A 57,671-nucleotide genomic window follows, 5' to 3' on the forward strand; every position below is an offset into this window, starting at 1 on the left:
CAGGGTGAACCGGCGCACCCGGAACGTGTCGAACGCCCCGTCGACCGTCTCGCCCCGCAGCGCCGGCCGGAGGAACCGCAGCAGGTCGCGGGTGCGCCGGAACGGCTCGGTGTACGGCACGCCGTTCCAGTCCCCCACCACCACCGGGGAGGACGCGCCGATGCCGAGGGCGAACCGGCCCGGGGCGGCCTCGGCCAGCGCCGCCGCGCTCATCGCTAGCAGGCCCGGCCCCCGGGTGAAGGCGGGGGTGATCGCGGTGCCCAGCCGCAGCCCGGGTTGCCAGGCGGCGGCCAGCGCCAGCGGGGTGAACGCGTCGGTGCCGTTGACCTCCGACGACCACAGGTCGGTGAAACCGGCCTCTGCCAGGGCCGCGTAGCCGGCCGCGTGCTCGGCGAGCGGGACACCGGTCAGCGGCACGGTGAAGCCCCATCGGTTCGTCATCCGGTCGATCGTGCCCGCTCGCCCCGGCCGGAACAAGGCCGGCACCGGGGTGGATTCGGCGATGCCCGCCGCCGCAGCCGCCCGGGATGTTACGAACCCCTGGTGGGCCGGGCCGACGGCGACTGCCGACGATCATGACGGGCGGCGAGGAGGCCGCTCCGCTGCGGCGTACCGGATCGGCCCAGCGGGCCACGTTCCTGGAACTCTTCTTCGACCTGGTGTACGTCTTCGCGCTCACCCGGATCTCGTTCCGCGCCTTCGAGGACCTGGCCCTGGAGCCCGGCGGCACCACCGGCTGGTCCCCGGTCACCGGGGGCGTCAAGACGCTGCTGCTGCTGCTCGCGCTCTGGGCGGTCTGGCAGGGCACCGCGTGGACGACCAGCCGGTACGACCCGCACCACGGCTGGCTCCAGTTCGTGGTGATCACCGCCCTGATCGGCAGCATGGTGATGGGGGTGGCGATCCCCCACGCGTTCACCTCCACCGGGCTGGCGTTCGCGGTGGCGTACGTGGTGACGCAGGTGTCCCGCCCGGGTCTGCTGCTGCTGGCCCTCGGCAGCCACGAGTACCGGCGGCTCAAGCTGCGCATGCTCGTCACCTTCGGCGCGACCGGGGTGCTCTGGCTGACCGGGGCGTTCCTGTCGCCCACCCCCCGGGGGCTGCTCTGGGCGCTGGCGCTGGTCGTGGAGTACCTGGCCGCCCGGTTCGGGTGGCCGGTGCCGGGGCTGGGCCGGTCGAGGGCGAGCCGCTGGGACGTCGCCGGGGAACACCTGGCCGAGCGGTACCAGCAGTTCTTCCTGGTCGCGTTGGGCGAGACGATCCTGGTGGGCGGGCTGGCGTACAGCACGGGTCCGTTCGACCCGGCCCGGACCGGCGCGTTCGCGGTGGCGTTGGTGACCTCGGTGCTGCTGTGGCGGATCTACGTGCAGCGGGCCGGGCAGGTGCTCGCCGAGGCGGTGGTGCGGTCCCGGCACCCGTCGGACACCGGCCGCTCGGCGGCGGACACCCACCTGGCGATGGTGGTGGGGCTGGTCGGTACGGCGATCGGGTACGAGCTGACCATCGAGCACCCGTTCACCTCCCCGGAGGCGGCGTGGGTGGTGCTGGTGGTGGGCGGCCCGGTGCTCTTCCTGCTCGCCCGCGCCCGCTTCGAGTACGAGGTCTTCGGCCGGGTGTCGCCGTCGCGGTGGCTCGCGGCGGTGCTGCTGGTCGTGCTCTTCCCGCTGCTGCTGCACGTGGTGCCGCTGGTCTCCGCCACGGTGGCCGCGCTGGTGCTCGGCGGGGTCGCGGCGGCCGGCGCCCGCCGGGCCCGGGGCCGCCCCCCGGAACCCCCCGCCCCACCCCTGTAACCACCCCACCCCACCCGCCCCGCCGGGTGGGCCTGACCCCGGTGATCAAGAAGTTTGCGTCACGTTGATGATCAGAACTGACGCGAACCTCTTGATCACCGGGGCACAGTCGCGGGGGCACAGCAGCGGGAGCCAGCAGCGCGGGGCACAGCAGCGCGGGGGTGGGTCAGGTGGGGGCGGTGAGGAACAGGTGGGGCCAGGGTTGCGCCGTGACGATCCGCCGCTCGGCGGCGGTGAGCGGGGCCCGGCCGGTGGTCTTGCGGACCAGGGTGAGACGGTCCCAGCCGAGCCCGTCCGGCACCGGTCGTCCCCCGGTGACCAGGTCGGCGATCACCCGCGCGGCGGCGGGGGTGAGCCACGGCTCGCGGTGCAGCGCCACCGCCAGGTCCAGCCCGTGCACGCCGACCTCCACCACGCGGGTCACCAGGAACTCGTGCACCGTCATCGGGTCACCGTGGCGGGTGCGGACGACCCGGTCGGCGGGCTGCGCCCGCACCGCCGCGTCGGTGGCCCGCCAGGTGGCGGTGAAGGCCGCGGCGGTCGTCACCGCTTCCGTGGACCCGGTCGGGGCGGCGGGATCGCGGGCCGCCCGCCGGGCGCTGGCGATCCGGTCGGCGTCGACCTGGGGGGTGAACTTCGCCGGGCCGAAGTAGCCGGCGGCGTCCACCTCGGCGCGCGGCGGCGCGGGCGCGGCGAGCATGTCGACCAGCCGTCCGGCACCCGTGCGGACGTGGGCGACGAGGTCCCGGACCGCCCAGGGCGGGCACGGGGTGGGCCGGTCCAGGTCCGCGTCGGTCAGCGTGGCCAGGACCACGGCCAGCCGGGCACATTCGACTCGGAATGCCGTACCGGCCAGCGACGTCATGGTCGGGAGGTCCTCAACCCTTCCAGCGGGGCACCAGGCGGTGCACGGACAGCAGCACCAGCGCCGCCACCACCCCCATGGTGCCGGCGATCCCGGCGGCGCTGCCGGCGTACCCGATGAACAGGGTGCGGCGGGTCAGCTCGTCCACCGGCGTCTGCTGCTGGTCGAGCAGGCCGGACAGGGCGATGCCGCAGCCGAGGACGGCGAGCAGACCGCCGATGCCGAGCACGCTGGCGGCCACCTTGTGGGCGTCGTCGGGAGCGACCTGCGCCTGCTCGTGCTGGAAGATCAGCAGGAGCAGCCCGGCCAACGCCGCCCAGGCCCCGACCACCAGGAACGCGGCGATCGCGTCGCTGGGCCGGTGCCAGCCGGCGGAGAGGGTGGCGACCCCGGCGACGGCCGCGTACGCGGTGCCGAGGAACGCCCCGAGGACGCGCACCTTGGCCGGCAGCACCAGGATCAGCGCCAGCGCCACCGAGGCGGCGATGGTGGTGTGTCCACTGGGCAGGCTGTTGCCGACCGCGTCGCGTTGCGGGTCGATGCCGAGCGCGGGTCGGTCGATGACGTACTTGAGCACCTGGGTGGTGACGTTCGCCCCGGCGATCAGCAGGGTGGCCGAGATGGCGAGCGCCTTGCGGCCCCGGATCAGGGCGATGAAGAAGATCACCACCATGGCCGCCAGCAGGGAGACCACCGACATGGCGTTGAGGATCCGGTTGACCAGCCCGTCGATGCGGTCCTGGCCGATCCGGTTGCCGGTCAACGCGACCGTGTCGAGCCACTGCCCGGTGCCGGTGTGCACGGCGAACCGCCACACCAGCAGGAAGGCCGCCGTCTGGGCCAACGCCAGCACGACCAACCAGACCGCGGTCCAACCCCTTGCCGTCGCTCGCACCCGCACACCGTAGCGGCATGACCGGCACGTCGCGCGGGGGCCCACCGGCTCGACCCGGATACCTTGACACGGGACCACGGGAGGTGACGGTGACCGGCACACCGCAGCACGGACGATCGACCCGGCAGCCGCCGTCCGGGGACCCGCCGGCACCGCCGCCGCACGGGCCGTCCCCGCAGCCACCGGCCGGGAACCCGCCGGCCGGACGGTCCGCCGCCGCGCCCACGGCGACCGGCCAGCCGACCGCCGCACCACCGCCGGCCGGGGACCCGGCGGCACCGCACGGGCCGGCACCGCACGGGCCGGCACCCCACGGGCCGGCACCGCACGGGCCGGCACCGCACGGGCCGGCACCGCACGGGCCGGCACCGCAGCCGCCGGAGCAGGGAGATTCGTTGGCCGGTCTGCTCGGTGGGCGCGGTGGCGCGGTCGACGCGACCCTGCCGCCGGTCGCGTTCACCATCGGCTGGCTGGCCACCGGGCGGTCCGTCGTCGGCGGGGTCGCCGTGGCCGTGCTGGCCGGTACGGCGGTGGCGTTGTGGCGGTGGCGGCGCGGGGACCGTCCCCGGGCGGTGCTGATCGGGTTGCTGGCGGTCTGCCTGGCCGCGGTGGTGGCGTTGCGCACCGGCCGGGCCGCCGACTTCTTCGCGGTGCAGGTCTTCTCCAACCTCGCCAGCGCGCTGGTCTGGATGGTGAGCATCGTGGTACGCCGGCCGCTGCTCGGGGTGGTCGTCGGGGCGGCGCTGCGCCAGCGCGGGCGGTGGCGGCGCGACCCGGCGCTGCTGCGGGCGTACGGGCGGGGCAGTTGGGTGTGGGCGGCGACGTACGTCGTGCGGGTGGCGGTGTTCCTGCCGCTGTGGCTGGGCGGGCAGGTGCTCGCGTTGACCGTGGCCCGGGTCGCGCTGACCTGGCCGCTGGTGGCGGCGGCGCTGACGGTGAGCTGGGTGGTGATCCGCCGGTCGCTACCGACCGGTCATCCGGGGCTGCGACACCCGGTGGACCCCGCTGAGGCGCGGCCGGAGGGCTGAGGCGCGGCCGGGCCACGGCCGACGGCCGGGGGCTGAGGTGTGGTCAGGGGTGGAGACGTTAATGGAGAGGCCGCCACGGGGGGAGCGGCCTCTCCGATCAACACGGTACTCCGTCAGGTGGCGTCGCGTTATCCCGCGCGCCCTCTTTTTTCACAGCCCTTTCCCGCCGGAGCGGGAAAGGGGATGGTGGGGTGGGCCGGCCGTTCCGCTGCGTCGGCCGGACGGTCGACCCACCCCCGGCCTGACCGTGGGAATCAGGCCGCCCGCCGACCGGGCGTCCGCTCCCCCGGGCCCGGTCGGCCTCCGGGTGGGCGGCGCCGCGCCACCCACCCGGCAGGGTCAACTCAGCCGTTCGGGAAGAGCATCCCGTAGTCCGCGTACGCCATGGCGATGTCGGACTGGGCCCAGAACCGGTGGTAGTTGAACGTCGGCTCGGGGCCGCCCTTGAGGTACGCGTCGACCTTCGGCCAGTCCGGGTCGTTCTTGTAGAACGACCGGATGTCCAGGAAGCTCTTGCCGGCGGCGATGGTGTCGCCGTTGGGCATCTTCCCGGTCCAGCCCGGCGGCACGTAGAGGCCCTGACCGTCGGCGGCGTTGTAGACGTCGTCGAAGCGCTTGTAGTCGCCGCGCGTCTCCGTCGTCGACACACCCTTGCTGTCGCTGGCCGCCGAGAGCGCGTCCAGCAGACCCTTCGCGGTGGTCTTGGCCTGCGTGTTGCCGGACTTGGCCGCGTACGCGATCAGGGTCCGGGCGAGGGAGCCGGTGACGCCGACGTCCTGACCCGTGGAGCTGACCTCGACGTGCAGGCCGGTGTTGGACGCCGGGCTGCTCGGGTTCCAGTTGGCGGGCTGGCCCGTCCACTTCAGCTCGGACGGAACCGCCCAGTTGGTGCCCAGCTTGGTGTTGGCGATCGCCCACGGCACCCACTTGTCGAGCAGCGCCTTGGCCTTGGTGTTGCCGGTCTCCAGGTACAGCTCGGCGATGCGCTGCATCGACCAGACCTGCATGCCGAACCACTGGTTCGACGGCGGGTCGTTGTAGACCGGGTCGACGTCGTAGAACATGCCGTAGAAGGTGGCGGTGCCGGCCGGCGGCTGGGCGTAACTACCGTCCCAGCTGTTGGTGGCGCCACCGGCGATGCCGCCCTCGGCGGACTGGAGCCAGGTGTAGAACTCCAGCTGCCGGTCGAAGCTCTTCTGCCAGTCCGCGACCGCGGTCGGGGACTTCGGCTTGAGCTCGCTGATGTTGGTCATCGCCCAGGCCGCGAACGGGTTCTGGTAGCCGAAGTGGTTGTGGCTGGAACCGATCCGCCAGGACCAGCCCGCGCTGGCGTCGTACGCGCCACCCCAGGCGTAGTACCAGGACAGCAGGTAGTGCGCCGAGTCCTTGCCGGTGCCGGCGGCGCAGGTGCTGGCCCCGACGCAGTTGCCGATCTTCTTGAAGTACTTGTCGAACATCGCGTACCGCAGGTAGTCGCCCATCTTGGCGGCCTTGGCCACGGTGGCCGCGACGTCGGCCTGCTTGCCCTGCGCCTTGGCCCAGGTCAGCGCCCAGTACGCGGCCTGCACGGCGCGGGCGTCGGCGTCCGGGGCGTTGGTGTACTTCCACTGCTTGGCCGGGGCACCCGAGTCCTTGACGAACAGGTCGAGGTAGCCGTACTGGCCGCCGTGCTTGAAGGTGTCGCAGGAGGGCTGCGGGATGGTCTCCCACACCGACTCCTGGGTGCCCCGCTGGAAGGTGTTGATGTAGGCCGGCTTGGTGGTGCCGTCACCGCAGCGGCCGAAGCCGTAGGTGTTGTCGACGTCCATCAGCCAGTGCATGCCGTAGATGTCGCCGGTGCCGTAGGTGGACTGCAGCTCCGAGCGCAGCGGGTCCTGGCCGACCGGGACGCTGGCGTTCAGCGCCGACGGGTACTGGCTGGGCAGGTTGTACTCGGAGGCGTACTGCGGGGTGCCGGCGACGCCCGCGGTGGGCTGGTCGGCGTGCGACGGGATGATGTACTTCTCCATCACCGTCCAGGCGTTGTTGAACGGGGCCCAGTTCTGGGTGACCCGGCCGTAGTAGGCCTCCAGCCACAGCCAGTAGCTGAACGCCTCGGAGGTGGTCTCGTGGCCGTGGTCGGGCGCCTCGACGATCAGCGTCTCGATCGAGTGGTACGGCACGCCCTCGGGGCTGAAGTAGCCCGAGTTCTTGATCTTGCCGTACTGGTCGAGGAACTTCGCCACGTAGGCGTTGTCCCCGCCGGGGGTGTCGTTGTCGATCTCGGTGGCGGTGACCACCACCGAGGAGACCCCGGTGCCGGCCGCGGTGATGGTGGCGGTGCCACCGGCGGTGTCGGTGTCCTCCGCCGCGGCGACCGTGACGGTGGCCCCGGTGTTCCAGTTGCTCGGGGTCAGCGTGACGCTGGCCGGCGAGACCGTGATGTCGGTGTCACCGGCACGGGTGATGGCGACCGGCACGTTGCCCGAGGGCGCGGCGCTGAGCTTGAGGTTGAAGGTGGTGCTGCCACCCTCGTTGACGCTCACCGTGGACGGCGTGGCGACCAGCGCCGGGCCGGTGGCCGGGTTGACGGTGAACGACTTCTCCGCCACGCCGATGCCGTTGGCGTTGTCGTACGCCTTGGCCTGGACCGTGTAGCTGCCGGACGGCAGCGAGGTCAGCGTGTACGCGTACGGCGCGGAGGTGTCGGTGTTGACCAGCAGGCCGTTGCGGTAGAACTCGACCTTGCTGATCGTCCCGTCCGGGTCGCTGGCGGTGGCGGTCAGCGGCACGTCGGCCGGCGCGGTGAACGGGCCGGCGGGCACACCGAGGGAGACCGTCGGCGGCTGGTTGGCCGGGGTGCCGTTGCACGGGGTGCCGTTGAGGGTGAACGACGTCGGCTTCGGGTTGCTGCCCGAGTAGGAGCCGTTGAACCCGATGGTGGTGGAGGCCCCGGTCCCGATGTTGCCGTTGTAGGACTCGTTGGTGGCGGTGACCTCGCTGCCGCTCTGGCTCCACTTCGCCGACCAGCCCTGGGTGACCCGCTGGCTGCTGTTCGGGAAGGTCCACTTGAGCGACCAGCTGCTGAGCGCGTCACCCATGTTCTTGATGGTGACGTTCGCGGTGAAGCCGCTGCCCCAGTCGTTGGTGGCGTAGACCACGTCGCAGGCCGGCGCGGCCTGGGCCGCGCTGGCCGGCAGGCCCACCCCGCCGATGGCGAGTGCGGTGGCGGCGAGCATCGCCGTGCGGCGACGTCTTGCCATGAGTCTCATGTGCGCGGTGTCTCCTCGGACCGGGCCGGGGCTGCGGGCCCCGGCGGAGGCACCTCCACGCGCGGATACAGGGGTGCGCGGGGGGACGGAGGCGCCGGAATGGTGGTCGGTCCGGCCGGTGGGCCGGGACAGGGACGGGGTACGGCCGAGCAGGCCGGCCGTGCCGTTCCTTCGGGTGCCGTCCGGGAGACCCGGATGCCCTCGGCTACCCATCACTCGCGCGTGTTTGGCTCCGCTGCGTTGATTCGACAGTGTGCCATGGAAGCGCTCCCACGACAACTACCAGTATCGAAACGCAGGTCGATGTTTCGATCTCGTTTAGGGGCTTTCACAAAGCCGTGACGGGCGTTACAGTCGCAGCATCGCCGATGGGAGCGCTTCCATCGACGGAGATGCAACAAGTGAAGGTCAGAACCGTGGTCGCCCGACCACGGGGTTCAGCCCGAAAGGCTGACGACGGGCCAGCCCGGACACCGTCGCCAGCCATCATCCCACCATCACGGAGGGAGGTGGAACCAGAGCCACTCGCGTGGCCCGGCTCCCGCGCGACACGCACGGCCGGACGCCAATTCGAGCGTGCGTGTGTGCAACACAGGTGGGGACGGGGGTTGCCCTCCCCCGTCCCCACACTAAACCCCCGTACTCGACGGGAAAAGAGGCCGACGGGTCAGGCGTGCGCGCCGCCCGGCCGGCCTCGATCGCTATCTGCCCCTCGGCAGTTGGGCCGACCGTCCCCACGACGGCGCCCGTCACACTCCCGATTCCCCATCCCGGCCGCCCACGCGCGGCCCTCTAGGCTGGCGGCCCGCCCCGAGGCGGCCGGGCCGTCGCACGCCCGCGCTGGGAGCGCTCCCGGCCGTCGGGGTGGCCCGCACCCTGAGGAGAAACATCCATGTCGATACTCACCCGGCGACGCCTGCTGCGCCGCGCCGCGCTCTCCGCCACCGCCACCGCCGGCGCCGGGCTCACCGCCGCCACCGGTGCCGGTGGCCTGGTCGCGGCCACCGGCACCCTGGCCGCCGGCTGCGACACGCCGAAGGGTGGCGATCCGGCGCCCGACCCCGCCACGGAGCAGCTGCGGTTCCCCCACGACTTCGGCTGGGGTGCCGCCACCTCGGCCTACCAGATCGAGGGCGCCGCCAAGGAGGACGGCCGGGGCGAGTCGGTCTGGGACACCTTCAGTCACACCCCCGGACGCACCCACAACGGCGACACCGGTGACGTGGCCGCCGACCACTACCACCGCTGGGCCGACGACCTGGACCTGATGCGCGACCTCGGGCTGCGCAGCTACCGGTTCTCCGTCTCCTGGCCCCGGATCCAGGCCGACGGCACCGGCAAGCCCAACCAGCGCGGGCTCGACTTCTACAAGCGGCTCGTCGACGGGCTGCACGAACGCGGCATCGCCCCGATGGTCACCCTCTTCCACTGGGACCTGCCGCAGGCGTTGCAGGACGAGGGCGGCTGGGAGAACCGGGACACCGCCCACCGGTTCGCCGACTACGCCGACGCGGTCTTCCGGGGCATCGGCGACCAGGTGCCGGTCTGGTTGACCATCAACGAGCCCAAGACCGTGGTGCAGAACGGCTACCTCTGGGGCCACCACGCCCCCGGCCGACAGGACGCCGACGCCGCCTACCTGGTCGCCCACCACCTCCAGCTCGCCCACGGCCTCGCCGTCCGCGCGCTGCGCGCCACCGGCTACGACACCCGCATCGGCCCGGCGCTCAACCTGCACCCGTGCTACCCCGCCGACGACAGCCCCGCCGCGGCCTCCGCCGCCAAGCTGCACGACGGGTACGAGAACCGCCTCTACCTGGACTCCATCCTCACCGGGGCCTACCCGGCCGACGTGCTGGCCGACCTCGGCCCGGACAGCCGGATGGTCCGGGGCATCCACGACGGCGACCTGGGAATCATCTCCAGCCCGGTGGACCTGCTCGCGGTGCAGTACTACACCCCGCTCTACCTGACCGGCAACGGCAACACCGTCACCCGCTGGCCCACCAGCGAGGCGGACTGGCAGCAGATCTACCCGCAGGGCATGTACGACACCCTGACCCGGGTCACCCGCGACTACGGCCCGATCCCGATCACCGTCACCGAGAACGGACTGCCCTGCCCCGACACCCTCGGCCCGGACGGCACCGTCGACGACGCCGGCCGGATCGCCTTCCTGCGCGACCACTTCACCGCCGCCCACCGGGCCATCGCCGACGGCGTACCGCTGGAGAGCTACCATGTCTGGTCGCTGCTGGACAACTTCGAATGGGCCGAGGGGTACGACCAGCGCTGGGGGCTGGTCTATGTGGACTACCCGACCCAGCGGCGCGTCCTGAAGCGCAGCGCCCACTGGTACCGCCAGGTCATCCGGGACAACGGCCTGTAGGGACGTCGACCGGGAACCCGGCGACGGGGGCACCACCGGCACGGCCGGACCGCGTGGGGGCGGTCCGGCCCGGCACCCGACCGACCGTCAGCGGGGCAGTGCCTGCTGGAGTTCCGCGCGCAGCGCCGGGGTCAGCATCTCGCCGGCCTGCTTGGCCAGCCGGGCCATCTCGTAGCCCACCACGCCGATGTCCGCGTCCGCGCCGGCCAGGGTGGCCAGGATCGAGCCGTCGCGGATCTGCATGACCAGGAAGTAGCCCCGCCCCATCTCGACCACCGTCTGCTTGACGATGTCGCCGTCGAACATCTGGGCGGCACCCGCGGTGATGCTCATCAACCCCGAGGTGACCGCGGCCAACTTGTCCGCGTGGTCCCGGGGCAACTGCGCCGAGATCGCGACCAGCAGACCGTCCGAGGAGACCACCACCGCGTGCGCCACGCCCGGCACCCGCTCCGCGAACGCGTTGACCAACCAGTTCAGGTCACGCGCCTCCTGACTCAGCGTCATCACTGTCGTCCTCCTTCGCTGCGCACACCCGGCGGCAAGATTAACTCGGTGGTCTCCTCGGCCTCGGCACGGCGCACGCCGCTGTAGAGCCGGGACAGCATCCCGCCCACCGCCTCCGGGTCCAGGTCCTCGCGTACCCGGGCCGCCGGCCGGGCCGGCTCCGTCACCGAGGTCAGCTGGGCCATCGGCACCCGCACCGGCAGCCCCCGGTCGTTGGTGCCGCCGGTGACCGGGACGAGCGGCGGCGCCGGCGTGCTCTCCCCCAGCGACACCGGCGACGACGGGGCCGGACCCTGCCGGGACCACCAGCCGCCACCGGTGTCGGCCGGGGGCGCAGCGACCGGCGCCAGCACGTCCGCGGCGCGGACCGGCAACGGGGCCGGCGCGTCGGGCCGCTGCTGCAGCACCCCCGGCCACTGCTGCGGTGGCCGGCCAGCCACCGGCAGGTCGACCGGGTGGACCGCACCGGGCTGGCGCGACGCCCCGACGGGACGGGGCGCGGCGGTGACTGCGGTGGTGAGGGCCCGCTGCCCGACCGGCATGTCCAGCTCCACGGCGGGCGCCGGCGCGAGCAGGCTCGCCGGCAACGCGATCCGCGCCACCAGCCCCTGCCCCGGGGCGGCCAGCTGCACCCCGACGCCGTGCCGTGCGGCCAGGTGGCTGACCACGAAGTGACCCATCCGCTCGATGGCCGCCACGTCCGCCGCCGGTGGTGCCGCCAGCACCGCGTTGGCCTGCGCCAACGCCGCCGGGCTCATGCCGAGACCGGCGTCGGCGACCTCCACCACCGCACCGCCGCCCTCGGCCCACGCGCTCACCCGGACCGCGGTGTCCGGCCGGGAGAAGGCAGTCGCGTTCTCCAGCAGCTCCGCCATCAGGTGGACCAGCTCACCGACGGCGTGCCCGACCACGTAGAGGTCGGCCACCGACTCGTGGCGGACCCGCTGGTACTGCTCGATCTCGGCGCTCGCCGCGAGCAGCACCGCACCCAACCGCACCGGCCGGTTCCACCGGCGGGTGGACTCGGTGCCGGCGAGCACCAGCAGGCTCTCGTCGTTACGGCGCATCCGGGCGGCCAGATGGTCCAGTTTGAACAGGTTCTCCAGCTGGTCCGGGTCGGCCTCCTCCCGTTCCAGGTCGTCGAGCAGCTCCAGTTGCCGCTCCACCAGCACCTGGCTGCGCCGGGCCAGGTTCACGAACATCGCATTGACGGTACGGCGGGTCTCCGCCTGCTCCACGGCGACGCTGACCGCGCTGCGGTGCACCGCCACGAACGCCTCGGCCAGCTCGCCGATCTCGTCCAGGGACCGCACCACGGCGGGCGGCACGTCGATCCTCGGCACCCCGCCGTCGACGGCCCGCAGCCGGTCCAGGGCGTGCGGGAGTTCGACCTGGGCGATCCGCAGTGCCTGGTCACGCAGCCGCTGCATCGAGTTCGCGATCGACCGACCGATCAGCACGGCCAGCAGCACCGCCAGGGCGAGCACCACCACGATGCCACCGAGCACCAGCAGGGTGGTGCGCAACTGGGCGCCGCTGACCTCGTCGGCCCGGACCACCGCGTCGTCGAGGACCCGGGTCTCCAGCTGCCGCAGCAGCGCCTGCCGCTGCTCGCTGACCGTCCACCACTGGTTCGCGGGCAACACCGCGGGCAGGGCGGTGCCGCCGGTGGTGATGCTCTTCTCCTCCAACCGGGTGGCGTCGACGAACGCCCCCTGCCGGGAGGTCCGGTCGTACGCCTGGATCTGGCCGGTGGTCGCGGCGACCCGGAACGCGCCCAACGCGGCCAACTGCTGGGCCCGCAGGTCGGTCAGGTTCACCTGGTCCTCCAGGCCGTACCGGCCGGCCCGGCCGGCGGCGTACAGCTGGGCCCGGATCCGCGACGACAGCTCCTTGACCCGGGCCAGCTGCACGTAACGCAGCACCGCGTCGGTCAACTCCGGACGCTCCGGCCCGGGGTTGGGCTCGGCGAGCAGGCCGAGCAGCGCCTCCACCGCCCGGTGGTAGTTGCCCAGGATGGTGTCGCTGCTCAGCACCGCCGGCGGCACCGCCGCCCGGATGTAGACCACCTGGTCGTACGCCTCCAACGCCTCGGCGTAGGCGACCTGCCAGGCGGCGTCGGAGTCGGCCAGCGGGCCGGCCGCCTCGCGCAACGCACCGATGGCCGTGTCGGTGGCGGAGTGCAACGGCCGCAGGGCGAGCTGCGCGGCGTCCCGGTCGGCGGCGTTGCCCGCGCGGCGCAGGGCCGCCAGTTCACCGGCGGTGCGGTCCCGTTCCTGCTGGAGCCGGTCCACCACGGTGGTGATCTGCTGGCCGATGCCGACCTGCCGGGCGAAGTCGTTCAGCGCGGTGGTCCGCCCGACCAGCCCCGCCGTCTGCACCCCGGCCAGCACCAGGAAGGCCACCGACGGGATGACCAGGACGGTGGCGAGCTTGGTCCGCATCCGCCAGTCCCGCAGCCGCAGCGGCGAACGCCGCCGGTGCGGCACGACCCGCTCGTCGAACCGGTTCCGACCCGGCGACTCCGCGCTCGGTGTCGGGTCGGGACCTGCGTCCACGTCTCGCCTCCTCGGTCCCCGTCCCCACGACGGGTGGCCCGGTCCATCCAACCAGGCCAGACACCGGTGTCAACGGGTCGACGGGGCATCCGACCGGGCGGACGTGCCGGACCCGACGGTCGAGGTCGGCGAGGGGTCCTCCTCCGTACGGCCGGTGCCGGCGAGCCGGTCCGCGTCGGGCACCCGACCCAGCGCGACCAGCGCGGCCCCGGTTGCCCCGATCTCCCGCTCGGCGCGGTGCCGGACCGGTCGCGGGGCGAGCGCGGCGGCGAACGCCGTACGCCACCACGCGGAGGCGGTCACCGCTCCCCCGCCGAGCACCACCTCGACGGGTGCGTCGACACCGGACTCCAGCACGGCGAGGTCGTCGGCGACCATCCGGCACAGCCCGGTCATCAGCCCGGCGAGAATGTCCACCCCGGTGCTGGAGAAGCTGAGTCCGTGCAGCTCACCGGAGCCGGCCGGGGCCAGACCGGGCGGCCGGTCCCCACCCAGCCGGGGGTTCGCGGCGAGCACGCCGTCCGGCGCTACCCGGGCCAGCGCCGCGTCGAGTTCGGCCCCCTCGGGCAGCCGCAGTTCCCGGTTCGCCCAGGCGAACAGGTTCCCGCCGGACGAGTAGGCCGCACCGGTCACCACGTGCTCGTGGTCCACCCGGTAGCGCCACAGCGACGCGGGCAGGGGCGGCAACGCCGTCCCTGCCGGGACCCGCTGGACCAGCCGTACCGCGGCGGAGGTGCCGACGGTGACCGCCGCCCGGCGGGGGTCCACGCAGCCCGAGCCGACGTTGGAGGCGGCCCCGTCACCGACCGGCGCGGCCCAGTCCGCCGCGGCGAGTTGCGGCCACCGCCGGGCGTGCCCGGCCCGCAGCCGACCGTGCCAGCCCATCGGGGCCAACTCGGGAAGCTCACCCGGGCGGACCCCGGCCAACGCGACGGCCTCGTCGTCCCAGTCGAGGCGGCGCAGGTCGAGCAGGCCGGTGCCGGACGCCATCGACACCGACATCGGCGCGTCGTCGAGCAACTGGCCGAGGACGTACTCGACCAGGCCGGCGAACCGGGTCACGCCGGTCGTGCGTTCCCGCAGCCAGGGCAGCCGCACCGACCAGTAACAGCGATGCCACCACGCCCCGGTACGACGGTGGAAGTCCTGCGGATCGGCCGGACCGCTCGCGCCGGGGGCGGCTGCGGGCCGGGTGTCCAGCCAGGTCAGGACCGGGCCGAGCGGGTCACCGGCCCGGTCCAGGGGCAGCACCGAGTGCCACTGCGCGCAGACCGCGACCAGGCCCACGTCGCGCAGGTGGCCGGCGGCGGCCAACTCGTCCAGACACTCGGTCAGGCCGGCCAGGTAGGCGGCGGCGTCCAGGGTGCCGGCGCCGTCCCCGGTGACCGACAGGTGCACCTTGCGGCGGGCCAACGCTTCCGGCAGCGGGTCGGCGTCGGCGTCGAGCACCAGTCCCCGTACCGAGGAGGTGCCCAGGTCGAGGGCGAGAATGTTCATCGCGGATCACGCTACCCGCAGCTGCGGGTGGGAACGCCCTTCCCCGTCGTCCCCGCACCGCCTAGGGTGGGGGCATGCTCGCGCACCTGACCTGCTGGTGGCCCGCCGACCCGGCGGCCATCCCCCGCGCGTAGCTCTCACGCGGCCGCCCCGACGAGGCGGCCGACGGTTATCTCCCCGGCACCGGGGCCGCCCGACGACGAGGCGGCCCGGCCGACGAGGAGAACCCGATGAACCACCCGTACGACCTGCTCGCCGTCCTCGCCGACGGCGGGGACCCCGGCCCGTTCGCGCTGGTCCGCCGCGACGGCGTCGACCACGTCGACCTGTTCACCGGCCCGGTGGGCGTCGCCGACCACCTCGCCGAACTGCCGCTGCCCGAGGGCGGTCCGGGCCCCCGGACGCTGGCGCTGGTGCCCTACCGGCAGATCGCCGAACGGGGCTTCGCGTGTGTGGACGACGGCGTCCCGCTGGAGTACCTGACCGTCGAGTCGCACGTCGCGTTGCCGCTGGCCGACCTGCTCGCCGCCCTGCCGACCGGACCGGTGGTCACCCGCGACGCCGCCTTCGACGTCGACGACGACGAGTACGCCCGGATCGTCGACCGGGTGCTGGCCGAGGAGATCGGCCGGGGCGAGGGGGCGAACTTCGTCATCCACCGCACCCTGCACGCCACCGTACGGGGCACCCCGTTGGGTGCCGCGCTGGCGGCGCTGGGCCGGCTGCTACGCGACGAGCGAGGCGCGTACTGGACGTTCCTGGTGCACACCGGCACCCGGACCCTGGTCGGCGCGAGCCCGGAACGGCACGTCAGCGTCGACGACGGCCTGGTCATGATGAACCCGATCAGCGGCACCTTCCGGCACACCGGGACGGCCGCCGACCGGGACGCGCTGCTGCGGTTCCTGCACGACCCGAAGGAGGTCGAGGAGCTGTACATGGTCCTCGACGAGGAACTGAAGATGATGGCCGGGGTGGCCGAGCACGGCGGGCAGGTGGTCGGGCCGTACCTCAAGGAGATGTCGCACCTGGCGCACACCGAGTACCTGCTGGCCGGTCGGGGCACCCGCGACGTCCGGGAGGTGCTGCGCGAGACGATGTTCGCCCCGACGGTGACCGGCAGCCCGATGCAGAACGCCTGCCGGGTGATCGCCCGGCACGAACCTACCGGCCGGCGGTACTACTCCGGGGTGCTGGCGCTGCTGGGCCGCGACGCCGAGGGCCGGCAGACGTTGGACGCGCCGATCCTGATCCGGACCGCCGAGATCTCCCCCGCCGGGCGGCTGCGGGTGCCGGTCGGGGCGACCCTGGTGCGGCACTCCACCGCCGCCGGTGAGGTCGCCGAGACGCACGCCAAGGCCGCCGGGGTGCTCGCCGCGTTGGGGCTGGGCCCGCAGGCGGCGACGGTCGGTGCGTACCCGCCGGTGCGGTGGGCCGACGATCCGCAGGTACGGGCGGTGCTCGCCGCCCGCAACGACCCGCTGGCCCGGTTCTGGCTCGACCAGCGGGCCCCCGGCGCGGTGGTGCTGCCCGGGGCGGCGGGCCGGCGGGCGCTGGTGGTCGACGGGGAGGACACCTTCACCGGAATGCTCGCCCACCAGTTGCGGGCGCTGGGCCTGACGGTGGACGTGCGGCCCTGGCACACCCCCGGCCGCACCGACGGATACGACCTGGTGGTGGTCGGCCCCGGACCGGGTGACCCGGGCGCGGTCGACGACCCGAAGATGGCGGCCCTGCGCGGGCTGCTGACCCGGCGGCTGGACGCGGACCGGCCCACCCTGGCGGTGTGCCTGGGTCACCAGCTGCTCAGCGGGCTGCTCGGATTGACGCTGCACCGCCGGGCCGCGCCCTACCAGGGCCTGCAACGGCAGGTGTCGCTGTTCGGGGTGCCACGTCGGGTGGGTTTCTACTCGACGTTCACCGCCCGGGCGGCCACCGACCGGATCGGCTCGCCGTACGGCCCGGTGGAGCTGGCCCGGGACCCGGCCGACGGGTCGGTGCACGCGCTGCGTGGGACGACCTTCGCCGGGGTGCAGTTCCATCCGGAGTCGGTGCTCAGCCGGGACGGCCTGGCGGTCCTGGCCGAGCTGCTGGGTCAACTCCTGGCCCGGCCGGCGCTGGCGGCGCACGGCGACCCGGTGGGCGGGTAGTGCGGCGGTGGGCGGTGGATCGGACGGTGCTGGCGACCCGTCCGATCCACCGCCCACCCGCCGGCACTGCCCCACCCGCCGGTCCGGTCCGGCGGGTCGACCTGGTCCGCCGGCTCGGTCTGGTCCGCCGGGGCTCAGCCGGCCAGGCCGCGCTTGACGGCGGCGCCGATGCGGACCGCCCGCTTGGCGGTCAGCGCGGTGGCCGCGAGCGCCACGTGGTCCGGGGCGATCTCCCCGTTGTTGCTGGTGTGCGACGCGCCGTACGGGTTGCCGGCGACGAACTGACTCGGGTCGGTGTAGCCGGGGGTGACCACCACACCACCCCAGTGGTAGAAGATCGTGAACAGCGACAGCAGGGTCGACTCCTGCCCGCCGTGCGAGGTGGCGGTGGAGGTGAAGCCGCTGTAGACCTTGTCGGCCAGCGCACCGTTGGCCCAGAGCGGGCCGGTGGTGTCGATGAACTGCTTGAGCTGGGCGGCGATCATGCCGTACCGGGTGGGGCTACCGAAGATCACCACGTCGGCCCAGGCCAGATCGTCGATCTCGGCCTCCATCACGTCCTGGGTCTCCAGCCGGTGCGCCTGCCAGCCCGCGTTCGAGCGGATCGCCTCGTCGGGCGCCAACTCCCGCACCTTGCGCAGGCGCACCTCGGCTCCCGCCTCACCGGCGGCCTCACAGGCCGCCTGCGCCATCTGGTAGGTGATGCCGGTCGCGCTGTAGTAGATGACCGCTACCTTGACCTGGCCGTCCATTCCTGTGTCCTCCTCGGTTCGGGTCAGCTCCCGCGACTACCCGGTGGTTGCCGGGTCAAACGTTCCCGCGTGGCATGATCCGGACATGCAGCTGCGCGCCGCCACCGCCGGGGACTGGCCCGCGATCTGGTCCTTCCTGCGCGAGATCGTCGCCGCCGGGCAGACGTACACCTGGCCGCGTGACGTGAGTGCGGACGACGCCCGCCGACGGTGGTTGGTCGTCCCACCCGGTCGGACGGTGGTCGCGGTGGACGACGACGGGACGGTCCTGGGGACGGCGAAGCTGGTCGCCAACCAGGAGGGGCCGGGCGACCACGTGGCCAACGCCAGCTTCATGGTCGCGCCGACGGCGGCGGGTCGCGGCGTCGGCCGGGCCCTCGGGGTGTACGTGCTGGAGCTGGCCCGGCGCGACGGCTACCGGGCGATGCAGTTCAACGCGGTCGTGGCCAGCAACACCCGGGCGGTGGCGCTGTGGCAGTCGCTGGGATTCGCCGTGGTCGGCCGGGTCCCGGAGGGTTTCCGCCATCCCGACCTCGGCCTGGTCGACCTGCTGGTGATGCACCGCCGGCTCGACTAGACCGGCCGGCGACACCGAGAGTTTCGGCCGCAGCTCAAGATTTCCGCAAGTTCCGCCCGGGAACGCTCCCACGCACGGACGGGAACGCGATCCTGGGGGCACGGACGCCGGGGTGGGGGCCACCCTCGGGGTTCGGGGGGACCTGCACGGGGGATCGCGCTCCGCCGGTTCGGCAACCGGCGTAGCGCGATCAGGGGTCTCCACCCACATGACCACCGCGCTGCGCGCCCCGCGGTGGCGGTCCGGTCCGGGTGTGCCGGCCGACGTCGGGGGTCGCTCCTATGCTGGCCGCATGGTGGAGCTGACCGGCGGCGAGGCGCTGACGTTGCGGATGACCGCGCTGGGCCTGCGGGAGCACCCGGGTGGCCGGCCGGTGGACGTGGCCGGGGTGGTGGAGTGGTTCGGTGCCATGCAGGCCCAGGACGCGGCGAGCGGCCTGTGGTCGCTGGGCCTGCGGCTGCCCGGTCACACCGAGGCCGACGTACGCGCCGCCCTGGAACGACGCGAGGCGCTGCGCACCTGGCCGATGCGGGGCACCGTGCACCTGCTCCCCTGCCGCGACGCCCGCTGGATGCTGGAGCTGACCGGGGTACGCGCCCTGGCCGGGGCACCGGCCCGCCGGGCCACGATCGGGCTGACCGAGGCAGACGCCGACCGGGCCGCCGACGTGCTCGGCGCGGCGCTGGCCGGCGGCGGCCGGTTGACCCGCGCCCAGTGCCTGGCCACACTCGCCGCCGCCGGCATCGACACCACCGGCCAGCGCGCCTACCACCTGCTCTGGTACGCCAGCCAACGGGGTGTCACCTGCATCGCCCCGCACGTGGGCACCGAGCAGACCTTCGCGCTACTCGACGAGTGGGCCCCCGACCCGCACCGGCCCGAGCGCGACGAGGCGCTGGGCATCCTGGCCCGGCGCTACTTCCGCAGTCACGGGCCGACGACCCGGCGGGACTTCACCGGCTGGACGGGGCTGACCGCCGCCGACGCGAAGCGCGCCATCGCGGTCGCCACCGACGCCGGGCAGTTGGCCGTGGTGCACGTCGACGGCGTGGAGTCGCACCTCGACCCGGCGTTGCTCGACGCGCCCCGCCTGCCGGTGGACGACGTCCACGTGCTCCCCGGCTTCGACGAGTATCTGCTGGGCTTCAAGGACCGCACCCTGATGGTGGACCCGGCGCACGTGCCGGCGGTGATCCCCGGCGGCAACGGCGTCTTCCAGTCCACGGTGGTGCGCGGCGGCCGGGTGGTCGGCACCTGGAAGCGCCGCCTCGCCCGGACCAGGGTCACCGTGACGGTGCAGCCGCTGGTCCCGCTGGACACGGAGATCAGACAGCGGGTCGGGGTGGCGTTGGAAGGCTACGCCCGCTTCCTCGACCTGCCGTTGCACCTCTCCTGGTAGCCCGCCGCATCCCGCAGCCCCTCGTGCCGGAACTCCCGGCCGCCGCCCGCGCCGCACAGCCCCCACAGGCCGCACAGTCCGCCTGGGCCGGGCAGCCCCATAGGCCGCGCAGCCCTCCTGGGCCGGGTAGTCACCACGGGCCGGGCAGCCGCCACGAGCCCGGTAGCCACCACGGACTGGGTAGTTCCTGCGCGCCGCAGTGATGCGCACACATCCCGAACACCTTGCCCCGGTGACAACTCAGCGTAATTCTCGGCAGTATTACTGCCAGTAATCGGCCGCCTCGGCTGCCGAGAAGCCAGAAACCCCACCCTCATGTGCCCTGAACTGGTAATTCACCGAAACACCTCGCCGACCGCCGCCACACCCACCCGCCCCCTTTGCTCTGCTGCCATCCACGCGACAGTTGCGGAAAGTGAGCGTCGCATCGGTGGCAGCAGAGCAAAGGGGCCGAAGGTGGTGGGGCGAGGCGGACGTTTGGGTTACTGTCCGCGCTGGGCGGGTGGCGGCGAGCCCCGAGGTCGGGCTCGGACGGCGCAGGCCGTCACCGGCCTCGTGGGCAGCCGCACCGGGCCGCTGCGTCTGCGGTCCCAGCGGGGCTGCGGTCCCAGCGGGGCCTGCAGCCCCAGCGGGGTGGGCCGCCGCCGCTGGGGCCGGACGTCCGGGCCGGGAGGGGATCAGTTGCCGAGCGTGCCGGCCGACCGGCCCTCGTGCAGGGTGAGATTCCGCCCGTTCGACGGGTCGAACAGGTGGATCTTCTCCAGGTTGAACCAGACCCGCCGGTCCTCGCCCTCCTGCACCGGCGACTCGGCCGACAGCCGGGTCACCAGGTTGCCCCCGCCGCCGCTGAAGTCGGCCCCGGCGTCGGCGGCCAACTCCTCCAGCTCGGCGGCGCTGGCCCGCTGCCCCTCGACGGTGAAGTAGACGTACTTGTCGGAGCCCATCGACTCGACGATGTCGGCGGGGGCGGTGAACTCCATGCCCCGGGCCCGCGCCTCGTCGTCGATCAGTTCGGCGTCCTCGAAGTGCTCGGGGCGGATGCCGAGGATCAGCTCCCTGGGCGCGTCGGCCCCCTCCAGCTCGCGGCGGATCCGGTCGCCGATCGGCACGTCACCCAGGGCGGTCCGCAGCTTCCCGTCCTCCACGGCGGCGTGCAGGAAGTTCATCGACGGGGAGCCGATGAAACCGGCGACGAAGAGGTTGCGGGGGTGGTCGTACAGCTCCTGGGGCGGGCCGACCTGCTGGATCGCGCCACCCCGCATGATGACCACGCGGTCGCCGAGGGTCATCGCCTCGGTCTGGTCGTGGGTCACGTAGACGGTGGTGGTGCCGAGCTTCTTCTGCAACCGGGACACCACGGTACGCATCTGCACCCGCAGCTTGGCATCCAGGTTGGACAGTGGCTCGTCCATCAGGAACGCCTTGGGCTGCCGGACGATCGCCCGGCCCATCGCCACCCGCTGGCGCTGCCCACCGGAGAGGTTCGCCGGCTTGCGGTCGAGCAGCGAGGTCAGCTCCAGCACTTTCGCCGCCTCGTCCACCTTCTGGTCGATGGTCGCCTTGTCCAGCTTGGCCAGCCGCAGCGGGAACGCCATGTTCTCCCGGACGGTCATGTTCGGGTAGAGCGCGTACGACTGGAACACCATCGCGATGTCCCGGTCCCGGGGCGCCTTGTCGTTGACCCGCTGCCCGCCGATGCGCAGCTCACCGGAGCTGATGTCCTCCAGCCCGGCGATCATGTTGAGGGTGGTGGACTTCCCGCAGCCGGACGGCCCGACCAGGATGACGAACTCGCCGTCGGCGATCTCCAGGTCGACGTCCTGCACCGCGACGGTGCCGTCGGGGAAGCTCTTGCTCACCTTGTCCAGCACGATGTCAGCCATTTTGTCACCTATCCCTTGACTGCGCCGGAGGTCAGACCGGAGACGATGCGGCGCTGGAAGAAGAGCACGAACAGGATGATCGGAATGGTGATCACCACGGCGGCGGCGCAGATCGCCCCGGTGGGGTCCTCGAACTGCGACTCGCCGGTGAAGAACGACAGCGCCACCGGCACCGTACGGGCCCGCTCGGTCGAGGTGAGCGTGATGGCGAACAGGAAGTCGTTCCAGCAGAAGATGAAGACCAGGATCGCCGTGGTGAACAGGCCCGGGGCGGCCAGCGGGGCGATGACCCGCCGGAACGCCTGCGCCTGGGTCGCGCCGTCCATCTTCGCGGCCTTCTCCAGGTCCCACGGGATCTGCTTGAAGAACGCCGACAGCGTGTAGATCGCCAGCGGCAGCGCGAAGGTGATGTACGGCAGGATCAGCCCCGGCCAGGTGTCGAAGAGGCCGAGTTGCCGTTCGATCTCGAACAGCGGCGACACCAGCGACACCTGCGGGAACATCGCGATCAGCAGGGACACCCCGACCAGCAGGCGCTTGCCGGGGAAGTCCAGCCGGCTGATCGCGTACGCGGCCATCGCGCCGAGGACCACCGCGATGAGCGTGGCGATCAGGGCGATGCCGATCGAGTTGACCAGGGCGCGGACGAACTGGTCGGTGTCGAAGATGCTCCGGTAGTTGTCCAGCGTCCACTCCCGGGGCCAGAACTTGCCGTCGGTGAGGGTGGCCGGGGTCTTGAACGACAGGGAGGCGATCCAGAGCACCGGGACCAGGGCGAACACGACGACGATGACGTCGATCAGGCCCCAGCGCAGCTTCGCGCGGGTGGTGGTGTCGGCCATGTCAGCGCCTCTCCCCGTCGTCGCTGCCCGGGGCAGCGGTGCCGAACAGCTTCACGAAGACGAACGCGATGATCGCCACCGTGATGAAGATCAGCACGGACATCGTGGAGCCGATGCCGAGGTTGAGCCCCCGGATCAGGTTGTTGTAGGCGAGCATCGACACCGACGAGGTCTCGTTGCCGCCGTTGGTGAGCACGAAGATGTTGTCGAAGACCCGGAACGCGTCGAGGGTGCGGAACAGCAGCGCGACCAGGATCGCCGGCTTCATCACCGGCAGCATCACCTTGGTGAACCGCTGCCACGCCGTCGCCCCATCGGTGGAGGCCGCCTTGAGCAGGTCCTCCGGCACCAGCGCCAGCCCGGCCATCAGCAGCAGGGCCATGAACGGGGTGGTCTTCCAGATCTCCGCCAGCATGATGATCGCCAGCGAACTGGCCCGCTCGGTCAGTGGCGCGCTGCCGTCGAACAGGTTGGCCAGGTAGCCGGTGCCGGGCGTCCAGGCGTACCGCCAGGAGAACGCGGCGACGACCGTGACGATGCCGTAGGGGATCAGCGCGGCGGTCCGGACGATGCCCCGGCCGACCAGGGTGCGGTGCATGACCAGGGCCAGCCCCATGCCGAGCACCAGCTCCACCGCGACGGTGACCACCGTGATCAGCATGGTCACCCCGAACGCGGTCCACCAGAACTCGTTGCTGAGCACGGTGACGTAGTTCTCCAGCCCGATGAACTTCCGCTCGTCGGGGAAGCGCAGGTCGAAGCGCTGCAACGACAACCAGACCGAATAGATGATCGGGTACGCGGTGACCAGCACCATGACCAGCGCGGCCGGGGCGCACAGCAGCCAGCCCAGTTTCCGTTCGGCCTTCTTGTTCTCGCTCAGCGGGGCTCGCCGACTCACGGCAGGACCCCCTTGGACTGGAGCGCGTCGGAGATCGCGTCGCGCAGCTCCTTGGCGGTCTGCTCCGGCCTGATCGCCGACGGCGGCGACAGGATCGCCGACATCACCGTGGAGATGCTCTGGTACGCGGGGGTCAGCGGACGGACCGCCGGCTCCTTCAGCTCCTCCAGGATGGTCTCCTTCATCGGGTACGCCTCGTCCATCTCCGGGTCGTCGTAGACCGCCTCGATGGTCGGTGGCACCCCGTCGTTGATCGCGGAGAACTTCTGGTTCTTGGCGTCCCGGAGGCACTTCGCCGCCTCGAAGGACTCCGTCGGGTGCTTGGAGTAGGCGCTGACCGCCATGTTGACCCCGCCGATGGTGACCTTGCTGGGGGTGTTCGCGTCGATGCCGGGCACCCGGGCCCACTTGACCTTCTTGGCCAGCTCCGGGTCGGCCTCCTGCAACGCCGGGTAGACGAACGGCCAGTTGACCTGGAAGGCGCCCTTGCCGGACTGGAAGTCCAGCCGGACCGGATCCTCGGTGGAGTTGCTGAACGACGGTGACGTCACGCCCGACGTGGCGAAGCGCTGGAGCTGGTCGAGGGCCTTGACGGTGCCTTCGTCCATCACGGCCTGCTTGCCGTCGTCGCTGAGGATCTTGCCCCCGGCACTCTCGGCGAGCGTGTTGTAGAGCACCACCAGGCCCTCGTACTGCGCGCCCATGGTGAGCACCTGGTACGGCTTGCCCTGCCCCTTGAGGTCCTTGGCGACGGTGATCATGTCGTCCCAGGTCTTGGGTGCCTGCGGGACGAGGTCGCTGCGGTACCAGAGCAGTTGCACGTTGGTGTTCTTGGGCGCCCCGTAGAGCTTGCCCTCGTAGCGGGCGGTGTCCAGCGGGCCCGCCAGGGTGCCCTGTTCGACCTCGGACTTGTCCTGACCGGTCCACTCCCGGATCCACTTCGCGCTGGCGAACTCCTGGGTCCAGGTCACGTCGAGGCCGAGCACGTCCATCCCGCTGTCCTCGGCGGCCAACCGGCGGACCAACTGCACCCGCTGGTCGTCGGCCTGCCGGGGCAGCACCCGGTAGGCGATCTTGTAGCGCCCCTCGGCCCGGGTGTTGCAGTCGTCGACCACCTTCTGCAGGTTCTGCTCGGGCGGGTAGTACAGGTTGATCGTGGGCGTACCCCCGCCACCGTCGTCGGTGCCGCACGCGGCCAGCGGCGCGACCAGCGCCAGCGCGGCGGCGGCCGCCCCGGCCCGGAGCGCCGGCCGACGCCGGTGTCGGGCCGTTCCGGGGTCCGTCATCGCCCCTCCCCCTCTCTTCGGCGAAACCGGGGAGGTCAACCCGTGCCCCGGTGCACGGCAAGCCGTTACCGGGCCGGTGAAGTGCGGAAACGCGCCGCCCCGGGGTGTTGCGTGCGCCTACACTGCCCGACCTGCGAAGTCGTGAAACCTGTCGGTAACCGGAGTCGGGACGGGTGGGGCCGGGCCCACCGCGCAGGCCGTCACCGGTGTCCGGGTCGTGCCCGTGCGGGCGGTTTCAGCGCCGGGCCCTGGCCCAGGTCAGGAAACGTTCGGTCATCCGGGCCGGCGGGTGCCCGGGGTGCAGTTGGGCGAGCTGGTTGGTCGCCTCGTGCATCAGGGTGCCGAGGTAGACCAGCAGCCCGGTGCGGTCCCTGCGGTACTCGGTGAGCAGGGCGAGCTTGGCCGGCTGGCAGGGCCACTCCCGGCCACAGTTGCGGCACCGCCACAGCGGGCGCATCGCGACGTGCGGGACCGGCGGTCGGACCACCATCACCGCTACCTCCTCGAATCGTGGGCGCGGTGGCCCCCGGCCGTCGTGGCCGGAGGCCGACCGCATCGACCTGGGATTGGAATGGGCCGCTCCCGCACGGGGGGTGTCGGGAGCGGCCCCGGGCAGGGCCCGCTGCCGCCCTCCCCGGCTGCCAGCGGGCCCGCCACCGGTGACAGTTTGCTGACCGGACCAATACTGTCGATACACGCTCACGTCATCTGCGCAGCTCAGCAGGGTGGGTGAGCGACCACGAGCGACCCGCCGGTCCACGGTGGGCAGGAACCGGGGGTGTGATGGGGACGGCTACCGACTACGTGTTGGAGGAGTTACGCCTGTTCCGGGCGTCACTCGCACTCAGCCAGGAGGATTTCGGTAAGGGCATCGGCTACTCGGGGTCGCACGTCAGCTCGGTGGAGACCGGCGGCCGGGCGCCCACGAAGGAGTTCATGAAGGCCGTCGACGGCCACCACGACACCGGCGGGCGCTTCCTGCGGATGCTGGACCGGTTGGGCCGGCTCGACGCCGAGCCCGCCTGGCTGCGGGAGTGGATCGAGTTCGAACGGGAGGCGACCACGCTGCGCTGGTTCGAGCTGGCGTACGTGCCGGGCCTGTTGCAGACCGAACGGTACGCCCGCGCGACGCTGGCCGGTGGCCGGTTCGCCCCGGAGGACGTCGACCGGATCGTGGCGTCCCGGCTCGAACGGCAGGCGATCCTGCGGCGGGAACGCCCACCGCAGCTCATCTGCGTGATCGACGAGACGGTGCTGCGCCGGCCGGTGCTCGACCAGCCGGGGCTGATGATCGAGCAGTGCGAGCACCTGGCCCGGTTGACCGCCGAGGAGCACGTCCAGGTGCACATCGTGCCGACCGACGCCGGCATGTACCTGGGGCTGGCCGGGCAGTTCATCATCGCCGAGATGCCCGACGGCGAGCGGGTCGCCCATGCGGACAACCAGCTCACCGCGCAGATCGTCGATACGCCGACCGATGTCGCTACGCTGGCCAGAACGTGGGAGATCGTGCGGAACGAGGCGCTCCCCCGCCGGCAGTCAATCGAGCTGATCGAGGAAGTGGCGAAGTCATGGACATGATGACCCCGCAGTGGCGGAAGTCGACCAGGTCCGGCGGCAACGGCGGATCGTGCGTCGAGGTCGCCGACAACCTGCCCGACCGGGTGCTGGTGCGCGACACCAAGGACCGCGAGGGCGGCACCCTGCACTTCGACCGTACGGCCTGGACCGCGTTCGTCGGCTACGCCAAGCGGCACTGACCAGGTCGGTCGACCAGGCTCCCCCGCACCGCCGGGAGCCTGGTCGACCCGGCCCGGCCGCCCCGCGCCGGTCAGCCTGACCAGCCCCGATCCCGGCCCGCCCTGACCCGGCCGCGGCCGGCCCCCACCCGACCCGCCCTCGGCTGCCCTGGCCCGGCCGGCCGCAGCGTGCCGAGCGCAAGATCGACTCATGTGGGGCGCAACAGCGGTATCGAGGTGCGGCGGACACCGCAACATCGACCCCAAGGAGTCGATCAACCGCGCCGCCCCCGTCCCGACCGGCATCGCACGTCCCGTCGGCTTGTCGACGACTGTCCGGATGGCGGGCGCGGTGGGCTGTCCCGGGGCATGCCGCGTGCACTAGCGTTGACGCACTCACTCCACCAGGCCGCGCGTCGCCGTCGTAGTCGATACGCCTCCGGCCGACATCAGCCTGCCCGTTCGGTGGGTTCTCCCGCGAACTCCCACTGCGCGCCCCCGGCCCGGGCAGGATCGTCCTCAACGAGGAGGTGCCCCGTGGTGCAGGACACCCGCGCTCTCGCCCTGACGTTCGAGGTGAGCGGCCTGCCACCGGTGAAAACCGAGGCGCTGTCCATCTTCGCTGCCGGCCATCGGCAGGCGACGAGGGTCCGCGCCCTACTCGAGGCGGCCTGCGCCGCGGCCCAGCAGACCGGCTGGACTCCGTTGGCCGGGCCGATCGAGGTCGACCTGATCCTGCGGTGCCCACCCGGGCACCGCACCTCCGACGCCAGCACCCTGCTGGGCGGGGTGTGCGCGGTGCTCCAGGACAAGAAGCGGGTGGCCAACATCGGGCTGGCCCATCTCGGGGTCCTGGTCGACGTCGCCCTCTACGTCGACGACCGGCAGATCCGCCGGCTGTCGTACCGGGAGGAACCGGCGGAGGACTTCTCGTACCAGGTCCGGGTGGCCGACGCGTCAGCCGTGGTTTGACCGACGTCCGCGGTGGGGTACCGCGGACGCCGACGAAGGGAGCGCCGATGTCGGAGCCACATGTCACGCTCGACCCGAGAGGGCTCGATCCGGTGCAGCAGAAGCTGCGCGGCCCACTGGAGGATCAGCTGACCTCGGCCCTCCAGGCCGCCACCGACCGGGTCCGGGCCGGCTACGCGGGCGAGCCGGTCGAGCAGGTCTGCCAGCAGCTGCTCGACGAGACCCGGTCCGGGCTGCACCCGGACATCGCCGCCGGTTTCCGGCCCGACATGGACGAGTTCTGCCGGGTGGCGGTGGCGATCGTCCGGGACGAGATCGCCTGACCCCGGCGCACCGCGTGCCAGCTCAACCCCGACCAAGGCCCTGCACCAGCCAGGGCTCACCCGACCATGCCTCCACCGGCCAGGGCCCGACACCGGTCAAGCCCACCAGCCAGGGCCCGACACCCACCAGCCAGGGCCCGACACCGGCCGAGCCCTCACCGGACGGGGATCAGTAGCGGCCGAGGTTCTGGGCCGGGCAGATCACGATGCGCGGGGCATGCTTCGGGTCCAGCCAGCGCAGCACGGTCACCAGGTCGGCGTGCGACATGCTGACGCACCCGGCGGTCGGGCCGCCGCCGGCCTTGCTGAACTCGTGCAGGAAGATGCCGCTGCCGGCGTTGGGCACGGGCTTGGGCACGGTCGGCGGCATGTTGTAGGTGATGACCGCGAAGTGGGTGTACGCCGGCACCTCCCGCCACAACGCCTCGCTGTATCCGCCGGGGTTCGTGCTGCTGTGCTGGAACGTGTTGTAGGCCGCCGAGTTCGGGTTCTCGTTCCACCAGTCGTCGGTGACCACCCGGTGGTAGGGGAAGCGCACGCCCGGGTCGGCGGCGATGCCGTACATGGTGGGGCCGAAGGAGTAGACCCCGGTCGGGGTGGTCGCCGCCCCCTCGGTGTGGTTGTCGCTGAACCCCTTCGCGCCCAGCCGGGCGGCCAGCGGGGCCGAGACCGCCACCCAGCGCCCACCCGCCTGGTGGAACGTCTCCATCGTGGCGTACGTGGTGGAGTAGCTGCTGCCGGTGACGATGACGACCTGGCGGGTCCCGGCGGGCAGGGTGGTCAGCCGGGAGGCCCGGTTCGGTGGCGGGAGCGGCCGCCCGCGACCCGTCGCCAGTGCCGAGCCGGGTGTGGTTTCCATCCCGAGATGATCGCACCACGAACGACACCAGGTGTCCCGAGGATCGCCGGGTGCTGGTCCGGTGGGTCAGGGCCGGGTCCGCAACTCCCCGGCCCTGACCGCCAGCCGTCCGGCCCGGCAGCGGTGGTCGCCGGTGCGAGCACGACAGGCGGGGCAGGCCGCCCATGTCGGGCCCGACACTCGGGCCAGGCCGCCTGCACTCAGCTCCACGGTGCCCCGGGCGTCGGACTTCGGCGCGTCCCGGCCACCCCGAATGGCGCCGGACGCGGGCCCAGGTTAGGCACCCGTCGCCGGGCCGGGCAAGCAGGTAGGTGGGGGCTGCGGGGCTGATTCCCGCCGGGGCGGAATTGCGGCATCCCGGCGTGACACGGTCAGCCGGGTCGACGCTGTTGGCGCTCAGAAGTGGGCGAGCAGATCCGGGAAGGCAGCCAGCCGGATCACCCCGGTGTCGGCCGGGTCGAGGTCGTCGTTCTCCAGCACCCAGGTGTTCTCGTTGGGGATGAACACCGCCCGCATCCCGGCCGCCCGCGCCGGCAGGATGTCCGACTTCGGGGAGTTGCCGATCATCCACGCGTCGGCCGGCGCGAAGCCGTGTTCCCGGGCCAGCCACCGGTAGGTCCCGGCGTCCTTCTCGGCCACGACGTGCGCTGCGGTGAAGTGGTGCAGCAGGCCGCACGCGTCCAGCTTGCGTTGCTGCTCCTCCCGGTCCCCCTTGGTCAGCAGCAGCAGGTCGTAGCGGGTGGCCAGGGCGTCGAGGGTGTCGGCGACCCCGGGCATCAACTCGACCTGGTGGTTGACCAGCGCGGTGGCCAACCCGTCGATGTCCGCACGTTCCCGGTCGGTGGCCGGCCGTTCCCGCAGCCGCTCCAGGCACTCGCCGAGGCTGCGCAGGAAGACCTTGCTGCCGTAGCCGTGGGCCACCGCGTTGGCCCGCTCGATGTCGTCGAGCACGGTACGGATCTGGGCCCGGTCGAGGCTCGGGTGGTCGAGCCAGTCCAGGAAGTCGTCGATCACCCGCTCGAACAGGACGTTGTTCTCCCACAGCGTGTCGTCGGCGTCGAAGATCAGCGTCGTCGCGCGCCCACCCGGGACCGTCCCGGCCACCGCAGCGGCCCCGCCCGACGTCGACCCGGTCGCACCCGTGTCCACCCTGGTCCCCTCCCCGATCGGTCGGCCGCCCGGCCCGGGGGCGGTCCCGGACACGTTAGCGGCCCGGCCCGCCCGGCACATCCGGGTTGTCCCGGCGCAGGGTCAGGATCAGGTCGGCCACCAGCGCCGTCCACCCGGTCTGGTGCCAGGCCCCGAGCCCGGCGCCGTTGTCGCCGTGGAAATACTCGGGGAAGGCGATCAGGTCCCGCCAGTCGGGATGGGTCTGGAACAGCTGACACGCCCCGTAGATCGGCCGGCGGCCCCAGTCGTCCCGGGTGAACAGTGAGATCAACCGGACGGACAGGTCGTCGGCGATCTCGTCCAGGGTGCACTTGCGCCCCGACCTGGTCGGGTACTCCACCTGCAGGTCGTCGCCGAAGAACGCCGCGTAGTCACGCAACGCGCTGATCAGCAGGAAGTTCGTCGGCATCCAGATCGGGCCGCGCCAGTTGGAGTTGCCGCCGAACAACCCGCTCGTCGACTCGGCCGGCTCGTAGCCGACGCAGAACTCCTGCCCGCCCAGGTCGACCGCGAACGGCTTGTCCAGGTGCGCCCGGCTCAGCGTCCGCAGACCGTAGTCGGAGAGGAACTCGTCGGGGTCGAGCATCCGGGCCAGCAGCCGGACCACCTGCTCCGGGCCGACCATGGACAGCAGCCGCTGCTGACGCCCGTCCGGGCCGAGCCGACGGGCCCCGATCACGTCGGCGTACTCGGGGCGTTGGGTGAGGAACCAGCGCAGCCGGGCACCCAGCTCGGGCAGGCGGTGCAGGGTACGGGCGCTGAGCCGGGTGGTGGCCGCCAACGGCAGCAACCCGACCACCGAACGGACCTTCAACGGCACCTGACTGCCGTCGGCGAGGCGCAGCACGTCGTAGAAGAACGCGTCCTCGGCGTCCCACAGCCCCTGCGAGTAACCGGCGGCGGCGATGTACGCGAAGTGTTCGAAGAACTTCGTCGCGGTGTCCACGTACGCCCGGTCGTGCTCGGCCAGCACGATGGCCATGTCCAGCAGGTTGAGGGCGTACATCGCCATCCAGCCGGTGCCGTCGGACTGTTCGAGGACCCCGGCCACCGGCAGCGCCGCCGAGCGGTCGAACGGGCCGACGTTGTCCAGCCCGAGGAAACCGCCCTCGAACAGGTTGTTGCCGCCGGTGTCCTTGCGGTTGACCCACCAGGTGAAGTTGAGCAGCAGCTTGTGCATCACCCGGGCGAGGAACTCGTGGTCGCGCCCGCCGTCGATCTCGAACACCTTCAGCGCCGCCCAGGCGTGCACCGGCGGGTTCACGTCGCCGAACGCCCACTCGTACGCCGGGATCTGGCCGTTGGGGTGCAGGTACCACTCGCGGAGCAGGAGCAGCACCTGCGCCTTGGCGAAGCCCGGGTCGACCCGGGCGATGGTGACGCAGTGGAAGGCCAGATCCCAGGCGGCGTACCAGGGATATTCCCACGGGTCCGGCATGGAGATCACGTCGAAGCTAGTCATGTGCCACCAGGCGCTGTTGCGCCCGTGGCGGCGGCCGGCCGGCGGCGTCGAGCCCGGGTCGCCGTCGAGCCACCGTTTGACGTCGAAGTGGTAGAACTGCTTGCCCCACATCAGCCCGGCGATCGCCTGCCGGGCCACCAGTGCCTCGTCGGCGCTGGCCGCAGCCGGGATCACCCCGGCGAAGAAGCGGTTCGCCTCGGCCCGCCGGGCCCACACCACCGCGTCGAAGCCCGCGCCCAACTCCGCCGGGGGCGGCGCGACGGCCCCGGGCGGCGGGGCGGTCCGGGTCAGCCGCAACCGGATCTGCCGTTGCCCGCCGGCCGGCACGTCCAGCACGTAGTGCAGGGCACCCTTGGTGCCCTCCCGGTCCGGGTTGACGGTGGCCGCGCCGGCCACCACGTGGTCGTTGATCCCGTCCTTCGGGTACGGCGAGCGACCGGCCAGCCCCCACAGCCGCTCGGCGTTGGTGTCGTTGTCGCAGAGCAGCGGGACCGGCTCGCCGTCGCCCTCCAGCAGGATCTGCCCCAGCACCCAGTGCTCGCCGACCAGCCGGCCCCCCTCGCCGGTCAGCCGGGGCACCCGGTCCGCGCCGGGCGGACCCCAGGCCCAGGTGTTGCGGAACCACAGCGTCGGCAGCACGTGCAGGGTGGCCGCCTCGTCGGCCCGGTTGGCGACGGTGACCAGGATGCACATGTCCGTCGGGGACGCCTTGGCGTAGTCGACGGTGACCGCCCAGTACCTGTCGTCGTCGAAGATGCCGGTGTCGACCAGCTCGTACTCGTTCTCGTCCCGGCCGCGCAGGGCGTTCACGGCGACCAGCTCGTCGTACGGGAAGGCGGCCTGCGGGTAGTGGTAGCGCCAGCGCATCCACGAGTGGGTGGGGGTGCTGTCGAGGTACCACCAGTATTCCTTGGCGTCCTCGCCGTGGTTGCCGCCGTCGCCGCCGAGGCCGAACATCCGCTCCTTGAGGATCGGGTCGACGCCGTTCCACAGCGCCAGCGCGAAGCAGAACGTCTGCCGGTCGTCGCAGACGCCCGCCATGCCGTCCTCGTTCCACCGGTAGGCTCTGGACCGCGCGTGGTCGTGGGGGAAGTAGTCCCACGCCGTGCCGTGTTCGCTGTAGTCCTCCCGTACCGTCCCCCACGCCCGCTCGGACAGATAGGGACCCCATGCTCGCCAGTCCTGCTCCCCGGCGTCAGCCTGGGCGAGCCGGAGCCGCTCGGCGTCGGGGGACGGGGCGTCGGAGGGCGATCTGTCGGTGAGCACCTGCACATTTTCGACGCCGCCGGGGTACTTGACCACAGCGGCCATTGTCGTCGTGGCGTGTTACACCTCGCCGCCACAGGAGGAAAGAAGTTGATCGAGTTCGGTTTCGGGCCGGGGGTCTGCGGTGAACTGGCCACCGGGGCGACCCGGGAATGGCTGGTCACCGACGGTCTCGGCGGGTACGCCATGGGCACGGTGAGCGGGTTGCGGACCCGCCGCTACCACGGTCTGCTGGTGGTCGCCGGGGAGACGCCGGCCGCCCGCCGGGTGGGACTGGTCAGCCTGGACCCGGCGGTGGTCCTGCCGTCCGGGGCCCGGGTGCGGCTCGGCGCGCACGAGTGGAACTCCGGCGTGGTCGACCCGCGCGGCTACGAGTTCCTGGAACGGTTCGACCTGGTCGACGGGCTGCCGCGCTGGCGGTGGCGGATCGGCGACGTGGTGATCGAGCGGGAACTGGCCATGACGTACGGCCGGCCCGCCGTGGCGGTGGTGCACCGGCTGGTGGCCGGCGGCCCGGTCCGGCTGGACCTGTCGGCCGCCTGCACCTGGCGCGACGCGCACGGCGAGCGGCGGGCCGACGGTCCGACGCCCCGGGTGGAGCCGGCCGACGGCGGCGCGGTGGTCGAGGGCGCATACCGGCTGACCGGCCCGGACTGGACGCCCGAGGGGCAGTGGTGGCTGGGCGTGCACCACCGCGAGGAGGCCGCCCGGGGGCTGCACCCCGACGAGGACCTGTGGTGCGCCGGGCGGTTCTCCGGCGCGCTGGACCGCCCCGGGGACACCGTGTCGGTGCTGGCCTGGGCCGGCGACCTGGCCGAGGAGCCGCCCCCGGCGACGCAGGTGGTGGCGGTGGCCCGGCAACGGCACCGGGCGGTCGTGGCGGCGGCGAAACCGGCCGACGCGGTGGACGCCACCCTGGCGCTGGCCGCCGACGCGTTCGTGGTGCGCACCGCCACCGGCCCGGACGTGGTCGCCGGCTACCCGTGGTTCGGGGCCTGGTCGCGGGACACCATGACCTCCTACGAGGGGTTGTTCCTGTGCACCGGGCGGGCCGACGAGGGGCGGGAGCTGCTGCGGGGGTACGCGGCGACGCTGTCGGAGGGGATGCTGGCGAACACCGCCGACACGGGTCGGGTGGAGTACAACACGGTCGACGCGACGCTGTGGTTCCTGCACGCGGTGAGCCGGCACGTCACCGTCACCGGCGACACCGACCTGGGTGACGAGCTGCTGCCGGCGCTGCACGGGGTGGTGCAGGCACACCTGGCCGGCACCCGGTACGGCATCGCGGTCGACCCGGCCGACGGGCTGATCACCCAGGGTGGCACCCCGGGCACCGCGCTGACCTGGATGGACGCCCGGGTGTACGGGGTGCCGGTGACCCCCCGGGTCGGCAAGCCGGTCGAGGTCAACGCGTTGTGGATCAGCGGGTTGGCCGGGTTGGCGGAGCTGACCGAGCTGGCCGGGCAGGACCCGGACGAGCTGTGGCGGTTGCACCACCGGGCCCGGGACGCGTTCGGCAAGCGGTTCCCCACCCCGGCGGGCTGGCTGCACGACGTGGTGGACGCGCCCGCCCCGGCGTACCCGCTGGGTGGGGCGGCGCACCACGACGACGACCTGCTGCGCCCCAACCAGCTGCTCGCCTGGTCGCTGCCGTACGCCCCGCTGGAGCCGGACCCGGTGGCGCTGCGTCGGGTGGCCGCCGGGCTGTTCACCCCGCTGGGCCCGCGCAGCCTGGCCCCCGACTCGCCGGAGTTCGCGCCCCGGCACCGGGGTGGCCCGGCGGAGCGGGACGGCGCGTACCACCAGGGGACGGTCTGGCCGTGGCTGGTCGGGCCGTTCGTCGAGGCGTACCGCAAGGCCGGGCTGCCCACCGACGACCTGCTGGTCGGGCTGGTCGGACACCTGGGGGAATTCGGCCTGGGCTCGGTCAGCGAGACGGCGGACGCCACCGCCCCGCACGCCGCCACCGGCTGCCCGTTCCAGGCGTGGTCGGTGGCCGAGCTGCTGCGGGTCAGGCGGGTTCGATAGGCAGGCGTTACACACCGGCAACGGCGGCGTCTCCGCTGGTTATCCACCGGTGGGCAGGATGGGCCCCAACCCCGGGCCGCAGCGAGGACACCCTTCTGGTGTCCCACCGGCGTGCGCCCAGGACACCACCCGAAGGGGGCCGCATGTCACCTGACGCCGACGTGATCGACATCCACCCCGCCCGGCACCAGCGGGTGCTGATGCTGTCCTGGGAGTACCCGCCGGTGCTGGTCGGCGGCCTCGGCCGGCACGTACACGCGCTGGCCACCGCCCTGGCCGCCGCCGGGCACGAGGTCACCGTGGTCACCCGGCACGCCGAGGGGGCGCCGCTTCAGGAGTACGCCGACGGCGTACGCGTCCTGCGCGCCCCCGAGGACCCGGTGACCTTCCCGCTGGCCACCGGGTCCCTGCTGGCCTGGACGATGGCGTTCAACCACACCCTGACCCGGACCGCCCTGCGGGCCACCGACTCCGCCGACTACGACGTGATCCACGCCCACGACTGGCTGGTCGGGCACACCGCCGTAACCCTGGCCGAGCACCTCGACCTGCCGCTGGTCACCACCATCCACGCCACCGAGGCCGGCCGCCACCAGGGCTGGCTGCCCGGGGAACTCAACCGCACCATCCACGGTGTCGAACACTGGATCAGCAACGCCTCGACCCGGGTGATCGCCTGCTCCGGTTACATGCGCGCCCAGGTGAGCCGGCTGTTCGACGTCCCGGCGGGGCGGGTCGACGTGGTGCCCAACGGGGTCGACGACCGGGCCTGGCGGGCCCGGCCCCGGGCGGTCGCCTCGGCCCGCGCCCGGTTCGCCGGGGACGGCCCGCTGGTCGGCTACGCCGGTCGGCTGGTCTACGAGAAGGGCGTACAGCACCTGGTGGACGCCGTGCCGCACCTGCGGGAGCGGCACCCGGGGCTGCGGGTGGTGATCGCCGGGGACGGCCCGTACAAGGACGAGCTGGTCGACCAGGTACGCCGGCTGCACGTCGGCGACAGCGTCCGGTTCGCCGGGTTCCTCGACGCCGGACAGCTCCCGGCGGTGCTCGCCGCCACCGACGCGACGGTCGTGCCGAGCCTCTACGAGCCGTTCGGCATGATCGCCCTGGAGGCGGCGGCGGCCGGCGCCCCGCTGGCCGTGGCGAGCACCGGCGGGCTGGCCGAGATCGTCGAGCCGGGCGTCACCGGGGTGACCTTCCCGCACAGCGACCCGGGCGCGCTCGCCGGTGCGGTCGACCGGCTCGTCGGCGACGAGGTCTTCGCCCGCCGGGTGGCCCGCCGGGCCCGCACCATGGTCGGCGAGCGGTACGGCTGGGCAGCCATCGCCGCACGTACCGTGAGCAGCTACTCCACCGCCCGTCGCGAACACGGCGGCTTCCTTGCCCGACGCGCCGCGACCCTGCTGACCGGCGGTCGCCAGCGGATCGCCATCCCCGAGGGCAACCTGCTGGCGTTCGACGGTGCCGCCTGCTGAGGAAACCGGGACCCGACGACCGATAGGTCCGCCCCGATCCATTGGCTACGGTGTACCTCGGCCGATGGTGAGGAGAACGGTGCAGCAGGTAGTGATCGCCGGCCGGTACCGCCTGTTGAACTTGGTGGGCCGGGGTGGCATGGGCCGGGTCTGGCTGGCCCGCGACGAGGTGTTGCATCGCGAGGTGGCGGTCAAGGAGGTGGTGCCCCCCGCCTGGTTGGCTGACGACGAACGCGACGAGGTGCGGCTGCGGACCCTGCGTGAGGCGCGCACCGCCGCCCGGCTCAACCATCCCAACGTGGTCCGGGTCTACGACGTGGTGCAGATCGAGGAACGCCCGTGGATCGTGATGGAGTACGTCCTGTCGCGGTCGTTGCAGGCGGTGCTGGACACCACCGGCCCGGTCGACCCGGTGCGCGCCGCCGAGATCGGGCTGGCGCTGCTGGCCGCGCTGCGGGCCGCGCACTCCGCCGGGGTGCTGCACCGCGACGTGAAGCCGCAGAACGTCCTGGTCGCCGACGACGGACGGGTGATGCTCACCGACTTCGGGCTGGCCACCTTCGACGGTGGGGACGGGCTGATGACCCGCCCCGGGATGGTGCTCGGCTCGCCGCAGTTCGTCGCCCCGGAACGCGCCGCCGACGGCGTGTCCAGCGTGGAGGCGGACATGTGGTCGCTCGGGGCCACCCTGCACGCCGCAGTGGAGGGCCGCTCCCCGTACGCCCGGAGCACCGCGATGGCCACCCTGGCCGCCCTGGCGAGTTCCCCGCCGGACCCGGCGCCGCACGCCGGACCGCTGCGCCCGGTCCTCGACGGGCTGCTGCTGCGCGACCCCCGGCAGCGGATCGGCCACGACGAGACGAACCGCCGCCTGGAGGCGGTGACCCGACCGACGCCCGCCGCCGAGCCGCCGACGGTGATACTGCCGGTCGCCCGTCCGGTGGGCGTGGCCCGGCCGCCCCGGCCGGGCGGGGACGGCGAGCCGACGCAGCAGCCGACGGACCGCGCGGCGAGGAGCCGCGCGGAACTCGACGCCGAACGGGAGTGGGGGCCACCAGGTCGCCGGGTCGCCGGTGACTCGGGGGAACGCCCCACCACGTCCTCCTCCCCGACGTCGGCCGGCACCACCGGCTCGACGTCGTCGGGCCCGGAGCCCGGCCGTCCCGGGCCGGGTGTCGGGGCACCGGACGGCAGCGTGCCGACGTCCGGCCCGGCCACCGCCGCGCCGGGGTCGGGCGGACCTGCCCCCGCCGGCGCCGGGGCGGAACCCGGCGTCCCGGGGGGACACGGTCCCGGGACGGACCCGGGACGCGGTAGCGCGGGTGGACGAGGCCCGGGGCGGTCCGGCGCGGGGGCGGGATCACGGCGGGCGACCGGGACGGGTGGGGTGGTCGGGATGTTCACCCGGCTGCCCGGCGGCACCCGGGGCTGGCTACTGGCCGGGGCGACCCTGGCGGTGGGGGCCACGGTGGGCATCGGCACCACGTTCGCGATCGACAACGACGAGCAGCGGGCCGCGCCGCGCAGCACCGACGTGCCCGTCACCGGCGTGCCCTCCACCCGCCCGTACGGCCCGCCGGGTGCCGACCGGGGCCGGCCGAACCCACCGCCCGGCGCACCGGGCCTCGCCCCGCCGCCCCTGCCCTGCCTGCGGCCCGATCCGGTCGGCACGAAGGTCACCGGCCGACCGGCGACCGTGGACGGCGGGTTCCGTCCCCCGGCCGGCTGGACCTGGTACGACGGTGCCGGCTTCCGGATCGCCGTCCCGATCGGCTGGCTGCGCACCCAGGAGGGGCAGGTGGCCTGCTTCCGCGACCCGGGCAGCCGCCGGACGCTCAGCGTGGAACCGCTGGCCGGTGGTGGCGGCGGCGCGCTGGACCGGTTGCGGGCCGAGGAACGCACGCAGCTCGACTTCAACGCCCTGCCCGGGTACGACAAGATCAGGCTGGACACTCTCGACGATGACGGCGCCCAGTGGGAGTGCCGTTGGGACACCCCGTTCGGCGGCCGGGAGCACGCGGTCCGGATGATCCCGGGTCGGAACCTGTCCGGGTTCATCCTCAGCTGGTCCGCCGCCGACGAGGACTGGAGCAACTCGAACAGCCAGCTGCGGGTGGTGCGGGAGAGCTTCCAGGGTCGGTCGACCGAGGTGACCTCGCCCACCTGACCGGCCCCGCCGCTGCGCCCGCCCCCATCGTCACGGTCACCGTCACTGCGGCCGCCGTCACTGCGGCCGCCATCGCTGCGGCCGCCATCGCTGCGGCCGCCATCGCTGCGGTCGAGAAACCGCAGCTCGGTGGCTACCCTGGTGAGGGGGCAGTCGAGGGGGAAAGTCGTGCAGCAGCAGCTGGTCGCGGGGCGCTACCGCCTGCTCGAACTGGCCGGCACCGGCGGGATGGGCCGGGTCTGGTTGGCCCGCGACGAGATGCTGCACCGGGATGTCGCCGTCAAGGAGGTCGTCCCGCCCCACTGGCTCGCCGAGTCCGAACGCTCGGAACTACGGCTACGGACGCTGCGTGAGGCGCGTACCGCGGCCCGGCTCAACCACCCGAACGTGGTCCGGATCTATGACGTGGTGCACGACGGGGACAACCCCTGGATCGTGATGGAGTACGTCCCGTCCCGGTCGGTGCAGCAACTGCTCGGCATCGAAGGACCGCTGGACCCGCACCGGGTGGCGGGGATCGGGCTGGCGGTGCTGGCCGCGCTGCGGGCCGCACACACCGCCGGGGTGCTGCACCGCGACGTCAAACCGCACAACGTGCTGGTCGCCGACGACGGGCGGGTGGTGCTCACCGACTTCGGGCTGGCCACCTTCGACGGTGGGGACGGGCTGATGACCGGCCCGGGGTTGGTGCTCGGGTCGCCGCAGTTCGTCGCTCCCGAGCGGGCCCGCGACGGGGTCTCCGACCCGCGTACCGACCTGTGGTCGTTGGGCGCCACGCTCTACGCGGCGGTGGAGGGGCAGTCCCCGTACGCCCGCGCCAGTGCGATGGCGACGTTGAGCGCCCTGGCCACCGAGCCGCCCGACCCGGTGCGTCGGGCCGGGCCGCTGCGTCCGGTGCTGGAAGGTCTGCTGCGCCGGGAGCCGGGCGAACGGCCCACCGCCGCCGAGACGGAGTCGTTGCTGCTCGCCGCGCTCGCCGCACCGCCGACCGGCAGTCCCTCCCCCGCCGGGCCACCTCCGCCCGGCGCGGCTGTCCACCGGCCGGAGATCCCGACCGACCCGGCAACCGTCGACGCGCCCCCGCCCTCCGGGTCGGCCGGGCCGGGTCCCGGGATCGGTCCACCGGGACCGGGTCCCGCCGGGCCGAGTCCGGCCAGGCCGGATCCAGCCGGGCCGGGTCTGGCCGGGCCGGGTCTGGCCGGGCCGGGTCTGGCCGGGCCGGATCCAGCCGGGATCGGTCCACCGGGACCGGGCCCGGCCGCGCCGGATCCAGCCGGGATCGGTCCACTGGGACCGGGCCCGGCCGCGCCGGGTCCAGCCGGGATCGGTCCGGCCGGGATCGGTCCGGCCGGGCGGAGTCCGGTCGACGGGCGTACCCCGGCGGTGCCGGTGGCGGACGCACGTCGCCGCCGACGGATCGCCCTGGTCACGGTGGCCGTCGCGGGCGCCCTGCTGGCCGGGGTCGGGACGACGCTCGCCCTGCACGACGGCGGCACCACCCCGTCCTCACCGGGCGGCGGCGCCGGCAACCCGGTGGCCCGGCCGGCGGCCTTCCCGTGCGCCGCGCCCGCGCCGACGGACGCCACCCCGGTCCGGTCCGCGCCACCGCCGGCGGGTGAGCGGTTCGGCCTGGTCCCGGGCTGGACCTGGTACGAGGACCCGACCGGATTCCGGATCGCCGCGCCGGCCGGGTGGCTGCACTACACCGAGGGCACGGTGACCTGCCTGCGGGAGCCGGGCGGCCCCCGGGTGCTCAGCGTGGCCCCCGGTGACGCCCCGGCCGACCCGGTCGCCCACTGGCAGGCCGAGGAACGCCGGCTCACCGATGACGGCCGGCTCACCGGTTACCGTCGGGTGGAGATCGTCCCGTTGGACATGTTCCGGGGTGGCGCACTGTGGGAGTGCGAGTGGACCGGTGCCACCGGTGGCCGGCTGCACACCGCCCGGCTGCTGGTACGGGTCACCCGGGACCGGGCGTACACCGTCTCATGGCTGACAGACCAGTTCGACTGGCAGGTCAACGCGACATACTTCCTGATGATCAGGCAGAGTTTCCGCCCCGCCGACTGACACCGTCCCCTGTGGATTGTCCGGGTGATTGCCCCGTCGGTGACGGCTCTGACACAGTGGCGTAGCGTTGTCGATCAAGAACCCGGGGAGGGGCGAGGCGAGATGATGGGACCGTCCCACGCACTGTCGGGCGCGGCGGTGTGGCTGACCGGGTCGTGGGCGCTGGACTACTTCGCCGACTACCACCAGTCCCCGCTGGCGCTGGCCGTCGGCACGGCGGTCTGTGCCGGTGGCGCGCTCTTTCCCGACCTCGACCTCTCCGGCAAGGTCACCCGTAACCAGGGCGGCGCGACGGTGGCCCGCACCTTCGGCGTCTTCTCGCTCTTCGTCGCCGAGGTGATGGAGAAGATCTCCCTCGGCGTCTACTACGCCACCAAGCTCAGCCGCGACCCGCGCCGCAACAACGGCCACCGTACGCTGACCCACACCATCCCGTTCACCGTGCTGGTCGGCTGGGGCACCACCGCGCTCTGCGCCGCGTACGGCAAGTGGGCGGTGGTGAGCATCCTGTTCTTCATGATCGGGCTGGCGCTGCGCGGGCTCTTCGACGAGTGGGCCGAACGGGCCGGCTGGGTGATCGTCACGCTCGTCTCGGCCGCCGCCGCCTGGTTCACCTTCGCCACCCTGCCCGGCGACCGCGGCTACCCGATGATCGGGTTGGCCGTCGGAGTGGGCTGTTTCGTGCACATCCTCGGCGACATGATCACCAAGGCGGGGGTGCCGATCCTCTGGCCGATCCCGATCAAGCGCCGCATGTGGACGATGATCGGGCTGCCGAACAGCATCGCCCTGCGCACCGGCAGCAAAGCCGAGGTGGTCGTGTTGCGCACCGCGCTGACGGTGCTCTCCGTACTCGCGGCGGTCGGCCTGGTAGCCCCCTCGGTCCTGCAACGATTCAACATAGAGGTCTAACCCCTCCCGCTCGCCCCCGCCCCCGCCCCGCCTCCTCCCCGCCCCGGCCCCGGCCCCGGCCCGGCCTTTCCCCGGTGATCAAGAGGTTTGCGTCAACATGGAGATCATTCTTGACGCAAATCTCTTGATCACCCGGGGGAAAGGCGGGCGGGGAGGGGCGGAGTCGGCCTGGTTGGCCGTGGGTGGGGGCCGGGTTCGTGGGTGAGGGGACGGTCGGGGGCGCTGGCCGAGCGGTCGGCGGTCACCTGTCGCGTTCCGCAGGCGGCAGCATCCCCGCCGCCTGCCTGAACGCTGATCAGACGCCGACCCGCTGCGGTGGCACGGTGAGGCCGTAGAGCGCCATCAGCTCCGGGGTGTCGACCCGGTTGCCGTCGGCGACCGAGTCGCAGGCGATGTCGACGATTTGGTCCTTGTGCGCCAACAGGTAAGGTCGGGCTCCGACATCGGCGCTGGCCAGGGTGGCGATGCCGGCCCAGTGCCGACGGCCGAACAGCATCGGGTAACCGCGCAACCCGTCGTAGGTGGCGCAGGCGAGCACGTCCGGGTAGGGCAGCGCGGCCACCCGGCGGACCGCCTCCGGGGTGAGGCCGGGCATGTCGACCGGGACCACCACCACCGCCTCGACCCGCCTGTCGGCCAGCGCGGCCAGGCCAGCCCGGATCGACGAGCCGACGCCGGTGCCCCAGGCCCGGTTGACCACCACGGTGGCAGGGCTCAGGTCAGCCGCCGCCCGTACCTCGTCGGCCGCCGCGCCCAACACGACCACCAACTGCCCGCACCCGGCCTCGGTCATCGTGTCGATCATGCAGCTGACCAGCGGCCGGCCTCCCTGGAGCAGTAATGCCTCGGGGCCGCCGAGCCGGCGTCCCCCGCCCGCCGCGATGATCATTCCTGCGATACGCACACCGGGTGCAACGAGCCCTCACCCGATCCGTGTCGGCACGAAACGGATATTTCACGCGTAATACCCACCCGCCCCCTGCCCTAACCCTCCTCCCGTCCCCCACCTGCCCTCGGTGATCAAGAGGTTTACGTCAGGAAACTCGATCCGGCTGACGCAAACCTCTTGATCACCGGGGACGGGAGGGGATGGGCGGGGGACCCGGGGATGGGCGGGGGTGGGGACGGGAGGAGGGGTGGGGTGGGGGTGGGGGTGGGTTAGGCGTGGGCGTAGCAGTCGACGGTGGAGAGGTCGAGGGGGAAGCGGACGGGGGTGTCGCCGAAGAGCAGGGTCGAGGCGCGTGCTCCGGCCCGGCGGATCGCCTCGGTCACCGGATCGGCCAGCTCGGCCGGGCAGTGCACGATCACCTCGTCGTGCTGAAAGAAGACCAACTCGCCACCGATACCGGCCAGCTCGCCCCGGAGCGTGGCGAGCATCGTCGAGGCCCACTCGGCGGCGGTGGCCTGGATGACGAAATTCCGGGTGAACCGGCCCCGGGACCGGGCGGCCCGCGCCCGGGGTGAACGGGGGTCCGACCCGGCGTCCGGGTCCACCAGGGCATCGTCACCGGTGTCGAAGCCGGCTGTCCCCGGTGGGCAGGTCCGCCCCAGCCAGGACCGGACCAGACCGCCCGCCTCGCCGGTGCGGGCTGCCGCCTCCAGGTAACCGAAGGCGGTCGGGTAGCTGCGCTTGAGCACCGCCAGGGCGGGCAGCGCCGAGCCACCGGTCTGCCCGTACATCGCGCCGAGCAGGGCCAGCTTGGCCCGGGCCCGGTCACCACCGAAGGAGTCCTGCGCCAACGCCGCATAGAGGTCACCGGCCGCACCGGCGGTGGCCAGCCGGGCGTCGCCGGAGACCGCGGCGAGCACCCGGGGCTCCAACTGGCCGGCGTCGGCCACCACCAACTGCCACCCCGGATCGGCCACCACCGCCTGCCGGATCACCTTGGGGATCTGCAACGCGCCGCCGCCCCGGGTCGCCCACCGGCCGGAGACCACCCCGGCGGGGACGTACTCCGGGCGGAACCGGCCGTCGCGGACCCAGGCGTCCCGCCAGGCCCAGCCGTGCGCCGTCCAGATCCGGAACAGCTCCTTGTATTCGAGCACCAACGGTACGGCCGGATGGTCGACGCCGCGCAGCACCCAGGCCCGGGTGTTGGGCAGCTCCACGCCGACGCGGGCGAAGGCGCGCATCAGCTCCGCCGGGGAGTCGATGTGCAGCTGCCGCACCCCGAGCGCCTCGGCGATCCGGGCGGCCAGTTCGGCCAGCCGCCGGGGCGGCCCGCCCATCGGGGACGCCTCGCCCAGCAGCTCGGCGAGGATCTCACCGTGCACGTCGACCCGCCACGGCAGCCCCGCCGCGGCCATCTCGACCGCGACGAGCGCACCGGCCGACTCGGCGGCGACCAGCAGCCGGAACCGGCCGGGATGCGCGGTGGCGGCGATCCGGGTGAGCTGGTCGGCGTACACCCGGGTCAGGGTGTCGATGCCGGGGCCCGGCGGGCCGGGGACGGCCTCGAAGAGCGCGGCCTGGCCGTGACCGGGCGGCGCGGGCGGCCGGGCCGGCGGGTCGGGTGGGACCACGGCCCCGATGAGCCGGGCGTACGCGGCGGCCGGCGAACGCGGCTCGCCCCACCGCCCGGCGTGCCCCAGCAGCAGCGCCTCGGTCAGCTCGACGTCGTGGCACCGCTCGACCCGCACCCCGGCACCCAGCAGGATGGGGTAGACCGCCGTGCCGGAGCCCCACACCCAGCGGGGACGCTCGGCGGCCTCCCGGGCGGCGACCGCGCGGGTCAGGTCGTCGACCAGCTCGACCGCGCCGGACGGGCGGCCGGCGGCGTCCAGCGGCCGGAGCGCGCCACTGCCCCGCTCGCCCGCCACCACCGCCACCACCGCCACGGCCCGATTCTGCCCCGCCCCTGTGACACCCCGCCGCTTCCGCCGGTCGCCGGGTCCGTTCCACCTGTCAGGCCGTCACCTACCGACACCTGCGGATCGCCCACTGCGGTACTGAGGGGCAGGGGGCGTGCCGGCACCCGGACAGCTGCCGCAGCGCAGCGGCGGGGCCGGGTGCCGCCGCGGCCCAGCGGCCCAGCGGCCCGAGAACCGCGGTCCGGGGCCCGAGAACCGAGAACCGGGGCCCGAGAACCGAAGTCCCGGGCACTGACCGCGCATGAGGGCTGGCGGCAGGGCGGAGCGCCAGCCGGCCCGGCGGCGGGATGGAGCGGGTCGCCTCGCCGCCGGGACGGAGGGGGCTACTTGACCGCGCCGGAGGTCAGACCGGACTGGATCTGCCGCTGGAAGATCGCGTACACGATGATCATCGGGAGGATGGCGATGGTCAGGGCGGCGAACAGGCCGGACCAGTCGGCCTCGTAGCCGGCATTGACCGAGATGTCGGCGATGCCCTGGGTGAGCACCCACTTGTCCTTGGCGTTGGAGAGCAGCACCAGGGGCAACTGGTACTGCGCCCACTGCCCGATGATGTTGAAGATCGCCACGCTGATCAGGCCCGGCTTCGCCATCGGCAGCATCACCTGGAAGAACAGTCGGGTGTGCGAACAGCCGTCGATCATGCCGGCCTCGGCCACCGAGTTCGGCAGCGTCCGGAAGAACGCGGCCAGGAAGAAGATGGTGAACGGCAGCGAGTAGGCGATGTAGACCAGGATCACGCCGGTGTGGGTGTCCAGCAGGCCCAGGTTGCGGACCACGAAGAACAGCGGCACCAGCGCCAGGAAGACCGGGAAGGCCAACCCGGAGACGAACAGGTAGTAGATCGCCCGGTTGCCCCGGAACTTGTACCGGGCCAGCACGTACGCGGCCATCGAACCGAACAGCATGGTGCCGAAGGTGCTGCACGACACCACGAAGACGCTGTTGAGGAAGTACCGGCCGACGTGCGCCTTGGTCCAGGCCCGGCCGAAGTTCTCCCAGCGCAGCTCCGCCGGCAGCGTCCACGGGCTGCTGAAGATCTCGCCGGTGTTCTTGAACGCGGCCAGGAACGTCCAGAGGATCGGCACGATGACGATCACCGCCCAGACGGCGAGCGCCAGCTGACCGAGCCCGCTGAACAGTCGTACCTCGTGGTGCTCGCCCCGGCCCTTGCGGGTGCGGGCGGCGGGCCGGCCGGGCGGGGTGTCCGCCGCGGCCGGCGGCAGCGTCGTCTGTGCGGCCATGTCAGTACTCCACGCTTTCCCGCTTGGTCAACCGCAGCGTCAGCGCCGCGAACGTGAGGGTGAGGAAGAACAGCGCCACACCCATCGCCGAGGCGTAGCCGTACTTCGAGTAGACGAAGGCGTTGCGGTAGATCTCCACCGCCAGCACCGTCGTCGCGCCGTCCGGGCCGCCGCTGTCCACCGAGAGCACCGCGACGATGGCGAACGCGTCGAACGCGGCGATGCCGAGATAGACCCAGGCCACCTGGAGGGTGTCCCAGAGCAGCGGCAGGGTGACCCGGAAGAACAGCATCACCTTGCTCGCCCCGTCCATCTCGGCCGCCTCGTAGATCTCCCCCGGGATCGAGGCCATCCCGGCCGAGAAGAGCACCACGTAGAAGCCGACGGCCTGCCAGACCAGCACCGCGATGATCGACCACAGGGCCAGGTTCGGCCGGACCAGGAACAGCACCGGGTCCAGCCCGATCTTCATCAGCACGCCGTTGATCAGGCCGGACTCGTTGGGCCGGTACACCATCTGGAACAGCACCGCGATGATGGCCACCGCCAGGACCTGGGGGAAGAAGAACACCACCCGGTAGAACTTCGACCCCCGGACCCCCTGCCGCTGGCCACCCACGCTGCGTCCGCCCACGTTGAGCAGGAAGGCGAAGAACAACGCGATGGCGATCGTGATCAGCGGCAGGGCAAGCAGCAGTACGCCGTGGTGCTGGACCGCCTGCCAGAAGCGCCCGTCGTCGAGCAGCCGCCGGTAGTTGTCGAAGCCCACCCACTGCGGGGCGGACAGCCCCCGCCAGTTGGTCATCGAGATCTGGAACGCCTGCGCGTACGGTGCGATGACGAAGACCACGTACAGCGTGACCGGGGCGAAGAGGAACCCGATCACGAACGGATACTTGCCGTGCCGCATGATCCCGCTACTCCGATCGGTCAGCGCGTGAACTTGGCGACGGAGCTGTCCTTCTTGATGGCGTCGGCCCGCTTCTGGATCCGCTCCACGAAGGCGTCCGCCTTGATCCGGCCGAACATCAGCTCGTTGGTGGCGGTGCGCGCCTCCGTGTCGAGCTCCTTGTACCAGCCGTCGAAGTACAGGTTGAACACGTCCTTGCCGGCGGCGGCGAGGGCGGCCTGCGAGCTGGCCACGCCGGGCGGAAAGGCGAAGCCGGCGCTGCCGGCGGTGACCACGGTCGGGGCCTTGACCACCTCGGTGAAGCCCTTCGCCCCGGCGACCGAGAGCATCTGGCGCATGTACTCCAGACCACCGCGCGGGTTCTTGCTCTTGGCCGAGACGAAGTAGCCCTCACCGGCGGTGGCCCGTACGGCGGTGGCGGGCAGCTTGTCCGAGCCGGTGAGGCTGGGCACCGGCATCAGCTGGTAGTCGAAGCCGGCCGGGGTGTCCTTCTTCTGCTCGCCCTCCAGCCAGTCGCCGCTGGGGTAGAGGGCCAGCTTGTACTGGTTCTGCCGCAGCTGCACGTCGGTGTGCTTGAGCCCCTCGAAGCTCTTGTCGACGTACTTCGCGCCGATCTCCTCCCATGCCTGGGCGGCCTGCTTGACCGCGTCCTGCTGCCAGGCGCCGTCCTCCAGGTTGTCGATGTTCTTGAGTACGTCGGTGCCGCCGATCTTCGCGGCGTGGGTCAGGATGACGTTCCACTGGTAGTAGGCGGCGTTCGCCCCGGCGTAGCCGTACGGGGTGATGCCCTTGGACTTGATGCCGTCGAGCAGGGCGGTGAACTCCGACCAGGTCTTCGCGGGCGCCCAGCCGTTGTCCTTGAACAGCTTGCCCGAGTACCAGATGCCGAAGACGGTGGAGACGTAGTACAGGACGTACGGCTTGCCGTTGAACGAGCCGGCCTCGACGGTGCCGGGGACGACGGTGTCGCGGACCTTCTTGCTCGGGTCGTCGACCGACGGGGCGTCCCACAGCTCGGTGAGGTCCATCAGCTGCCCGTCGGCGACCAGCGAGCCGAAGTCGATCAGCTTCTCGCCGGAGTTGTTGACGAACTCCGGCGGGTTGCCCGAGGCGAACCGGGGCTGGAGCACGGTGGAGACCGCCTGGGTGGACTGGTGCTTGATCTCCGCCTTGGGGAACGCCTTCTTGTAGAGCGGCTCGTGCACGTCGGTGGCGTACTTCTCGCCGTAGCCACCGTTGAAGATGACCACCTCCAGCGGGGCGTCCTCGGCGGCGCCGAGCGGGTTGGTCGCGCTCTTGGTGCCCTCCTCGGCCTTGGTGGTGTCCTCGTCGGAGCCGCTGGTGGCGCAGGCACCGAGCAGGCCGACCACCGGGGTGGCGAGCAGGCCCGCCGCGGCGGTCCGGCCCAGCAGGCTGCGGCGGCTCATCGGGGTCGGGGTCTCGGGGGTGTTCGACATCGTCGTCTCTCCTTGGGTGTCCGGGTCAGGCGGTGCGCCGGAGACGCCCGGCGTACCGCGACTCGAGGGCGAGGTTGTGCGCGTCCCCACCGGGGACGTTGGCGGAGAGGTAGATAGGGGGTACCTCTCCGGCCTGGTGGAACCGTCGGACGACCTCCGCGGTCACCAGTTGCGCCAGCAGCGCGGAGGTGACCGAGGAGACCGCACAGACCGCGCCGCCGCCCTCCAGCGGCAGCAGTGCGTCGCCGTACGGTGCGCCGTTGTCCAGCACGACGTCGGCGAGTTCGGCGAGTCGGCGACCGGACGGGTGGCGGGGCGCGACCCGTGCGGTGTGGGCGACCGAGGTGACCGCGATCAGCGGGTGGCCGTGCCCGGTGACCAGCGTCGCCAGCTCGACGACCGAGCCGTTGATGCCGGACTGGGAGGCGATCAGGAAGACGTCGGCCGGCTGCGGCCGGGCCAGCGGGTAGAGCTGGTGGGCCACGGCCGGGTCGCGTTCCAGCTTGGGGTCGGTGAGCACGTCGCGCGGGGCGTCGCCGTGCAGCACCAGGTCGTGCAGGCCGATCCGGTTGGTGGGGACCAGGCCGCCGGCCCGGGCCACCAGTTCGGCGGCGAACGCCTCGGAGTGGCCGGCGCCGAACGCCTGGAGCACGCCGCCGGCCCGCAGGCTGGTGGCGATCAGGTCGGCGGCCCGGCCGATCGCCTCGGCCTGGGTGTCGAGCAGCCGGTCGAGGACGGGCCGGACGGCTCGCGCGTACCCCTGGGCACTGATCATGACGTGGTCCCCTTCGCGGCCTTGTGCCCGTCGACGGCCTGGGCGGTACGCCGGAAGGCCGCGTGGGCGCGGTCGTGGGTGCGCTGCGCCACGGCGATGTAGAGCAGGTCGAGCACGACGAGTTGGGGGTGCCGGGCGGACAGCGCGTCCGGCCGGAAGGTGGTGGCCTGGCTGGCGGTGAGCAGGACGATGTCGGCCAGTTCGGCGAGCGGGGAGCGGGGGAACCCGGTCAACGCGACGGTGGTGGCGCCCCGGCTGCCCGCCTCGGCGAGCATCTCGATGGTCTCCCGGGTCTGCCCGGTGTGCGAGATGCCCAGGGCGACGTCGCCGACGCCGAGCAGCGCGGCGCTGGCGAGCCCCTCGTGCACGTCGCTCCAGGCCCACGCCGCCACCCCGATGCGGTGCAGGCTGAACTGCATCTCCTCGCCGACCAGGGCGCTGCCGCTGGCGCCGAAGATGTTGACCCGGGCGGCTCCGGCGATGGCGACGGCGGCCCGTTCGACCTCGGCGAGGTCGAGCAGGGTGGCGGTGTCGTGCATGGCGCGGGTGTCGGCGGCCATGATCTGGTCGAGCACCCGGGCCAGCGGGTCGCCGGGCTGGATCTCCCGGCCGATGTCGACGGTCCAGCCGGCCGAGCGGGCCCGGCCGGTCTCGGAGGCGATGCCCAGGCGCAGGTCGGCGTAGCCGTCGAAGCCCATGGCCCGGCAGAACCGGGTGATCGTCGCCGGTGAGGTGCCGCTGCGTTCGGCCAGCTCGACGATGGTGGCGCGGGCCGCTGCCTCCGGGTCGCTGAGCACCTGCTCGGCGACCCGGCGCAACGCTCCCGTCAACTCCCCCGTGCCGGCCCGGACCCTGGCCAGCACTCCGTCCGCGCTGCGCCGGTCGACCGGCTCGGCATCGACCACCGCGGTTGCCGCGGTGGTGTCCGCCTCGTGCTCGGCCATCGACGCGCCTTTCGGAAAAGAGTGTTAACTGTTAGTGGTAAAAGTTCTTACTGAAGGCCCCTTCCTGTCAAGACCATGGGCGAAGTTTTCAAACTGTTACCTGTCGCTACGGCCCGCCACCGGCGCCCGGTCTTGCCCTGCGACACCGCACCGACCAGCATGGACACCCCCACACCAGCGCACCCCCGGGAGGCCCGCGAGGATGTCCGACACCGTCGTGGTCGGCCTCGACGTCGGGGGTACGTCCACCCGGGCCACCGCCCTGACCCTCACCGGCGAACGCCTCGGCACCGGCCGGGCCGGCGGCGGCAACCCCACCAGCCACGGTGCCGAACGGGCCGCCGCCGAACTGTCGACCGCCCTGCGGGAGGCGCTGCGCGACGTCGACCCGACCCGGGTCCACGCCGGGGCGATCGGGCTGGCCGGGGCCGGCCGGTTGCGCGCCGACCCGGCCGGCCGGGCCGCCTTCGACCGGGCCTGGTCGGACGCCGGCCTGCGCTGCCCGTACACGGTGCACAGCGACGCCCTCGTCGGGTACGCCTCCGGCACCGCCGCAGCCGACGGCACGATCCTGATCGCCGGGACCGGGGCGATCGCCGCCCAGGTGTGCCGATGGCGACTGGACCGGGTCGCCGACGGGCACGGGTGGTTGCTCGGCGACGCCGGCTCCGGGTTCTGGCTGGGCCGGGAGGCGGTCCGGCGCCTGCTCGCCGACCTGGACGCGGCCCGGACGCCGGGGCCACTGGGCCGCCGGGTGCTCGCCACCCTGCTGGGGGACGACCGGGTCGCCGACCGGCCCCGAGAGACCGTGGACGCGGTGGTGCAGGCGGTCACCCGCCGGCCGGCGGTGGAGCTGGCCCGGCTCGCCCCGCTGGTGGTCGCCGCCGCCGCCGAGACCGAACCGGTCGCCGTCACGCTGATCGAGCGGGCCACCGGGCTGCTGGCCGACAGCGTCGCGCGGATCCGACCGGCCGACGCGGTGGACCCGGTGGTCCTCGGCGGCGGTCTGCTCACCGGTGACACCCCACTGGCCGTCGCCGTCACCGCGGAGCTGGCCCGGCGGTGGCCGGTCGCGCCCCTGCGTCCGGCCGGCGACGGCGCCTCCGCGGCGGCCTGGCTCGCCGCCCGCGACCTGCCGGGGGCCACCGATCCAACGGCTCTGCACCCGCTGCTCGTACCGGACCCGCCGGTCGACGGGAAGGGAGTCGCGACGGATCGTGTGCTACGGTAACCGGGTTGCAGTTTTGATTTCCGTAGACGTCTCATGGCGCCTGGTGGGTTATCTAAAACCCATCCGGGCGCTTTTCGTTTTTCGTGTCGTTTCGATGCGGGTTATCAACTCGGCGGCTAAGGGTCCGCGCAGTGCGGTCTCTCCACAGCCTGCAGAGGAGCAGACATGACTACAGGTACCGTGAAGTGGTTCAACGCCGACAAGGGCTTCGGCTTCATCAGCCCCGACGACGGCGGTGCCGACGTGTTCGCCCACTTCTCCGCGATCTCGGCGAGCGGCTTCCGCAGCCTCGACGAGAACCAGAAGGTGGAGTTCGACGTCACCCAGGGCCAGAAGGGCCCGCAGGCGGAGAACATCCGCCCGCTCTGATCCACGCTTCACGAACGGCGGCCCGACTGGTTCAGCGGGCCGCCGTTCGGCGTCTCCATCGCTCACCACGGCGACCGGGGCTGAGCGACCAGGGCCGCCCGGCCAGGCGTGAGCCGACGCAGACCCCTCCCGCTACGCGCCACGTTCCACAGCGCCGCCGCCCTGACGGTCGGGGCACGTACGACCCTGGTCCCGATGGAGCACAGCCCGACGCCCCGGCTCCCGATGACCACGGCCGGGGGCCGAGGTGCGCAGCGTTCACCCTGAAAGGCTGATGACTTTGACGACGACCTACTCGGGTCCGGCGAGGCTGATCCTGGCCGACGGCGCACGCATATCCGGCATGGCCTCCCTCAGCACCAACCAACGCGGTGGACTCAACGGCTGGGGTGGCACCTTCCGTCCGGACGAGATCACGACGGACCTTCGCAACGCCGTCGAGGGACTGCAACTGGAACTGCCCTACGACCGCGTGGGAACGGTCGCCGTCACCGGCCTACGCAAACTACTCGCCACGCAGGTGTTGATGTCGCTGGCAGGCCGCGGACCCGCACCATTCTGACCGTACGCCCGCACGGCCCCACCCCGCAGACTCGGTCACCCGTGCCTGCGGGGTGTGCCGCGGCTGCTCAGCTCTGGGTGGGGAAGCCGAGGTTCACCCCGCCGTGGTGCGGGTCCGGCCAACGGCTGGTGACCACCTTGCCCAGGGTGAAGAACCGCACCCCGTCCTCACCGTGGGCGTGCAGGTCACCGAAGAGCGACGCCTTCCAGCCGCCGAACGAGTAGTAGGCCATCGGCACCGGGATCGGCACGTTGATCCCGACCATGCCGACCTGGACCTCGTACTGGAACCGCCGGGCCGCCCCACCGTCGTTGGTGAAGATCGCCGTGCCGTTGCCGTACGGGTTGGCGTTGACCAGTGCCACCGCCGCGTCGTACGAGTCGACCCGGACGACGCCGAGCACCGGGCCGAAAATCTCGTCGGTGTAGATCGACATGTCCGGGGTGACGTGGTCGAACAGGGTCGGGCCCAGCCAGAACCCGTCCGGGTCCCCGTCCGGCACGACGTCCCGACCGTCCACCACCGGCACCGCGCCCGCCGCCACCCCGGCCTCGACGTACCCACGGACCCGCGCCAGGTGCGCGGCGGTGACCAGCGGCCCCAGGTCGCCACCGCGCCGACCGTCGCCGGTGCGCAGCCCGGCCATCCGGTCGGCGATCCGGGCGACCAGGGCGTCGGCGACCGGCCCCACCGCCACCAGCGCGGAGATCGCCATGCACCGCTGGCCCGCCGAGCCGAACCCGGCGTTGACCGCCGCGTCGGCGGCCAGGTCCAGATCGGCGTCGGGCAGCACCACCAGGTGGTTCTTGGCCCCGCCGAGGGCCTGCACCCGCTTGCCGGTCAGCGTCGCGCGCCGGTGCACGTGCCGGGCGACCGGGGTGGAGCCGACGAACGACACCGCCTGCACGTCGGGGTGGTCGAGCAGCGCGTCGACCGCCTCGGCGTCGCCGTTGACCACGGTGAGCACTCCGGCCGGCAGGCCCGCCTCGACGAACCACTCGGCCAGCAGCAGCGCCGCGCTCGGGTCCTTCTCGCTCGGCTTGAGCACCACCGCGTTGCCGCAGGCCACCGCCACCGGCACGAACCACAGCGGCACCATCACCGGGAAGTTGAACGGCGAGATCACCGCCACCACCCCCAACGGCTGCCGCAGGCTGTACGAGTCGACCTCGGTGGACACGTTCGCGCTGAAGCTCCCGCGCGACGCCGAGGCGATGCCGCAGGCGTACTCGATCACCTCGAGGCCGCGCTGCACCTCGCCGGCCGCGTCGGCGAGCACCTTGCCGTGCTCGGCGGTGATCACCTCGGCGAGCCGGTCCCGGCGGGCGTGGACCAGCTCCCGGAAGGCGAACAGCACCGCCGTGCGGCGGGCCAGCGAGGCGTCCCGCCAGCTCCGGGCGGCCCGCCCGGCCACCTCGACGACCATCGCCACCTCGGCCGCGTCAGCCAACGCCACCCGGCCGGTACGCCGGCCGGTGGCCGGATCGAAGACGTCGGCGTACCGCCCGGACGTCCCGTCGATCCGCCTACCGTCGACGAAATGCCCGATCCGGGGCGCGTCGCCCGCCCCCTGCTCGATGTCGGCGAAGTCGTCTTCGCTGTCGGCCGCCGCAGCCACCGGCCCGGCAGCCAGCGGCCCGGCAGCCACCAGCCCGGCAGCCAACGGCGCTCCGGAGGGTGACGTCCCGCCCGGCGTGCTCACCGGGCCGCCTGCGCCGCGACGGCGCACCGGATCGCCTCGACCAGGATGGCCAGCCCCTCGCGGGCCTCGTCCTCGGTGAGGGTCAGCGGCGGGCCCATCCGCAGCACGTTGCCGTGCAGGCCGCCCTTGCCGACCAGCAGGCCACCGGCCCGGCACGCCTCGAAGACCCCGGCGGTCAACACCGGATCGGGCTCCAGCCCGCCGGGTCGGACGAACTCCACGGCGAGCATCAGACCCTTGCCCCGCACCTCGGCGACGCCGTCGAGGTCGGCGACCGTGGCCCGCAGCCCGTCGAGGAGGATCGCGCCCACCCGCGCCGCGTTGGCCTGCAGGTCGTGGTCGCGCAGGTAGTCGAGGACCGCGTTGCCGGCGGCGGTGCAGAGCGGGTTGCCGCCGAAGGTGGAGAAGCTGATCGCCGGCACCGACTCCATGACGTCCGCCCGGCCGACCACGCCCGCCAGGGCGAACCCGTTGCCGATGCCCTTGGCGAAGGTCAGCAGGTCCGGGGTGACCCCGTGCGCCTGGTAGCCCCAGAAGTGCTCGCCGGTGCGCCCCCAGCCCGTCTGCACCTCGTCGGAGATGAGCAGGATGCCGTGCTCGTCGAGCACCTTGCGCCAGCCGGCGAACAGCCCGTCGGGCGGGGCGACGAAACCGCCGACCCCCTGGATCGGCTCGGCGATCAGGCAGGCCACGTCGCCGCTGGTCTGGGTGGCGAGCACCTCGCGCAGGTCCTCCACGGCGGCCTCCGTCCGGTCGGCCTCGGGCAGCCGGGCGAGCAGCCCGCGCAGCCGCTCACCGGAGTGCAGAAAGGCCACCTGGAGCGGATTGTGCGCGCTGGCCGTCCAACCCCCGTTGCCGGTGATCCCCATCGTCGCGTACGACCGGCCGTGGTAACTGTTGCGGACGGCGAGGATCTGGTGCGACCGGCGGTGGTTGGTGGCGACCAGCAGCGCCGCCTCGTTCGCCTCGGTGCCCGAGTTGGTGAAGAAGACCCGGGCGTCCGGGATGCCGGCGAGCGAGGTCACCCTCTCGGCCAGCTCCACCTGTTGCCGGATCAGATAGAGGGTGGAGGTGTGCACCAGACCGGTCCGCAGTTGACGCTCCACCGCCTCGCGGATCTCCGGGATGTCGTAGCCGATCATGTTGGTCAGCACACCGCCGAAGAAGTCCAGGTAGCTGCGGCCCTGGGCGTCGGTGACCCGGCGGCCGGACCCGGCGACCAACTCGATCGGCTCGGCATAGTAGAGCGGCATCCAGGACGGGAGCACGGCCCGGTGTCGGGCCAGCAGGTCGTCGGCGGTCATCGGCACACCCTTCAGCGGCGGCGGCTTGCGCGTCCTCCGCACGCTGCCACCCCGACCGGCCGGCGACAACTGGCACTGTGTAGCCCGGCGTCCGTCCCCGCCTGACACCGCGTCACCCGGCCCGGTGTCGTCGGGCCCGTGCCGGGGCCGAGGTCGCCGGCCCGCGCTCAGCCGGCGGCGGTGTCCCGGATCGCCTCGGCGAACACCTCGGAGCGGTGCTCGAAGTTACGGAACCGCCCGTAGCTGGGCGCCGCCGGGGAGAGCAGCACCACCCCGCCGGCCGGGGTCACCGACCGGGCCAGCCGGACCGCGTCCACCAGGTCGTCCACCAATTCGGTACGCACCTTCGGCAACCCGGCCAGCGCCGCCACGATCCGGGGACCACTGTCGGGAATCCCGATCACGGTCAACTCCCGCTCGGCCAGGTGCTCGGCCAGCGGCGTGTAGTCCAACCCCCGGTCGGTGCCACCGACGATCACCGTCAACGGCCGCCCGTCGTACGCGTCGATCGCGTGCATCGCCGCGTACGGGCTGGTGGCGAGGGTGTCGTCGACGAAGGTGAGGCCGGACGGGTCGGCGATCTCGGTGAGCCGGTGGGCCAGCCCGTGGAACCCGGCGACCGCCACCGCCAGGGTGTCCTTGTGGGCGACGACGTCGACCCCGAGCGCGTCGAGCACGGCGAGCGCCACGCACAGGTTGCCCGCGTTGTGCCGGCCGACCAGCGGCAGCACCCCCCGGGCGAACAGCGGCCGGTCGCCGAGGTGGAACCAGTCGGTGCCGTCCGGGCCGGTGCCGACGTGCACACTGTCGGGCAGGCCGGCCCGGATCGCCGCCCGGTCGCCCAGCTCCAGGGCGAGACGGGGGTCGTTGCCGTTGACCACCACCGTGCGGGGGCCGTACGCGATCAGGTTGAGCTTGTCGCGGTAGTACTCGGCCTCGCCGCCGTGCGCGTCCAGGTGTTCGGGGAACAGTGCGGTGACCACCGCGACCCGGGGCGAGTCGGTCAGGTCGCTGCACTGGTAGCTGGACAGCTCCAGCACGTACGACTCGGCGTCGGGCAGGTCGAGGGTGGGCACCCCGATGTTGCCGCCCAGGACGTTGGGCCGGTCCACCGCCGCGAGCAGGTGACTGATCAGGCTGGCCGTGGTCGACTTGCCCTTGCTGCCGGTGACCCCGATCGTCCGGTCGGCGTGGTCGGCCATCCACAGCGCGGTGCCCTGGGTGACGGTGACCCCCTTGGCGCGCAGCTCGACCAGCCACGGGTGGGTGTTGGGCACCCCCGGGGAGCGCACGACGACGTCGGCGGCGGCCAGCCGGGCGTACCCCTGCTCCCCGGTGACCAGCGGCGCGGCCTCGGCGAGCGGCCCCTCCCAGGCCACGGCGAGGAAGTTGGCGCTGTCGTCGACGGCGACCAGGTCCGCCGGGCCGTGCGCGGCGATGGCGGTCACGGCGGCGCGGCCCTCGCGGCCGGCCCCCCAGACGGCGACGGTACGGCCGCGCAGATCGGACAGGCGCACGAACTCTCCCTCAGGTGTCGACGGTGGTGCGGCGGCCGGTCCGGCGCAGCGGACCCGGCCGGACGGACCAGGGCCTAGTATGGCGTGTGCCCAACGAGCAGCTCCGGCGGATGGACGCCTTCACCTTCCCGTCGTACTCGTTCGACCCCGCCACCGGCGCGGCGTCGTTCGACTACGCCCTGACCGGTCCCGACGGCGAGCAGCGGTTCACCGAGGTGATCACGTTACCGGTGCCGGCCGCGCCGCCGTCGGACGAGACGGTCGCCACCCTGGGCCGGGTCCTGGAACTGCTGCACGTGGTGGCCGGGGTCAGCTACTACAAGGCCGCCGCCCCGCCGCGCCTGGTGCTGCCGACGCCGCTGGGCGGGGCCGCCACCGCGCTGGTCACCGCCGTCTACACCAAGGGTCTCGCCGAGTACGCCTACCGCAACCAGCTCCCGCACGTGCTGCAGCTGCGCCCCGAGGTGCCGGCCGGCGAGGTCCCGCCACCCCGGGTGTACGACGACTCGGACCGTCGGCCGCTGTCGGCCGTCGGCGGGGGCAAGGACTCCATCGTCAGCCTGGAGGCGCTGCGCCGGGGCGGCTTCGACCCGGTGCCGTTCTCGGTCAACCCCAACCACGTGATCGTCGCGGTGAACGAGGCGTCCGGGTTGCCGGCGCTGGCCGCCCGCCGGCGGCTCGACCCGGTGCTGTTCGACCTGAACGCGGCCGGGGCGCGCAACGGGCACATCCCGGTCACCGCGATCAACTCGCTGATCGCGGTCGCCACCGCCGTGCTGCACGGGCTCGGGCCGGTGGTGATGTCCAACGAGCGGTCCGCGTCCGACCCGAACCTGATCTGGAACGGTCACGAGATCAACCACCAGTGGTCCAAGGGGGTCGAGGCCGAGGGGCTGCTGCGGGCGGCACTGGCCGAGCACGCCGGGCTCACCGAGCCGTACTTTTCGCTGCTGCGTTCGCTGTCGGAGCTGCACATCGCCCGGCTGTTCGCCACCATCGACCGCTACGACGCGGTGGTGACCAGTTGCAACGCCGCGTTCAAGCTGCGCGACGCCAGCGCCCGCTGGTGCCGCGACTGCCCGAAGTGCCGGTTCGTCTTCCTGGCCATGGCCCCGTTCATGCCCCGGGACCGGGTGGTCGGCATCTTCGGCGGTGACCTGCTGGCCGACGAGACGCAGATCCCCGGCTACCGGGAGCTGCTCGGCGTGGACGGGCACAAGCCGTTCGAGTGCGTCGGCGAGGTCGAGGAGTCGGTGGTGGCGTTGAGCCTGCTCGCCGCCCAGGACCAGTGGCGCGACGCCCCGGTGGTCCGCACCCTGGTCGACGCGGTCCCCGCCGCCGCCTGGTCGACGGCCGCCACCTCCGACGTCTTCACCCCCGCCGGCCCCCACCACGTCCCCGCCCCCTACGCCAAAACCCTGGACACCCTGACCTGACCCCCCTCCCCCGCCCCCTCCCCGCTCCCCCTCCCCCCACCCCCATCACCCCGGTGATCAAGAGGTTCGCGTCACCAGGGCGGCAAATTCTGACGCAAACCTCTTGATCACCGTGAACCTGCCGGCCGGGCAGTCGGTGATCAAGAGGAATACGTCATCCGGACAGCGAAATCTGACGCAAACCTCTTGATCGCGGTCGACGGGCAGACCGCGTAGGCGGTGATCAAGAGGAATGCGTCACCCCGCCGACGAAATCTGACGTATTTCTCTTGATCACCGGAGACGGGCCGGGGGCGGGCGGGCACGGGCCGGGGGCGGGCGGGCACGGGGCGG

The 57,671-nt window shown here is 72.7% G+C and carries 45 protein-coding genes (1 of these 45 only partly in view); 19 read left to right on the forward strand and 26 right to left on the reverse strand.

The features are described from left to right. Positions 1–441, reverse strand: the beginning of a protein-coding gene (locus tag AB0K25_RS20655; protein ID WP_357537122.1) for an LLM class F420-dependent oxidoreductase. Its footprint begins 579 nt before the window's first position; only the first 441 of its 1,020 coding nucleotides appear in the window; its start codon is at positions 439–441; its stop codon lies off the left edge, out of view. A gap of 86 nt (positions 442–527) precedes the next feature. Between AB0K25_RS20655 and AB0K25_RS20660 the strand changes: the two genes are divergently transcribed. Further along, on the forward strand, positions 528–1,790 hold the full coding sequence (locus AB0K25_RS20660; protein WP_363822030.1) for a low temperature requirement protein A: 1,263 nt from the start codon (positions 528–530) through the stop codon (positions 1,788–1,790). Positions 1,791–1,956: 166 nt separating this feature from the next. Here AB0K25_RS20660 and AB0K25_RS20665 read toward each other — a convergent pair whose 3' ends face one another. Then, positions 1,957–2,655 (reverse strand): maleylpyruvate isomerase N-terminal domain-containing protein, encoded by a 699-nt coding sequence (locus AB0K25_RS20665; protein ID WP_363822033.1) that lies wholly within the window; start codon positions 2,653–2,655, stop codon positions 1,957–1,959. A gap of 13 nt (positions 2,656–2,668) precedes the next feature. Beyond that, complete coding sequence (locus tag AB0K25_RS20670) at positions 2,669–3,556, reverse strand: phosphatase PAP2 family protein (protein WP_219463591.1); 888 nt, start codon at positions 3,554–3,556, stop codon at positions 2,669–2,671. Positions 3,557–3,954: 398 nt separating this feature from the next. Between AB0K25_RS20670 and AB0K25_RS20675 the strand changes: the two genes are divergently transcribed. Next, on the forward strand, positions 3,955–4,578 hold the full coding sequence (locus tag AB0K25_RS20675) for a DUF3159 domain-containing protein (RefSeq protein WP_219470176.1): 624 nt from the start codon (positions 3,955–3,957) through the stop codon (positions 4,576–4,578). A 344-nt stretch (positions 4,579–4,922) separates the two neighbouring features. On the opposite strand, the gene AB0K25_RS20680 is transcribed toward AB0K25_RS20675, so the two are convergent. Next, positions 4,923–7,820 (reverse strand): glycoside hydrolase family 48 protein, encoded by a 2,898-nt coding sequence (locus AB0K25_RS20680; RefSeq protein WP_363822114.1) that lies wholly within the window; start codon positions 7,818–7,820, stop codon positions 4,923–4,925. A gap of 901 nt (positions 7,821–8,721) precedes the next feature. Between AB0K25_RS20680 and AB0K25_RS20685 the strand changes: the two genes are divergently transcribed. Further along, on the forward strand, positions 8,722–10,218 hold the full coding sequence (locus AB0K25_RS20685) for a GH1 family beta-glucosidase (protein ID WP_363822037.1): 1,497 nt from the start codon (positions 8,722–8,724) through the stop codon (positions 10,216–10,218). A gap of 87 nt (positions 10,219–10,305) precedes the next feature. Here AB0K25_RS20685 and AB0K25_RS20690 read toward each other — a convergent pair whose 3' ends face one another. The 3 genes from AB0K25_RS20690 to AB0K25_RS20700 all read right to left on the reverse strand — a co-directional run bounded on the left by AB0K25_RS20690 (position 10,306) and on the right by AB0K25_RS20700 (position 14,780). Further along, the gene (locus AB0K25_RS20690; RefSeq protein ID WP_208569834.1) at positions 10,306–10,719 is read right to left on the reverse strand and encodes a roadblock/LC7 domain-containing protein; all 414 of its coding nucleotides are present in this window, start codon (positions 10,717–10,719) and stop codon (positions 10,306–10,308) included. Positions 10,720–10,724: 5 nt separating this feature from the next. Beyond that, positions 10,725–13,283, reverse strand: coding sequence for a nitrate- and nitrite sensing domain-containing protein (locus AB0K25_RS20695; protein WP_363822040.1), 2,559 nt, complete (start codon positions 13,281–13,283; stop codon positions 10,725–10,727). 69 nt (positions 13,284–13,352) lie between these two features. Then, complete coding sequence (locus AB0K25_RS20700; RefSeq protein ID WP_219463594.1) at positions 13,353–14,780, reverse strand: FGGY family carbohydrate kinase; 1,428 nt, start codon at positions 14,778–14,780, stop codon at positions 13,353–13,355. Positions 14,781–15,010: 230 nt separating this feature from the next. Here AB0K25_RS20700 and AB0K25_RS20705 point away from each other — a divergent pair, with 230 nt between their 5' ends. After that, a complete protein-coding gene (locus AB0K25_RS20705) occupies positions 15,011–16,930 on the forward strand; it encodes a chorismate-binding protein (protein WP_363822043.1) in 1,920 nt (639 codons plus the stop codon). 134 nt (positions 16,931–17,064) lie between these two features. Here the strand turns inward: AB0K25_RS20705 and wrbA are convergent, their stop codons facing one another. After that, positions 17,065–17,682 carry an NAD(P)H:quinone oxidoreductase gene (gene wrbA, locus AB0K25_RS20710; protein WP_208569787.1) on the reverse strand — a complete coding sequence of 206 codons (618 nt, stop codon included), beginning with the start codon at positions 17,680–17,682 and terminating at the stop codon, positions 17,065–17,067. An 85-nt stretch (positions 17,683–17,767) separates the two neighbouring features. Between wrbA and AB0K25_RS20715 the strand changes: the two genes are divergently transcribed. Beyond that, positions 17,768–18,259: a GNAT family N-acetyltransferase gene (locus AB0K25_RS20715; protein ID WP_219463596.1), complete on the forward strand. Its 492-nt coding sequence runs from the start codon at positions 17,768–17,770 to the stop codon at positions 18,257–18,259. A 292-nt stretch (positions 18,260–18,551) separates the two neighbouring features. Further along, positions 18,552–19,658, forward strand: a complete 1,107-nt coding sequence (locus AB0K25_RS20720; RefSeq protein ID WP_219463598.1) for a winged helix DNA-binding domain-containing protein — start codon at positions 18,552–18,554, stop codon at positions 19,656–19,658. A 677-nt stretch (positions 19,659–20,335) separates the two neighbouring features. Here the strand turns inward: AB0K25_RS20720 and ugpC are convergent. The 5 genes from ugpC to AB0K25_RS20745 all read right to left on the reverse strand — a co-directional run bounded on the left by ugpC (position 20,336) and on the right by AB0K25_RS20745 (position 25,060). Then, entirely contained in the window at positions 20,336–21,541 is a 1,206-nt protein-coding gene (gene ugpC, locus AB0K25_RS20725; RefSeq protein ID WP_219463600.1) for a sn-glycerol-3-phosphate ABC transporter ATP-binding protein UgpC, read from the reverse strand. A gap of 8 nt (positions 21,542–21,549) precedes the next feature. Further along, positions 21,550–22,383, reverse strand: coding sequence for a carbohydrate ABC transporter permease (locus AB0K25_RS20730; RefSeq protein ID WP_208569783.1), 834 nt, complete (start codon positions 22,381–22,383; stop codon positions 21,550–21,552). A 1-nt stretch (position 22,384) separates the two neighbouring features. Next, entirely contained in the window at positions 22,385–23,284 is a 900-nt protein-coding gene (locus tag AB0K25_RS20735) for a sugar ABC transporter permease (protein ID WP_219463602.1), read from the reverse strand. Beyond that, positions 23,281–24,570: an ABC transporter substrate-binding protein gene (locus AB0K25_RS20740; RefSeq protein WP_357537140.1), complete on the reverse strand. Its 1,290-nt coding sequence runs from the start codon at positions 24,568–24,570 to the stop codon at positions 23,281–23,283. The genes AB0K25_RS20735 and AB0K25_RS20740 overlap by 4 nt, the downstream gene beginning before the upstream one ends. Before the next feature lie 235 nt (positions 24,571–24,805). Further along, positions 24,806–25,060 carry a flavin reductase gene (locus AB0K25_RS20745; protein ID WP_357537142.1) on the reverse strand — a complete coding sequence of 85 codons (255 nt, stop codon included), beginning with the start codon at positions 25,058–25,060 and terminating at the stop codon, positions 24,806–24,808. 293 nt (positions 25,061–25,353) lie between these two features. Between AB0K25_RS20745 and AB0K25_RS20750 the strand changes: the two genes are divergently transcribed. The 4 genes from AB0K25_RS20750 (at position 25,354) to AB0K25_RS20765 (ending at position 27,604) form a co-directional block, all read left to right on the forward strand. Continuing rightward, positions 25,354–26,151, forward strand: coding sequence for a helix-turn-helix transcriptional regulator (locus AB0K25_RS20750; RefSeq protein WP_219463614.1), 798 nt, complete (start codon positions 25,354–25,356; stop codon positions 26,149–26,151). Next, positions 26,148–26,330, forward strand: coding sequence for a DUF397 domain-containing protein (locus AB0K25_RS20755; RefSeq protein WP_204926244.1), 183 nt, complete (start codon positions 26,148–26,150; stop codon positions 26,328–26,330). The genes AB0K25_RS20750 and AB0K25_RS20755 overlap by 4 nt, the downstream gene beginning before the upstream one ends. A gap of 519 nt (positions 26,331–26,849) precedes the next feature. Then, positions 26,850–27,281, forward strand: coding sequence for a hypothetical protein (locus AB0K25_RS20760; RefSeq protein WP_208569832.1), 432 nt, complete (start codon positions 26,850–26,852; stop codon positions 27,279–27,281). 47 nt (positions 27,282–27,328) lie between these two features. After that, the gene (locus AB0K25_RS20765; protein ID WP_208569779.1) at positions 27,329–27,604 is read left to right on the forward strand and encodes a hypothetical protein; all 276 of its coding nucleotides are present in this window, start codon (positions 27,329–27,331) and stop codon (positions 27,602–27,604) included. Positions 27,605–27,773: 169 nt separating this feature from the next. On the opposite strand, the gene AB0K25_RS20770 is transcribed toward AB0K25_RS20765, so the two are convergent. From AB0K25_RS20770 to AB0K25_RS20780, 3 genes are all read right to left on the reverse strand, one after another. Next, complete coding sequence (locus AB0K25_RS20770) at positions 27,774–28,463, reverse strand: L,D-transpeptidase family protein (RefSeq protein ID WP_363822051.1); 690 nt, start codon at positions 28,461–28,463, stop codon at positions 27,774–27,776. Between the two features lie 396 nt (positions 28,464–28,859). Next, entirely contained in the window at positions 28,860–29,531 is a 672-nt protein-coding gene (locus AB0K25_RS20775; RefSeq protein ID WP_363822118.1) for an HAD family hydrolase, read from the reverse strand. A 136-nt stretch (positions 29,532–29,667) separates the two neighbouring features. Next, the gene (locus tag AB0K25_RS20780; protein ID WP_363822054.1) at positions 29,668–32,406 is read right to left on the reverse strand and encodes a glucosidase; all 2,739 of its coding nucleotides are present in this window, start codon (positions 32,404–32,406) and stop codon (positions 29,668–29,670) included. Positions 32,407–32,451: 45 nt separating this feature from the next. On the opposite strand from AB0K25_RS20780, the gene AB0K25_RS20785 reads away from it, so the two are divergent. From AB0K25_RS20785 to AB0K25_RS20805, 5 genes are all read left to right on the forward strand, one after another. Next, complete coding sequence (locus AB0K25_RS20785; RefSeq protein WP_363822056.1) at positions 32,452–34,392, forward strand: amylo-alpha-1,6-glucosidase; 1,941 nt, start codon at positions 32,452–32,454, stop codon at positions 34,390–34,392. Between the two features lie 143 nt (positions 34,393–34,535). Next, positions 34,536–35,867: a glycosyltransferase family 4 protein gene (locus tag AB0K25_RS20790; protein ID WP_363822059.1), complete on the forward strand. Its 1,332-nt coding sequence runs from the start codon at positions 34,536–34,538 to the stop codon at positions 35,865–35,867. A 79-nt stretch (positions 35,868–35,946) separates the two neighbouring features. Continuing rightward, positions 35,947–38,034: a protein kinase gene (locus AB0K25_RS20795; RefSeq protein ID WP_363822062.1), complete on the forward strand. Its 2,088-nt coding sequence runs from the start codon at positions 35,947–35,949 to the stop codon at positions 38,032–38,034. A 168-nt stretch (positions 38,035–38,202) separates the two neighbouring features. Next, entirely contained in the window at positions 38,203–40,104 is a 1,902-nt protein-coding gene (locus AB0K25_RS20800; RefSeq protein ID WP_219463624.1) for a serine/threonine-protein kinase, read from the forward strand. 102 nt (positions 40,105–40,206) lie between these two features. Next, entirely contained in the window at positions 40,207–41,016 is an 810-nt protein-coding gene (locus AB0K25_RS20805) for a metal-dependent hydrolase (protein WP_219463626.1), read from the forward strand. A 295-nt stretch (positions 41,017–41,311) separates the two neighbouring features. Here AB0K25_RS20805 and AB0K25_RS20810 read toward each other — a convergent pair whose 3' ends face one another. From AB0K25_RS20810 to AB0K25_RS20840, 7 genes are all read right to left on the reverse strand, one after another. Next, a complete protein-coding gene (locus tag AB0K25_RS20810; RefSeq protein ID WP_219470184.1) occupies positions 41,312–41,905 on the reverse strand; it encodes an NTP transferase domain-containing protein in 594 nt (197 codons plus the stop codon). Between the two features lie 269 nt (positions 41,906–42,174). Continuing rightward, positions 42,175–43,854, reverse strand: a complete 1,680-nt coding sequence (locus AB0K25_RS20815) for a bifunctional 3'-5' exonuclease/DNA polymerase (protein ID WP_363822066.1) — start codon at positions 43,852–43,854, stop codon at positions 42,175–42,177. A gap of 356 nt (positions 43,855–44,210) precedes the next feature. Continuing rightward, positions 44,211–45,131: a carbohydrate ABC transporter permease gene (locus tag AB0K25_RS20820; protein WP_219463627.1), complete on the reverse strand. Its 921-nt coding sequence runs from the start codon at positions 45,129–45,131 to the stop codon at positions 44,211–44,213. 1 nt (position 45,132) lies between these two features. After that, positions 45,133–46,041, reverse strand: coding sequence for a sugar ABC transporter permease (locus tag AB0K25_RS20825; RefSeq protein WP_208570895.1), 909 nt, complete (start codon positions 46,039–46,041; stop codon positions 45,133–45,135). Positions 46,042–46,061: 20 nt separating this feature from the next. Then, positions 46,062–47,498 (reverse strand): N-acetylglucosamine/diacetylchitobiose ABC transporter substrate-binding protein, encoded by a 1,437-nt coding sequence (ngcE, locus tag AB0K25_RS20830; protein ID WP_219463629.1) that lies wholly within the window; start codon positions 47,496–47,498, stop codon positions 46,062–46,064. A gap of 25 nt (positions 47,499–47,523) precedes the next feature. Then, complete coding sequence (locus AB0K25_RS20835; RefSeq protein ID WP_208570897.1) at positions 47,524–48,273, reverse strand: SIS domain-containing protein; 750 nt, start codon at positions 48,271–48,273, stop codon at positions 47,524–47,526. Then, entirely contained in the window at positions 48,270–49,217 is a 948-nt protein-coding gene (locus tag AB0K25_RS20840) for a MurR/RpiR family transcriptional regulator (protein WP_208570898.1), read from the reverse strand. The genes AB0K25_RS20835 and AB0K25_RS20840 overlap by 4 nt, the downstream gene beginning before the upstream one ends. A 202-nt stretch (positions 49,218–49,419) precedes the next feature. Between AB0K25_RS20840 and AB0K25_RS20845 the strand changes: the two genes are divergently transcribed. The 3 genes from AB0K25_RS20845 (at position 49,420) to AB0K25_RS20855 (ending at position 51,379) form a co-directional block, all read left to right on the forward strand. Continuing rightward, positions 49,420–50,448, forward strand: coding sequence for a BadF/BadG/BcrA/BcrD ATPase family protein (locus AB0K25_RS20845; RefSeq protein WP_363822072.1), 1,029 nt, complete (start codon positions 49,420–49,422; stop codon positions 50,446–50,448). Between the two features lie 165 nt (positions 50,449–50,613). Beyond that, the gene (locus AB0K25_RS20850; RefSeq protein WP_043326981.1) at positions 50,614–50,817 is read left to right on the forward strand and encodes a cold-shock protein; all 204 of its coding nucleotides are present in this window, start codon (positions 50,614–50,616) and stop codon (positions 50,815–50,817) included. 274 nt (positions 50,818–51,091) lie between these two features. Next, complete coding sequence (locus AB0K25_RS20855) at positions 51,092–51,379, forward strand: hypothetical protein (RefSeq protein ID WP_208570907.1); 288 nt, start codon at positions 51,092–51,094, stop codon at positions 51,377–51,379. A gap of 67 nt (positions 51,380–51,446) precedes the next feature. Here AB0K25_RS20855 and AB0K25_RS20860 read toward each other — a convergent pair whose 3' ends face one another. The 3 genes from AB0K25_RS20860 to murD all read right to left on the reverse strand — a co-directional run bounded on the left by AB0K25_RS20860 (position 51,447) and on the right by murD (position 55,902). Continuing rightward, the gene (locus AB0K25_RS20860; protein ID WP_363822121.1) at positions 51,447–52,928 is read right to left on the reverse strand and encodes a CoA-acylating methylmalonate-semialdehyde dehydrogenase; all 1,482 of its coding nucleotides are present in this window, start codon (positions 52,926–52,928) and stop codon (positions 51,447–51,449) included. Between the two features lie 149 nt (positions 52,929–53,077). Further along, on the reverse strand, positions 53,078–54,385 hold the full coding sequence (locus AB0K25_RS20865) for an aspartate aminotransferase family protein (RefSeq protein ID WP_208570900.1): 1,308 nt from the start codon (positions 54,383–54,385) through the stop codon (positions 53,078–53,080). Between the two features lie 167 nt (positions 54,386–54,552). Continuing rightward, on the reverse strand, positions 54,553–55,902 hold the full coding sequence (gene murD, locus AB0K25_RS20870; protein ID WP_357537159.1) for a UDP-N-acetylmuramoyl-L-alanine--D-glutamate ligase: 1,350 nt from the start codon (positions 55,900–55,902) through the stop codon (positions 54,553–54,555). Positions 55,903–55,988: 86 nt separating this feature from the next. On the opposite strand from murD, the gene AB0K25_RS20875 reads away from it, so the two are divergent. Then, positions 55,989–57,338, forward strand: coding sequence for a hypothetical protein (locus AB0K25_RS20875; RefSeq protein WP_219463632.1), 1,350 nt, complete (start codon positions 55,989–55,991; stop codon positions 57,336–57,338). The last annotated feature ends 333 nt before the right edge of the window (positions 57,339–57,671 follow it).

This window comes from Micromonospora sp. NPDC049257, from assembly GCF_040678915.1.
Classification (GTDB): Bacteria; Actinomycetota; Actinomycetes; order Mycobacteriales; family Micromonosporaceae; genus Micromonospora; species Micromonospora antibiotica.

Bases quoted from the DNA above. Each gene is read 5' to 3' on its own strand.
- AB0K25_RS20660 (WP_363822030.1), top strand. From the start codon at position 528: ATGTTACGAACCCCTGGTGGGCCGGGCCGACGGCGACTGCCGACGATC.
- AB0K25_RS20665 (WP_363822033.1), bottom strand. From the start codon at position 2,655: ATGACGTCGCTGGCCGGTACGGCATTCCGAGTCGAATGTGCCCGGCTG.
- AB0K25_RS20680 (WP_363822114.1), bottom strand. From the start codon at position 7,820: ATGGCAAGACGTCGCCGCACGGCGATGCTCGCCGCCACCGCACTCGCC.
- AB0K25_RS20685 (WP_363822037.1), top strand. From the start codon at position 8,722: ATGTCGATACTCACCCGGCGACGCCTGCTGCGCCGCGCCGCGCTCTCC.
- AB0K25_RS20700 (WP_219463594.1), bottom strand. From the start codon at position 14,780: ATGAACATTCTCGCCCTCGACCTGGGCACCTCCTCGGTACGGGGACTG.
- AB0K25_RS20705 (WP_363822043.1), top strand. From the start codon at position 15,011: ATGAACCACCCGTACGACCTGCTCGCCGTCCTCGCCGACGGCGGGGAC.
- wrbA (WP_208569787.1), bottom strand. From the start codon at position 17,682: ATGGACGGCCAGGTCAAGGTAGCGGTCATCTACTACAGCGCGACCGGC.
- AB0K25_RS20715 (WP_219463596.1), top strand. From the start codon at position 17,768: ATGCAGCTGCGCGCCGCCACCGCCGGGGACTGGCCCGCGATCTGGTCC.
- AB0K25_RS20720 (WP_219463598.1), top strand. From the start codon at position 18,552: ATGGTGGAGCTGACCGGCGGCGAGGCGCTGACGTTGCGGATGACCGCG.
- ugpC (WP_219463600.1), bottom strand. From the start codon at position 21,541: ATGGCTGACATCGTGCTGGACAAGGTGAGCAAGAGCTTCCCCGACGGC.
- AB0K25_RS20730 (WP_208569783.1), bottom strand. From the start codon at position 22,383: ATGGCCGACACCACCACCCGCGCGAAGCTGCGCTGGGGCCTGATCGAC.
- AB0K25_RS20740 (WP_357537140.1), bottom strand. From the start codon at position 24,570: ATGACGGACCCCGGAACGGCCCGACACCGGCGTCGGCCGGCGCTCCGG.
- AB0K25_RS20745 (WP_357537142.1), bottom strand. From the start codon at position 25,060: ATGGTGGTCCGACCGCCGGTCCCGCACGTCGCGATGCGCCCGCTGTGG.
- AB0K25_RS20750 (WP_219463614.1), top strand. From the start codon at position 25,354: ATGGGGACGGCTACCGACTACGTGTTGGAGGAGTTACGCCTGTTCCGG.
- AB0K25_RS20755 (WP_204926244.1), top strand. From the start codon at position 26,148: ATGATGACCCCGCAGTGGCGGAAGTCGACCAGGTCCGGCGGCAACGGC.
- AB0K25_RS20765 (WP_208569779.1), top strand. From the start codon at position 27,329: ATGTCGGAGCCACATGTCACGCTCGACCCGAGAGGGCTCGATCCGGTG.
- AB0K25_RS20770 (WP_363822051.1), bottom strand. From the start codon at position 28,463: ATGGAAACCACACCCGGCTCGGCACTGGCGACGGGTCGCGGGCGGCCG.
- AB0K25_RS20780 (WP_363822054.1), bottom strand. From the start codon at position 32,406: ATGGCCGCTGTGGTCAAGTACCCCGGCGGCGTCGAAAATGTGCAGGTG.
- AB0K25_RS20790 (WP_363822059.1), top strand. From the start codon at position 34,536: ATGTCACCTGACGCCGACGTGATCGACATCCACCCCGCCCGGCACCAG.
- AB0K25_RS20805 (WP_219463626.1), top strand. From the start codon at position 40,207: ATGATGGGACCGTCCCACGCACTGTCGGGCGCGGCGGTGTGGCTGACC.
- AB0K25_RS20810 (WP_219470184.1), bottom strand. From the start codon at position 41,905: ATGATCATCGCGGCGGGCGGGGGACGCCGGCTCGGCGGCCCCGAGGCA.
- AB0K25_RS20820 (WP_219463627.1), bottom strand. From the start codon at position 45,131: ATGGCCGCACAGACGACGCTGCCGCCGGCCGCGGCGGACACCCCGCCC.
- AB0K25_RS20825 (WP_208570895.1), bottom strand. From the start codon at position 46,041: ATGCGGCACGGCAAGTATCCGTTCGTGATCGGGTTCCTCTTCGCCCCG.
- ngcE (WP_219463629.1), bottom strand. From the start codon at position 47,498: ATGTCGAACACCCCCGAGACCCCGACCCCGATGAGCCGCCGCAGCCTG.
- AB0K25_RS20835 (WP_208570897.1), bottom strand. From the start codon at position 48,273: ATGATCAGTGCCCAGGGGTACGCGCGAGCCGTCCGGCCCGTCCTCGAC.
- AB0K25_RS20840 (WP_208570898.1), bottom strand. From the start codon at position 49,217: ATGGCCGAGCACGAGGCGGACACCACCGCGGCAACCGCGGTGGTCGAT.
- AB0K25_RS20845 (WP_363822072.1), top strand. From the start codon at position 49,420: ATGTCCGACACCGTCGTGGTCGGCCTCGACGTCGGGGGTACGTCCACC.
- AB0K25_RS20850 (WP_043326981.1), top strand. From the start codon at position 50,614: ATGACTACAGGTACCGTGAAGTGGTTCAACGCCGACAAGGGCTTCGGC.
- AB0K25_RS20855 (WP_208570907.1), top strand. From the start codon at position 51,092: ATGACTTTGACGACGACCTACTCGGGTCCGGCGAGGCTGATCCTGGCC.
- AB0K25_RS20865 (WP_208570900.1), bottom strand. From the start codon at position 54,385: ATGACCGCCGACGACCTGCTGGCCCGACACCGGGCCGTGCTCCCGTCC.